The organism is Bradyrhizobium sp. Rc2d (genome assembly GCF_900099855.1).
Lineage (GTDB): Bacteria > Pseudomonadota > Alphaproteobacteria > Rhizobiales > Xanthobacteraceae > Bradyrhizobium.
Genome location: NZ_FNCU01000010.1, coordinates 55,855 through 109,515, shown reverse-complemented (window position 1 = coordinate 109,515; position 53,661 = coordinate 55,855). Strand labels below are relative to the sequence as shown.

60 protein-coding genes and 1 riboswitch (1 of these 61 only partly in view) are annotated in these 53,661 nt (G+C 64.9%); of the genes, 21 read left to right on the top strand and 39 right to left on the bottom strand.

Annotated features, from left to right (window positions below; genetic code table 11):
- Positions 1-1,885: the 3' portion of a pseudouridine synthase gene (locus BLV07_RS15095; RefSeq protein WP_176945546.1), read on the top strand. The gene continues 38 nt to the left of window position 1, outside the view; only the last 1,885 of its 1,923 coding nucleotides appear in the window; the start codon falls outside the window, past its left edge; its stop codon occupies positions 1,883-1,885.
- Between the two features lies 1 nt (position 1,886).
- Positions 1,887-2,441, top strand: a complete 555-nt coding sequence (rsmD, locus tag BLV07_RS15090; protein WP_091886852.1) for a 16S rRNA (guanine(966)-N(2))-methyltransferase RsmD — start codon at positions 1,887-1,889, stop codon at positions 2,439-2,441.
- A gap of 108 nt (positions 2,442-2,549) precedes the next feature.
- Here the strand turns inward: rsmD and mutL are convergent, their stop codons facing one another.
- Complete coding sequence (gene mutL, locus BLV07_RS15085; RefSeq protein WP_091886849.1) at positions 2,550-4,364, bottom strand: DNA mismatch repair endonuclease MutL; 1,815 nt, start codon at positions 4,362-4,364, stop codon at positions 2,550-2,552.
- Positions 4,365-4,616: 252 nt separating this feature from the next.
- On the opposite strand from mutL, the gene BLV07_RS15080 reads away from it, so the two are divergent.
- Complete coding sequence (locus tag BLV07_RS15080) at positions 4,617-4,934, top strand: ribbon-helix-helix domain-containing protein (RefSeq protein WP_091886846.1); 318 nt, start codon at positions 4,617-4,619, stop codon at positions 4,932-4,934.
- 229 nt (positions 4,935-5,163) lie between these two features.
- On the opposite strand, the gene BLV07_RS15075 is transcribed toward BLV07_RS15080, so the two are convergent.
- The 4 genes from BLV07_RS15075 to BLV07_RS15060 are packed head-to-tail and all read right to left on the bottom strand — an operon-like array spanning position 5,164 to position 8,138.
- Positions 5,164-6,732, bottom strand: coding sequence for a GMC family oxidoreductase (locus BLV07_RS15075; protein ID WP_091886843.1), 1,569 nt, complete (start codon positions 6,730-6,732; stop codon positions 5,164-5,166).
- Between the two features lie 28 nt (positions 6,733-6,760).
- Entirely contained in the window at positions 6,761-7,309 is a 549-nt protein-coding gene (locus tag BLV07_RS15070; RefSeq protein ID WP_091886840.1) for a Twin-arginine translocation pathway signal, read from the bottom strand.
- A gap of 46 nt (positions 7,310-7,355) precedes the next feature.
- Positions 7,356-7,751 carry a VOC family protein gene (locus tag BLV07_RS15065; protein WP_091886837.1) on the bottom strand — a complete coding sequence of 132 codons (396 nt, stop codon included), beginning with the start codon at positions 7,749-7,751 and terminating at the stop codon, positions 7,356-7,358.
- Positions 7,752-8,138: a c-type cytochrome gene (locus BLV07_RS15060; RefSeq protein ID WP_091886834.1), complete on the bottom strand. Its 387-nt coding sequence runs from the start codon at positions 8,136-8,138 to the stop codon at positions 7,752-7,754. It abuts the gene before it with no gap.
- 310 nt (positions 8,139-8,448) lie between these two features.
- On the opposite strand from BLV07_RS15060, the gene BLV07_RS15055 reads away from it, so the two are divergent.
- Positions 8,449-8,754: a hypothetical protein gene (locus tag BLV07_RS15055; RefSeq protein WP_091886831.1), complete on the top strand. Its 306-nt coding sequence runs from the start codon at positions 8,449-8,451 to the stop codon at positions 8,752-8,754.
- A 58-nt stretch (positions 8,755-8,812) separates the two neighbouring features.
- On the opposite strand, the gene arfB is transcribed toward BLV07_RS15055, so the two are convergent.
- The 7 genes from arfB to BLV07_RS15020 all read right to left on the bottom strand — a co-directional run bounded on the left by arfB (position 8,813) and on the right by BLV07_RS15020 (position 18,052).
- Positions 8,813-9,229 carry an alternative ribosome rescue aminoacyl-tRNA hydrolase ArfB gene (arfB, locus tag BLV07_RS15050; protein WP_091886828.1) on the bottom strand — a complete coding sequence of 139 codons (417 nt, stop codon included), beginning with the start codon at positions 9,227-9,229 and terminating at the stop codon, positions 8,813-8,815.
- A 179-nt stretch (positions 9,230-9,408) separates the two neighbouring features.
- A complete protein-coding gene (locus tag BLV07_RS15045; RefSeq protein WP_176945545.1) occupies positions 9,409-10,782 on the bottom strand; it encodes a M16 family metallopeptidase in 1,374 nt (457 codons plus the stop codon).
- Complete coding sequence (locus BLV07_RS15040) at positions 10,779-12,173, bottom strand: M16 family metallopeptidase (protein WP_502690007.1); 1,395 nt, start codon at positions 12,171-12,173, stop codon at positions 10,779-10,781. The genes BLV07_RS15045 and BLV07_RS15040 overlap by 4 nt, the downstream gene beginning before the upstream one ends.
- 203 nt (positions 12,174-12,376) lie before the next feature.
- Positions 12,377-13,102, bottom strand: coding sequence for a chromosomal replication initiator protein DnaA (locus BLV07_RS15035; RefSeq protein WP_176945558.1), 726 nt, complete (start codon positions 13,100-13,102; stop codon positions 12,377-12,379).
- Between the two features lie 94 nt (positions 13,103-13,196).
- Positions 13,197-13,691 (bottom strand): signal peptidase II, encoded by a 495-nt coding sequence (gene lspA, locus BLV07_RS15030; protein ID WP_130220660.1) that lies wholly within the window; start codon positions 13,689-13,691, stop codon positions 13,197-13,199.
- Positions 13,692-13,865: 174 nt separating this feature from the next.
- Complete coding sequence (gene ileS / locus BLV07_RS15025) at positions 13,866-16,874, bottom strand: isoleucine--tRNA ligase (protein WP_091886820.1); 3,009 nt, start codon at positions 16,872-16,874, stop codon at positions 13,866-13,868.
- A 206-nt stretch (positions 16,875-17,080) separates the two neighbouring features.
- The gene (locus tag BLV07_RS15020; protein WP_091886817.1) at positions 17,081-18,052 is read right to left on the bottom strand and encodes a bifunctional riboflavin kinase/FAD synthetase; all 972 of its coding nucleotides are present in this window, start codon (positions 18,050-18,052) and stop codon (positions 17,081-17,083) included.
- Between the two features lie 227 nt (positions 18,053-18,279).
- On the opposite strand from BLV07_RS15020, the gene BLV07_RS15015 reads away from it, so the two are divergent.
- Positions 18,280-18,675 carry a response regulator gene (locus tag BLV07_RS15015; RefSeq protein WP_008567674.1) on the top strand — a complete coding sequence of 132 codons (396 nt, stop codon included), beginning with the start codon at positions 18,280-18,282 and terminating at the stop codon, positions 18,673-18,675.
- 160 nt (positions 18,676-18,835) lie between these two features.
- On the opposite strand, the gene BLV07_RS15010 is transcribed toward BLV07_RS15015, so the two are convergent.
- The 9 genes from BLV07_RS15010 to uvrC form a co-directional block, all read right to left on the bottom strand.
- Positions 18,836-19,690, bottom strand: a complete 855-nt coding sequence (locus tag BLV07_RS15010; protein WP_091886814.1) for a TIGR01459 family HAD-type hydrolase — start codon at positions 19,688-19,690, stop codon at positions 18,836-18,838.
- A 15-nt stretch (positions 19,691-19,705) separates the two neighbouring features.
- Entirely contained in the window at positions 19,706-21,181 is a 1,476-nt protein-coding gene (locus tag BLV07_RS15005; protein WP_091886812.1) for an EAL domain-containing protein, read from the bottom strand.
- 161 nt (positions 21,182-21,342) lie between these two features.
- Positions 21,343-22,473, bottom strand: a complete 1,131-nt coding sequence (locus BLV07_RS15000) for a YihY/virulence factor BrkB family protein (protein WP_091886809.1) — start codon at positions 22,471-22,473, stop codon at positions 21,343-21,345.
- A complete protein-coding gene (locus BLV07_RS14995) occupies positions 22,474-23,061 on the bottom strand; it encodes a phage holin family protein (protein ID WP_091886806.1) in 588 nt (195 codons plus the stop codon).
- A gap of 90 nt (positions 23,062-23,151) precedes the next feature.
- The gene (gene prmB / locus BLV07_RS14990) at positions 23,152-24,111 is read right to left on the bottom strand and encodes a 50S ribosomal protein L3 N(5)-glutamine methyltransferase (protein ID WP_091886804.1); all 960 of its coding nucleotides are present in this window, start codon (positions 24,109-24,111) and stop codon (positions 23,152-23,154) included.
- Positions 24,111-24,593, bottom strand: coding sequence for a molybdenum cofactor biosynthesis protein MoaE (locus tag BLV07_RS14985; RefSeq protein ID WP_091886801.1), 483 nt, complete (start codon positions 24,591-24,593; stop codon positions 24,111-24,113). Before BLV07_RS14985 ends, prmB begins: the two co-directional genes overlap by 1 nt.
- Positions 24,594-24,596: 3 nt before the next feature.
- The gene (moaD, locus tag BLV07_RS14980) at positions 24,597-24,848 is read right to left on the bottom strand and encodes a molybdopterin converting factor subunit 1 (protein ID WP_091886798.1); all 252 of its coding nucleotides are present in this window, start codon (positions 24,846-24,848) and stop codon (positions 24,597-24,599) included.
- A complete protein-coding gene (gene pgsA / locus BLV07_RS14975) occupies positions 24,845-25,462 on the bottom strand; it encodes a CDP-diacylglycerol--glycerol-3-phosphate 3-phosphatidyltransferase (RefSeq protein WP_091886795.1) in 618 nt (205 codons plus the stop codon). Before pgsA ends, moaD begins: the two co-directional genes overlap by 4 nt.
- Positions 25,463-25,559: 97 nt before the next feature.
- On the bottom strand, positions 25,560-27,629 hold the full coding sequence (gene uvrC, locus BLV07_RS14970; protein WP_091886793.1) for an excinuclease ABC subunit UvrC: 2,070 nt from the start codon (positions 27,627-27,629) through the stop codon (positions 25,560-25,562).
- A gap of 248 nt (positions 27,630-27,877) precedes the next feature.
- Between uvrC and BLV07_RS14965 the strand changes: the two genes are divergently transcribed.
- Entirely contained in the window at positions 27,878-28,501 is a 624-nt protein-coding gene (locus tag BLV07_RS14965) for an outer membrane protein (protein ID WP_176945544.1), read from the top strand.
- Between the two features lie 71 nt (positions 28,502-28,572).
- On the opposite strand, the gene BLV07_RS14960 is transcribed toward BLV07_RS14965, so the two are convergent.
- The 4 genes from BLV07_RS14960 to BLV07_RS14945 all read right to left on the bottom strand — a co-directional run bounded on the left by BLV07_RS14960 (position 28,573) and on the right by BLV07_RS14945 (position 31,329).
- Positions 28,573-28,788 carry a cold-shock protein gene (locus tag BLV07_RS14960; RefSeq protein WP_008544396.1) on the bottom strand — a complete coding sequence of 72 codons (216 nt, stop codon included), beginning with the start codon at positions 28,786-28,788 and terminating at the stop codon, positions 28,573-28,575.
- A gap of 251 nt (positions 28,789-29,039) precedes the next feature.
- Positions 29,040-29,900, bottom strand: coding sequence for a 23S rRNA (adenine(2030)-N(6))-methyltransferase RlmJ (locus tag BLV07_RS14955; RefSeq protein WP_091886788.1), 861 nt, complete (start codon positions 29,898-29,900; stop codon positions 29,040-29,042).
- Positions 29,901-30,057: 157 nt separating this feature from the next.
- Positions 30,058-30,762: a ribonuclease T2 family protein gene (locus BLV07_RS14950; protein WP_091886785.1), complete on the bottom strand. Its 705-nt coding sequence runs from the start codon at positions 30,760-30,762 to the stop codon at positions 30,058-30,060.
- A gap of 105 nt (positions 30,763-30,867) precedes the next feature.
- Positions 30,868-31,329: a hypothetical protein gene (locus BLV07_RS14945; protein ID WP_091886782.1), complete on the bottom strand. Its 462-nt coding sequence runs from the start codon at positions 31,327-31,329 to the stop codon at positions 30,868-30,870.
- Positions 31,330-31,513: 184 nt separating this feature from the next.
- Here BLV07_RS14945 and BLV07_RS14940 point away from each other — a divergent pair, with 184 nt between their 5' ends.
- Both BLV07_RS14940 and BLV07_RS14935 read left to right on the top strand, forming a co-directional pair.
- Entirely contained in the window at positions 31,514-31,807 is a 294-nt protein-coding gene (locus BLV07_RS14940; RefSeq protein WP_091886779.1) for a hypothetical protein, read from the top strand.
- A gap of 45 nt (positions 31,808-31,852) precedes the next feature.
- Positions 31,853-32,383, top strand: coding sequence for a DUF3617 domain-containing protein (locus tag BLV07_RS14935; protein WP_091886776.1), 531 nt, complete (start codon positions 31,853-31,855; stop codon positions 32,381-32,383).
- Positions 32,384-32,489: 106 nt separating this feature from the next.
- Here the strand turns inward: BLV07_RS14935 and BLV07_RS14930 are convergent, their stop codons facing one another.
- The 4 genes from BLV07_RS14930 to BLV07_RS14915 all read right to left on the bottom strand — a co-directional run bounded on the left by BLV07_RS14930 (position 32,490) and on the right by BLV07_RS14915 (position 35,872).
- On the bottom strand, positions 32,490-33,107 hold the full coding sequence (locus BLV07_RS14930; RefSeq protein ID WP_091886773.1) for a hypothetical protein: 618 nt from the start codon (positions 33,105-33,107) through the stop codon (positions 32,490-32,492).
- Between the two features lie 85 nt (positions 33,108-33,192).
- The gene (locus BLV07_RS14925) at positions 33,193-34,581 is read right to left on the bottom strand and encodes an ATP-binding protein (protein ID WP_091886770.1); all 1,389 of its coding nucleotides are present in this window, start codon (positions 34,579-34,581) and stop codon (positions 33,193-33,195) included.
- A 20-nt stretch (positions 34,582-34,601) separates the two neighbouring features.
- Positions 34,602-35,333, bottom strand: a complete 732-nt coding sequence (locus tag BLV07_RS14920) for a response regulator (RefSeq protein ID WP_091886766.1) — start codon at positions 35,331-35,333, stop codon at positions 34,602-34,604.
- Positions 35,330-35,872, bottom strand: coding sequence for a MarR family winged helix-turn-helix transcriptional regulator (locus BLV07_RS14915; protein ID WP_244551117.1), 543 nt, complete (start codon positions 35,870-35,872; stop codon positions 35,330-35,332). Before BLV07_RS14915 ends, BLV07_RS14920 begins: the two co-directional genes overlap by 4 nt.
- A gap of 30 nt (positions 35,873-35,902) precedes the next feature.
- Between BLV07_RS14915 and BLV07_RS47550 the strand changes: the two genes are divergently transcribed.
- From BLV07_RS47550 to BLV07_RS14895, 5 genes are all read left to right on the top strand, one after another.
- Positions 35,903-36,214 (top strand): hypothetical protein, encoded by a 312-nt coding sequence (locus BLV07_RS47550; RefSeq protein WP_176945543.1) that lies wholly within the window; start codon positions 35,903-35,905, stop codon positions 36,212-36,214.
- Positions 36,211-37,293: a branched-chain amino acid aminotransferase gene (locus BLV07_RS14910; protein WP_091886759.1), complete on the top strand. Its 1,083-nt coding sequence runs from the start codon at positions 36,211-36,213 to the stop codon at positions 37,291-37,293. The genes BLV07_RS47550 and BLV07_RS14910 overlap by 4 nt, the downstream gene beginning before the upstream one ends.
- 200 nt (positions 37,294-37,493) lie before the next feature.
- Positions 37,494-39,008: a histidine--tRNA ligase gene (gene hisS / locus BLV07_RS14905; RefSeq protein WP_091886756.1), complete on the top strand. Its 1,515-nt coding sequence runs from the start codon at positions 37,494-37,496 to the stop codon at positions 39,006-39,008.
- Positions 39,009-39,063: 55 nt separating this feature from the next.
- On the top strand, positions 39,064-39,312 hold the full coding sequence (locus BLV07_RS14900) for a tautomerase family protein (protein ID WP_091886753.1): 249 nt from the start codon (positions 39,064-39,066) through the stop codon (positions 39,310-39,312).
- Positions 39,313-39,419: 107 nt separating this feature from the next.
- Complete coding sequence (locus BLV07_RS14895) at positions 39,420-39,824, top strand: thioesterase family protein (RefSeq protein WP_091886750.1); 405 nt, start codon at positions 39,420-39,422, stop codon at positions 39,822-39,824.
- 97 nt (positions 39,825-39,921) lie between these two features.
- Here BLV07_RS14895 and proC read toward each other — a convergent pair whose 3' ends face one another.
- Both proC and BLV07_RS14885 read right to left on the bottom strand, forming a co-directional pair.
- Complete coding sequence (proC, locus tag BLV07_RS14890; protein WP_091886747.1) at positions 39,922-40,746, bottom strand: pyrroline-5-carboxylate reductase; 825 nt, start codon at positions 40,744-40,746, stop codon at positions 39,922-39,924.
- Positions 40,747-40,962: 216 nt separating this feature from the next.
- Positions 40,963-41,463: a type III secretion system chaperone family protein gene (locus tag BLV07_RS14885; protein ID WP_091886743.1), complete on the bottom strand. Its 501-nt coding sequence runs from the start codon at positions 41,461-41,463 to the stop codon at positions 40,963-40,965.
- 432 nt (positions 41,464-41,895) lie between these two features.
- Positions 41,896-42,069, top strand: a riboswitch (FMN riboswitch).
- 77 nt (positions 42,070-42,146) lie between these two features.
- Between BLV07_RS14885 and BLV07_RS14880 the strand changes: the two genes are divergently transcribed.
- Positions 42,147-42,719, top strand: a complete 573-nt coding sequence (locus BLV07_RS14880; protein WP_091887071.1) for a 6,7-dimethyl-8-ribityllumazine synthase — start codon at positions 42,147-42,149, stop codon at positions 42,717-42,719.
- Between the two features lie 174 nt (positions 42,720-42,893).
- Here the strand turns inward: BLV07_RS14880 and BLV07_RS14870 are convergent, their stop codons facing one another.
- The 5 genes from BLV07_RS14870 to lgt all read right to left on the bottom strand — a co-directional run bounded on the left by BLV07_RS14870 (position 42,894) and on the right by lgt (position 47,598).
- The gene (locus BLV07_RS14870; RefSeq protein ID WP_176945542.1) at positions 42,894-43,847 is read right to left on the bottom strand and encodes a ribose-phosphate pyrophosphokinase; all 954 of its coding nucleotides are present in this window, start codon (positions 43,845-43,847) and stop codon (positions 42,894-42,896) included.
- Between the two features lie 195 nt (positions 43,848-44,042).
- Complete coding sequence (locus tag BLV07_RS14865) at positions 44,043-44,657, bottom strand: hypothetical protein (protein ID WP_091886735.1); 615 nt, start codon at positions 44,655-44,657, stop codon at positions 44,043-44,045.
- 191 nt (positions 44,658-44,848) lie between these two features.
- A complete protein-coding gene (pgeF, locus tag BLV07_RS14860; RefSeq protein ID WP_091886732.1) occupies positions 44,849-45,616 on the bottom strand; it encodes a peptidoglycan editing factor PgeF in 768 nt (255 codons plus the stop codon).
- A complete protein-coding gene (locus BLV07_RS14855) occupies positions 45,613-46,731 on the bottom strand; it encodes a class I SAM-dependent methyltransferase (protein ID WP_091886729.1) in 1,119 nt (372 codons plus the stop codon). The genes pgeF and BLV07_RS14855 overlap by 4 nt, the downstream gene beginning before the upstream one ends.
- 21 nt (positions 46,732-46,752) lie before the next feature.
- A complete protein-coding gene (lgt, locus tag BLV07_RS14850; protein WP_091886726.1) occupies positions 46,753-47,598 on the bottom strand; it encodes a prolipoprotein diacylglyceryl transferase in 846 nt (281 codons plus the stop codon).
- Between the two features lie 198 nt (positions 47,599-47,796).
- Here lgt and BLV07_RS14845 point away from each other — a divergent pair, with 198 nt between their 5' ends.
- From BLV07_RS14845 to ychF, 4 genes are all read left to right on the top strand, one after another.
- The gene (locus BLV07_RS14845; protein ID WP_091886723.1) at positions 47,797-48,057 is read left to right on the top strand and encodes an accessory factor UbiK family protein; all 261 of its coding nucleotides are present in this window, start codon (positions 47,797-47,799) and stop codon (positions 48,055-48,057) included.
- A gap of 205 nt (positions 48,058-48,262) precedes the next feature.
- A complete protein-coding gene (locus tag BLV07_RS14840) occupies positions 48,263-48,982 on the top strand; it encodes a 50S ribosomal protein L25/general stress protein Ctc (RefSeq protein WP_091886720.1) in 720 nt (239 codons plus the stop codon).
- A gap of 58 nt (positions 48,983-49,040) precedes the next feature.
- On the top strand, positions 49,041-49,646 hold the full coding sequence (gene pth / locus BLV07_RS14835; RefSeq protein ID WP_091886716.1) for an aminoacyl-tRNA hydrolase: 606 nt from the start codon (positions 49,041-49,043) through the stop codon (positions 49,644-49,646).
- Positions 49,647-49,651: 5 nt separating this feature from the next.
- On the top strand, positions 49,652-50,749 hold the full coding sequence (gene ychF, locus BLV07_RS14830; protein ID WP_091886713.1) for a redox-regulated ATPase YchF: 1,098 nt from the start codon (positions 49,652-49,654) through the stop codon (positions 50,747-50,749).
- 200 nt (positions 50,750-50,949) lie between these two features.
- Here the strand turns inward: ychF and BLV07_RS14825 are convergent, their stop codons facing one another.
- Complete coding sequence (locus BLV07_RS14825) at positions 50,950-51,246, bottom strand: DUF4282 domain-containing protein (RefSeq protein ID WP_091886710.1); 297 nt, start codon at positions 51,244-51,246, stop codon at positions 50,950-50,952.
- Between the two features lie 182 nt (positions 51,247-51,428).
- Between BLV07_RS14825 and BLV07_RS14820 the strand changes: the two genes are divergently transcribed.
- The 3 genes from BLV07_RS14820 to BLV07_RS47545 all read left to right on the top strand — a co-directional run bounded on the left by BLV07_RS14820 (position 51,429) and on the right by BLV07_RS47545 (position 52,705).
- Positions 51,429-51,881, top strand: a complete 453-nt coding sequence (locus BLV07_RS14820) for a MaoC family dehydratase (RefSeq protein ID WP_091886707.1) — start codon at positions 51,429-51,431, stop codon at positions 51,879-51,881.
- Entirely contained in the window at positions 51,881-52,360 is a 480-nt protein-coding gene (locus tag BLV07_RS14815) for a MaoC family dehydratase (protein ID WP_091886704.1), read from the top strand. The genes BLV07_RS14820 and BLV07_RS14815 overlap by 1 nt, the downstream gene beginning before the upstream one ends.
- A 198-nt stretch (positions 52,361-52,558) precedes the next feature.
- The gene (locus tag BLV07_RS47545; RefSeq protein ID WP_164934669.1) at positions 52,559-52,705 is read left to right on the top strand and encodes a hypothetical protein; all 147 of its coding nucleotides are present in this window, start codon (positions 52,559-52,561) and stop codon (positions 52,703-52,705) included.
- A 38-nt stretch (positions 52,706-52,743) separates the two neighbouring features.
- Here BLV07_RS47545 and BLV07_RS47540 read toward each other — a convergent pair whose 3' ends face one another.
- Together BLV07_RS47540 and BLV07_RS14810 are read right to left on the bottom strand one after the other, a co-directional pair.
- Positions 52,744-52,881 (bottom strand): hypothetical protein, encoded by a 138-nt coding sequence (locus tag BLV07_RS47540; protein ID WP_176945541.1) that lies wholly within the window; start codon positions 52,879-52,881, stop codon positions 52,744-52,746.
- A 360-nt stretch (positions 52,882-53,241) separates the two neighbouring features.
- Positions 53,242-53,661: a hypothetical protein gene (locus BLV07_RS14810; protein ID WP_091886700.1), complete on the bottom strand. Its 420-nt coding sequence runs from the start codon at positions 53,659-53,661 to the stop codon at positions 53,242-53,244.

Genomic DNA, 53,661 nt, shown 5'->3' with positions numbered 1-53,661 from the left:
CCGGCGTGATCGTGGCCCGTCCAAGGGCCGTACCGGCAAGCCCCGGGGACCGGACAAGAAATTCGCCAAGCGCGGCTTCGAGGGCAAGCGCGATCGCGACAGCCGCCCGCCCCGCGAGGGTCGTGAGGGCCGTCCGTTCCGCCGCCGCGAGGAGGGCGATGCGCCGCGCCGTGATTTCAGCGACCGTCCGCGTTTCAAGCGCGACGACCGCGGCGGAGAGCGCCGCGGCGAGCGCAGCTTCAAGCCGCGCGGCGACAGGCCGTTCAAGCCGCGCGGCGACAGGCCGAAGTTCGATCGTGATGAGCGCGCGCCGCGCGGTGAGCGTTCGGAGCGGCGGTTCGAGGACCGCAAGTTTTCGCGCGGCGACTCCGACCGGCCGCGCAAGGATTTTGGCCGCGACCGCGACTTCCGGGATAGCAAGCGCAGCTTTGGCGACCGTCCGAGGGATCGTGGCGAGCGAAGCGATTCGAAGCCGTGGCAGAAGCGGGACGATCGTCCGCGCGGCGACCGGCCGCGCAAGAGCTTCGACAAGGATTTCGGCGGCCGTGATCGCGGCGATGAAAAGCCCTGGCGTCAGCGCGATGACCGTCGTGAAGGTGGCCGTGGCGACGACCGTCCGCGTTTCTCCCGGCGCCGCGACGAGGGCGATGATCGCCCGCGTTTCTCGCGCCCGCGCGAGGAGCGGTCCGGTGACGATCGTCCGCGCTTCAATCGCTCGCGCGAAAGGCGGCCGGAAGGCCGCATGGACTGGCAGGAGCATCCCCGCAGCGAGGGTCGCTTCCGCGACCGGCCGCGCCGCGACAACGAGGACGACAGCAGGATTTTCGAGAAGCGCCCCGCCTTCGGCGGCCGCGGCGCCTATCGCGAGCGCGATCGCGATTTCGAGGGTCGTCCGCGCCGTGAAGACGCGCCAAAGCCGAAAAAGGCCGGCGAGCGCATCGCAAGGGTGCTGGCGCGCGCGGGCCTCGCTTCGCGGCGCGATGCCGAGGAATTGGTTACGCAGGGCCGCGTCACCGTCAACGGCCGGGTGATCAATTCGCCGGCGCTCGACGTCACCCAGAACGACGTCGTCGCCGTCGACGGCAAGCCGTTGCCGCCGCGCGAGCGCACGCGGCTGTTCCTCTATCACAAGCCGCGCGGATTGATGACGACACATGACGACCCCGAGGGTCGTCCGACCGTGTTCGACAATCTTCCCGAAGGTCTGCCGCGCCTGATCAGCGTCGGCCGGCTCGACTTCAACACCGAGGGCCTGTTGCTGCTCACCAATGACGGCGGCCTCGCCCGCACGCTCGAACTGCCGGACACCGGCTGGCTGCGCCGCTACCGCGTCCGCGCCCATGGCGACGTCACCCAGGCGCAGCTAGACGAGCTCAAGGGTGGCATCGAGATTGAGGGCGTCAAATACGGTCCGATCGAAGCGACGCTGGAGCGCGACCAGGGCGCCAATGTCTGGCTGGTGTTCGCGATCCGCGAGGGCAAGAACCGCGAGGTGCGCAATGTCTGCGCCCATCTCGGGCTCGAGGTGAATCGGCTGATCCGCGTCTCCTACGGTCCGTTCCAGCTCGGCGAAATCCCCGAAGGCCATGTCGAGGAGATCAAGTCGCGCGTGCTGCGCGAGCAGCTCGGCGACAAGGTGATCGAGAAGTCGGGCGCCGAGTTCGACGTGCCCGCGAAATCCGCCGCCAGCGAGGGCGATGCACCGAAGAAGCCGATGAAGCGTGCCGTGATCAGCGACCGCAAAGGCCGCCGCGTGCTGGTGCAGCGTACCGGCAGCGAGGAGGCGCGCGAGCGCAACGAGTTGGAAGCGAACGGCTATGGCCCGCCGCGCCGTCCCAAGCGCGGTTATCACGGCAAGCGCGACCTGACGCCGCGGGAGGATTAACTTGCGCGTCGTCGGCGGTCGTTTGAAGGGGCGCAATCTCGCCTCACCGTCCTCGCGCGACATCCGCCCGACGGCGGACCGCCTGCGCGAGTCCGTGTTCAACATCCTCGTGCACGCCTATGGCGATCCGATCGAGGATGCGCGTGTACTCGATCTCTTCGCCGGCACCGGAGCGCTCGGCATCGAGGCGTCGTCGCGCGGGGCGAAGTTCACGTTGTTCGTCGACAATGGAGCGGAAGCGCGTGCGCTACTCCGTAACAATGTCGAGTCGCTCGGCCTCGGCGGTGTGACCAAGGTCTATCGCCGCGATGCGACCGACCTCGGCCCCGCGCATCCCGTCGAGCCGTTCTCGCTGGTGTTCCTCGATCCCCCCTATGGCAAGGGCTTTGCGGAGAAGGCGCTGGCGAGCTTGCGCGACGGCGGTTGGCTCACGCCGGGCGCACTGCTGGTGGTGGAAGAGGCGAAGGCCGCGCAGTTCGTGACGCCGGAGGGTTTTGAGGAATTGGAACGGCGGGCGTATGACGACACGGAGTTCGTGTTTCTGAGGAAGCCGTAGTCTCGCTGCCGTAGGGTGGGCAAAGGCGCAAAGCTCCGTGCCCACCATCTTTTCTTGATCGCCAGAGAAATGGTGGGCACGCTTCGCTTTGCCCACCCTACGGCACCGTCACCTCCGCCCGAACAGCTTCTCCACATCGCTCAGCTTCAGCTCGACATAGGTCGGGCGGCCATGATTGCACTGGCCGGAGTTCGGGGTGTCCTCCATCTCGCGAAGCAGGGCGTTCATCTCCTCCGGCCGCAGCCGGCGGCCGGCGCGGACCGAGCCATGGCAGGCCATGGTGGCGGCGACATGCATCAGGCGGCGCTCCAGCGGCAATGCCTCGTCCCACTCGGCCATGTGCTCAGCGAGATCGCGGAGTAGCCCGCCTGCATTGGTCTTGCCCAGCAGCGACGGCGTCTCGCGCACCGCGACCGCGCCGGGGCCGAAGGACTCGATCGCGAGACCGAACGATGCCAGCTCCTCGCTGCGATCGAGCAGGCGCTCCACTGTCGCCTCGTCCATCTCGACGATCTCGGGGATCAACAGGATCTGCCGCTGCACGCCGTTCGCCGCCAGCGAGGCCTTCAGCCGCTCATAGACGATGCGCTCGTGCGCGGCATGCTGGTCGACGATGATCAGGCCGTCGCGGGTTTGCGAGACGATGTAGGTCTCGTGGATCTGGGTGCGCGCGGCGCCGAGTGGGCGGTCGACGAGATCGCCGGCGGGCTGCGTCTCGATTCGCACATCCGCACTGGGCGCACCGACATCGAAGGCGGCCTGGGCGCGCTCGGCGAAGGCGGCCGCTGCTGAACCTTCGAACGACGGCAGCGTCCCAACCGGGACCGATGGCGATTGGCGCCAGTCCCAACTGGCAGACCGTTGCGGCGTGAAGGCAGGGCGGAACGAGGACAAGGCGGCACCGCCGCTGTTGGCCGCCGTGCGCCGTCCCTCCCGCGCGAGTCCTTCCTTCAATCCATGCACGATCAGCGCGCGTACCAGCCCCGCGTTGCGGAAGCGTACCTCGGTCTTGGCCGGATGCACGTTGGCGTCGACCTCGCGTGGATCGAGCGTGACGAACAGCGCCACCACGGGATGGCGGTCGCGCGGCAGATAGTCGGAATAGGCCGCGCGCACCGCGCCGAGGATCAGCTTGTCACGCACCGGACGGCCGTTGACGAAGAGATATTGCCCGAGCGCGTTGGCTTTGGTCAGCGCGGGCGCGGCGGCATAGCCGGCGACGACGACGCCCTCGCGCTCGGCATGGACCTCGATGGCGTGGCTGCGAAACTCCGCGCCCAGGATATCGCCGAGCCGCGTCAGGCGTCCCGCCGCGCCGGGCAGCGCCGCGGCCCAGGTCACCGGCGCGCGCTCCTCGCCCGCGAGGGTGAAGGCGATATCGGGCCGCGCCATCGCGAGGCGCCGGACCACTTCGCGAATGGCTTCCGCCTCGGTGCGGTCGGTCTTCAGAAACTTCAGCCGCGCCGGTGTCGCGTAGAAGAGATCGTTGACCTCGACCCGCGTGCCATGCGCCAGCGCCGCCGGCATGATCTCGGACTTCTCGCCGCCCTCGACAGTCAAGGCCCAGGCGTGCGGCTCGCTGGCGTGCCGCGTCGTGATGGAGAGGCGCGCGACCGACCCGATCGAGGGCAGCGCCTCACCGCGGAATCCGAGGGTGCGGATCTGGAGCAGGTCCTCGTCGTCGAGCTTGGAGGTGGCGTGGCGCTCGACTGCGAGCGCGAGATCCTTTGCAGTCATGCCGCCGCCGTCATCGGTGATGCCGATCCGCCGGCGCCCGCCACCGTCGGTGAAGACGTCGATGCGGCTCGCACCGGCATCGATCGCGTTCTCGACGAGCTCCTTGACCACGCTCGCCGGACGTTCGACCACCTCGCCGGCGGCGATGCGGTTGACGACTTGCTCTGGAAGCTGGCGGACGGGCATGAACTCGATCTTGAGGCTCGAACGGAGATTCGCAGACGACGCTATTCTAGGCCGTGTTGCGTCAAAAGCATGGGCTGGGCAATACCGGAGTGACGGGTTGGGGAAGAGGGCTCACTATCACATTGAAGACATTGGCCGTTCGAGAAAATTCCGCAACCGGGATGAACGCATCTCCGGCCACCGTCCTGATTGTGAGGTGCCAGGGAGCGGTGTAGCATCGTGAAAAAAATGGCAACAGGACGGGAGGACGCCATGTGCCATCTCTTCGCGCACCAGCCCCAACGCGACTACGAATCACAGACCCGTTCTCTAAGGATCGGCGGGCACTGCACCTCGATCCGGTTGGAAATGGCGTTCTGGGACACGCTGGAGGAGATCGCAGCGAAGGAGGGCATGAGCATCGGCAAGTTCCTGACCACGCTCTACAACGAGGTGCTCGACCATCATGGCGAAGTCAACAATTTCGCCTCGCTGCTGCGGTGCTCGTGTCTGATCTACCGCTCCCGGAGCATGGTGCCGGTGCAGGAGTTCAAGGGCACGGTGGAGCCGATTCTCGACGCGGCGGAATAGACGTTCCAACAAAAGTTCGTAGCCCGGATGGAGCGAAGCGCAATCCGGGATTCGAGCCGCAGGTGAAAGCGGCCCCGGATTGCGCTGCGCTCCATCCGGGCTACGGGACTACGACACTCCCTCCGGCGTCATTGCGAGGAGCTCTTGCGACGAAGCAATCCAGACTGTCGCTGCGGAGAGATTCTGGATTGCTTCGCTGCGCTCGCAATGACGGCGAGGGCGCCCGACCTCAAATCTCCTTCTTCTGCATCGCGCCGGCGATGTAATCCGCCTGCCGGATGGCCAGCGCGACGATGGTCAGCGTCGGGTTGCAGGCCGCGCCGCTGGTGAACTGGCTGCCGTCGGAGACGAACAGGTTCTTGATGTCGTGGCTCTGACCGAACTTGTTGACCACGCCGTCCCGCGGTTTCTCGCTCATCCGGTTGGTGCCAAGATTGTGCGTGCTCGGATAGGGCGGCGTCGGATAGGTCACGGTGGCGCCGACGGCGTCGTAGACTGCAGCGCCTTGCTTGTAGGCGTGGGCCCGCATTGCAACGTCGTTGGGATGATCGTCGAAATGCACGCTCGCGACCGGCTGTCCGAACTTGTCCTTCACGACAGGGTCGAGCGTGATGCGGTTGGTCTCCTGGGGCATGTCTTCGCCGACCAGCCACATGCCGGCCATCCTGGGATAACCGTCGAGTGCTGAGGTGAACGGGCGGCCCCAGGCGCCGGGATTGAGGAATGCCGCCATGAAGGGCAGGCCGATCGACAGCGTCTCCATCTCGTAGCCGCCGACGAATCCGCGCTTCGGATTGTTGGCGGCTTCATCACGGATGATGCCGGCCATGGTGGTGCCGCGATACATGTGCACCGACTTTTCGAACACGGCGTAGACGCTGCCGGTCATGTGACGCATGTAGTTGCGGCCGACCTGGCCGCTCGAATTGGCGAGACCATCGGGGAACATGGTCGAGGCGCTGTTGAGCAGCAATCGCGGGCTTTCGATCGAATTGCCAGCGACGGCGACGATGCGCGCCTTCTGGCGCTGCATTGCGCCATTTTCGTCGGCGTACACGACGCCGGTCACCTTGCCGCTCGCATCGTGCTCGATCTTGACCACCATGCTGCCGGGGCGGACTTCGAGATTGCCGGTCGCCTCGCCCTTCGGGATCTCGGTGTAGAGCGTCGACCATTTCGCGCCGGATTTGCAGCCCTGGAAGCAGAATCCGATCTGCTGGCAGGAGCCGCGCCCGTCGCGCGGCTGGCTGTTGATCGCCATGTTGCCGGTGTGCACGGTCTTGTAGCCGAGCTTTTTCGCGCCGGCCTCCAGCACCTTGAAGTTATTGTTGCCGGGAAGCCCGGGAATGCCGTTGGTGCGGGTCACGCCCATCTTGTTCTCGGCCTTGGCGTACCACGGCTCCATCTCCGCGAGCGTGACCGGCCAGTCCAGCAGATTCGCGCCGGGAATGTTGCCGTAGGTGCTCTTCACCCTGAACTCGTGCTCGTCGAAACGCAGCGAGGCGCCGGCCCAATGCACGGTGGAGCCGCCGACTGCCTTGACGATCCAGGCGGGAAGACCCGAAAAATCCTTGGCGACGCGCCATGTGCCTGACGTCGTGCGCGCATCGGTCCAGGCGAGCTGCGAGAAGCTCTCCCATTCGTCGTTGATGAAGTCGTGGTTCTCGATGCGGGGACCTGCCTCGAGAATGACGACCTTGACGCCTTTCTGCGCGAGCTCGTTGCCCAGCGTGCCGCCGCCGGCGCCGGAGCCGACGATCACCACAACGCTGGAGTCGTTCAGATCGAATTTTGCCATATGCGTTCTCCTGAACCGTTGGGTGACGTTAAGCCTTCGGCAGCCAGTCGATGTCGGCAAAGCCGCGGTTGATGTAGCCGCCATGCTCGGCGGAGGAACCTTCGTAGCCGAACCGCGGCCAGACCTCTTTCTGGTTGTAGAGCGAGACGACGAGGTCGCCGCGCACCTTCTGGAAGAACTCGCTCTGCTCGATCTCCTTCAGCAGCACCACGCGATCGGCTTCCCAGGGCACCTCGGCGTAAGCCACTTTGTGGCGATCGCGCGCGTTCTGATCGAGCCGGGTGATGCCGTCGCTGATCAGCGCCTTGACGGCGGGATCCTTGGCCGCTTTGCCATCCCACGGCTTGATCGCGGTGATGTAGTAACTGTCGCCGAGCACATCGTGCGGATAGATGTCGCGCGCGACCTTCAGCAGTGTCTTCATTGTCGCAGGCGACAGCGTGCTCGCTTCATCTGCCCAGGCAATGTCGATGCTGACACCGACGCTGGTCGCGACGGCCGCGACCGGTACGGCGGTTGCCGCGCCCTTGAGAAAGACGCGGCGGCTGTGCTTGCTTCGACGGTCGACTTCTCTCATGGCATGTCCTCCTTCAATTCTTGTGATTTGGATTATCGTGATTTGGTCAATTGAAACGGCCGCCCCGTTGGATCACCTCGATCTTGTAGCCATCGGGATCGTTGACGAAGAAGAAGCGCGCCAGCGTCCTGCCGTCGTGCTTGAAATCGCGTAAGGGGCCCGGCGCGAGCTGCTCGCGCTCGAAGCGGGCATGTTCGGCGTCGAGGTCTTCGACCACGACGGCGAGATGGCCGTAGCCGTCACCGAGCTGGTACGGCTCCTTGCGATCGAAATTCACCGTCAGCTCGACCTCGAAAGGTGAGGAGGGATGACGCAGATAGATCAGGGCGAAATCCGCGAATTTCAGATGGTCGACGACCTCTAAGCCGAAGGCGCGCCTGTAGAAGTCGAGCGATCGTGCTTCGTCGCGCACGCGGATCATGGAATGGACGGGCTTTGCCATTCAGTTCTGCTCCTTGAGATAAGTGATGATGGCAGCGCGCGTCTCCGGCTTTACCTGCCGGTAGGCCATGACCACGCCGGGGACGACCGCTTGAGGATTGGCCAGCCAGGCGTCGAGCTTTGCCTCGTCCCAGGCGAAGTCGGCCTTCGCGAGACTCTCCGAGTAGCGAAAGCCATCGAGCTTGCCGGCGGGGCGGCCCACGATCTTGACCAGAGGCGGACCCTGCCGCATCGGCTCCGACAGGCTGGTGGTGTGGCACACCGCGCATTGCTGTTTGAAGAGTGTCGCGCCATCCAGCGGTCTTGCCGCCGGCAAGGGCATCTGCGCCTCGGCAACCCGCATCATCAGCACCATCGCGGTGCACAATCCCAGCACGACTGCGCGCATCGCCAAGAGCTCGCCCCATCCACCTCGAAGTCAGTGTGCGCAAACTCTAGGCGGCGTCAGAGATGCGGTGGTAGTAGCGGGCTGTTTCGCTGCAAGCGGGGGCTCGCGCGTGGCGTGTGTTCCGCGCTGCCGCATATGAGGAGCACAATTCCGCGAAACCGCCCAGAAATCCCTAAACGATGACCACACGACGCAGGTTGCATCACAACCGCGCCGTTCAAACTCTCTTTGCGATGAACTGGTCCGGTGCAGGCGAGCGGCGCAGGGATGCCGCCGTGCCGTTCATCGCGAAAAAATCCAGGAGAAATGGATGAAGTTGGTGAAGACCTCTGCAATCGCATGCGCTCTCTCGGCCCTCATTGCGACGCCTGTTCTCGCGCAAGGTACGTCATCTGGCGTCAAGCCCGGAGGCACCGTGCAAAGCAAACCCATGCAGGGCGGCACGGTGGGCAGCGAGGATGATGATGTCGGCGCGCAGCAGGGGGCTGCCGGCGAGAAGGTCGGTATGAAGTCGACCAAGGGTAAGGGTACCGCCGGAACCACTGGCAGCGCGACACGTAAGGGCACGGCCGACGATGCGGCTACGGGCGGTGCTGCGCCCGGCAAGCGCTACTGACGCCAGCTTACGAACCGGCAAACCTTCGGTCGCTCCGCGACCGAAGGTTTTTGCTTGATCAATCGTCGAAACCGCGCCCGCGCTTCGCCTTGATGTCGCTACGCCGCTTCTTGCCTTCGAGCCGGCGCTGCTTGGACGCGAAGGTCGGCCGTGTCGCGCGCCGCGGGATCGGGCGCACCATCGCCTCGCGCAGCATCTCGACCAGCCGGTCGATGGCATCCTGCCGGTTGCGCTCCTGGGTGCGGAAGCGCTGGGCGTGGATCACGATCACGCCGTCCTTGGTCATGCGCTGTCCGGCGATGCGGGCAAGCCGGATGGCGGCATCCTCCGGCAGGGTCAGCTTGCGCGTGTCGAAGCGCAGTTGCGCTGAAGTCGCGACCTTGTTGACGTTCTGTCCGCCGGGCCCGGAGGCGCGGACAAAGCCGATCTCGATGTCGTCCTCGTCGATGACGAGATCGCGGGATATCCGCAGCATGGGGCACCATTTCTGATGTCCGGACATATCGCGGGCGTCCAAGTTCGGCAATGGTGCATCTGGAAGCGCAAATTGGCCGGCACCCGGCTCCGCTATGGCTCCGCCGGGCTTTGAGTGCTGGGCCGGCGAAGCCGCAGGCGGAGGCGGCGAGCGGCCATTCCAGGAGACGTTTTATCCGATCAGTTCGACTTCGTCGCCGGTACCGCCACCGGCTGCGCGGCGGCCTGCGGGGCGCGGCCGACGATGACGGTGAGGAGGCCCTGATCCCACAGGCGCTTCGCGGCGGCCTTGGCGTCGTCCAGCGTCACCGCATCGACAATGGCGTTGCGCTTCTCGATATAGTCGATCGGCAGCTTGTCCTGCTGATACTGCAACAGCGCCTGCGCCAGCTTGGAGGAGGTGTCCAGCGCCAGCATCTGCGAGCCCTTGAGGTAGGACTTGGCCTCATCGAGCTCCTTCTGTGTCGGGCCCTCCTCGGCGATGCGGCGGACTTCCTTCTCGATGGCGTCGATGGTGTCGCCGGCGCGGTCGGCGCGCGTGCCGGTATTGCCGATGAACAGCGCCGAATGCTCCATCCACAGCAACGATTCGTACACGGAATAGGCCAGCCCGCGCTTCTCGCGGACCTCGCGATAGAGCCGGGAGGACAATCCACCACCGCCGAGGATGTGGTTGACGACATAGGCCGCCATGAAGTTGGGATCGCTGCGCTTCACGCCGGGGCCACCGAAGGTGATCACGGTCTGCGGCACGTCGAGCGTCACGAAGGCGCGTTGCGGCGGCTTTGCGGCCTCGACGTCGGGGACCGGCGTGAGGTTGGCCTTGGCGGGGAGGCTACCAAAGGTGTGGTCGAGCAGCTTGCCGAGCGTGGCCGGATCGACGTCGCCGACCACCGCGATCTTCAGCCCATCCTTGGCGAGCACGCGCCCGACATAGTCCTTCAAGTCGGCGACCGTGATGGTGGGCACGTTATCGAGGTTGCCGTTGGTCTGCCGGCCGTACGGGTGATCGCCGAAGGCGACCTCGAGGAACTTGCGGCTCGCCAGCGATGTCGGATTGGTGGTCTCGCGGCGCAGCCCCGAGATGACCTGCGAGCGGATGCGCTCGACATCGGCGGTGTCGAAATGCGGCGAGGTCAAAGCCATCCGTAGCAGGTCGAAGGCCTCGTCCTTGTTGTCGCGCAACATGCGCAGGCTGCCGCGGAGGGTGTCGCGGGTGGCGTTGAAGGAGAGCTCGATGGCGCGGCGGTCGAGCCGTTCATGGAAGGTCTTGGAGTCGAGATCGCCGGAGCCCTCGTCGAGGAGGTCGCCGACGAGGTTGGCGACGCCCGACTTGTCCTTGGGATCCTGCGCCGAGCCGCCGGCGAAGGAATATTCCATGGCGATCAGCGGCACGGTTGCGTCCTGCACGAACCAGGCTTCGATGCCGCCCGGCGAGATCAGGTGCTGGATCTTTGCGGCTGCATGCGACGGCGAGATCGCAGACAGTGCGAGGGCCGCGCCGGTAACGAAGGACAGCGCGAAGTGACGCGCGCGAAGGAAGGGATAGGTCACGAACGCTTCTCCTCGCGCTTGGCGGTGGCGGTGTCCTTGATCAGATAGCCCGTCACCGAGCGCTTCTTCTCGAGCCATTTCTGCGCAACGGCGCGAACCTGCTCGGCGGTGACCGCGCGGATGCGGTCGGGCCAGCTCCTGATGTCCTCGATCGACAGGCCCGTGGTCAGCGCGCCGCCATACCAGCGCGCCAGCACCGCCTGATTGTCCTGGGCGTAGATCGCTTCCGCAATGAGCTGGGTCTTGACCCGCTCCAGATCCTCGGCGCGGATCGGGTTCTGCGCGACATTGGCGATGACGCCATCGACCGCCTGCTCGACATCTGCGAAGCTGACGCCGGGTTTCGGTGCGGCCGAGATCGCGAACTGGGTCGGGTCGAGCGAGATGCTCGAATAGCTGGCGTTGGCCGAGACCGCGAGCGGCTTGTCGACGACGAGGGCGCGGTAGAGATAGGAATTGCTGCCGCTGCCCATCAGCTGCGCAAGCACGTCGAGGGCCGCGCTCTCGCCGGCTGCGGCCGTGGTCGCCGAGGGCACGAGATAATAGCGCCGCATGTTCGGCTGCTCGACCCGCGGATCGGCCAGCGTGACGGTGCGCGGTGCGGCCGGCTCCGGCTCCTGCGGACGAATGCGCCGCGCCGGGATGGCGGGCTGCGCCGGGATGGCGGCGAAATTGCGCTCGACCAGCGGGCGGATTTCAGCGGCGTCCACATCGCCGGCGATCACCAGGATCGCGTTGTTCGGCGCGTAGAAGCGGCGGTAGAAGGCGAGCGCATCCTCGCGATCGAGCTTCTCGATCTCCTGGTGCCAGCCGATCACCGGCCGGCCGTAAGGGTGGTTGAGATAGAGCGCGGCCATGATCTGCTCGTTCAGCCGCGCGTCCGGATTGTTGGCGACGCGCATGTTGTACTCTTCGAGCACGACGTCGCGCTCGGGCAGCACGTTCTCGTCCTTGAGGATGAGGCCGGTCATGCGGTCGGCCTCGAACTCCATCATGGTCGGCAACTGCTCGCGCGGAACGCGCTGGTAGTAATTGGTGTAGTCGACCGAGGTCGAGGCGTTCTCGTTGCCGCCGACGCGGAGCACGGTCTGCGAGAATTCGCCGACGGGATGCTTCGAGGTGCCCTTGAACATCAGGTGCTCGAGGAAGTGGGCGAGGCCGGATTTGCCTGGCGTCTCGTCGGCCGAGCCGACCTTGTACCAGATCATCTCCGTGACCACGGGCGTGCGGTGATCCGGGATCACCACGACCTGCATGCCGTTGCTGAGCGTGAAGCTGGCGGGCGGGGCCGATGTTACCGTAGTCTGGGCGAGGGACGCGCCGGCCGTCAGGACACTCGTCGAAAGCAGCGCGGCAAGGAGGCAGGCAGCCGATCGGTAAGAGGACATCATGATCCCTAGTGAAAGGCCGAGATCCGGATGTCCGGCTCGGAAGCACGGCATGGTACACCGTGCGGCTGAGGCTTCGCGTCACGAAGCAGAGAACTCAACGCGGAGGCAAGTTACTGATAAGCAATTTAGGAACCACGTCCGGCGTGCACGAGCCGCCGGCGCAGGGTGCGGTTCTGTCAGGATGTCGCGGCGCGACAGGAACGTTATTGTTCCTTCTCCTTGCCGGACATGATGTCGAAATAGGTCCGTCGCGACTTGTCAGGCCCGGCGCCATAGGCGTAGTTCGGCGACGGCGTCTGATAGCCCGGCGGGGGCTCGACCAGCGATTGGCGCGGCGGCTCGCTAACGAATTTCTTCTCTTCGGAGCTGTTGCCGCCCTTCATCATGTTCCACAGACCACCGCTGTATCCGAGCTCGGCGGGGCTGAGTGACGGGTTGCCGTTGGTACCCGGCTGGATGGGATCATTGCTGGTGCGGGGGGCCGCGGCGACCTCACCCGCTTTCATCTCAGCGGGGGTCAGGGGCCGGGCGGCCTGCCAGTTCTCCGTCGCCTTGGTGGCTTTCTTGCGCGCGGCAATCGCTTCCTTGCGGCGCTTCTCGTCGGGGTCCTTCGGCCAGTTCGGCGCATTCGTGGCCTGGGTGGCGGCCGGCGGCGGCAGGTCGAGCTTGGGCGGCACGACCAGCGGCGAACGCTCGCGGTACTCGATGCCGGGCTTCTCCATGCTCTTGGCGCCGAGGCCGGACATCAGATTGTCGATGAGCTTCTCTTCGAAGGTCATGTCGTCTTCCTCGTCGTCGTCACCGGCGCGGGCGGCGCCGGTCGACATGACGAGACCGATGCCGAGCGCGACAGCGGACAATTTCAATGCCCGCCAGAACCCCCATTTGGGGTCTCGAACCATTGAACCGCTGGTCTTCGAGCTGCGCATCACCATACCTGTTCCAAATTGTGGCAGTTTGCCGCTCGCACGCGGCCTGACCCTTGCAAAAGCGGGTTCCACCTGCCGGTCGTATCGGCCGGGATCAGGGCGCTTTTGCGGCGGGTACCCCCAGGAAGGAATCATACAATAGCGCCGCCACACCAGCAACGATGGCCACGTCGGCGAGGTTAAACACGTACCAATTATAGGTATGTCCGCCGATTTCGATGTGAAACAGGGCGAAATCCACTACCGCACCATAGGCCAGGCGGTCGATGCCATTGCCGATGGCGCCCCCGATGATCAAGCCTAGCGCGATGGTCGCGAGAAGGGTGTGGGAGCGGGCCATCCAGATCGCCAGCGCGACCACCGCGATAGCTTTGACGGCCATCAGCGCGAGCTGCGCCGCCTGGCCGTCGTTCTGGAGCCAGCCGAAGCTGATGCCGATGTTCCACGCCAGAACCAGGTCGAAGAACGGTGTCACCCGCACCACGTCGCGATGAGCGAGGTCGAGCACATTCAACAGCCAAAGTTTGGAGGCCTGGTCGAGGACGAGTGTGACCAGGGCGGAGATGATGCCGGCGCGGAGCGGGGTCATGCCGGGATGCTCGCCGCAAATACTGCCGTCGTCCCGGCGAAGGCCGGGACCCATACCCCGAGGCAGCGGTTGTTTGAAAGACTCGGAGTCATCAGCCTTCGCGACGATTAGCTGCGGTGGTTATGGGTCCCGGCCCCCGTGCGCAATTGCGCACTAGGCCGGGACGACGGCTTGTTAAATCCCCACGCCCAGCGCCTTCCATTCGCGCAGCGCCTGAGCGTCGCGCGGGGTGACGTCGGGGTATTCGGGGTCTTCGCCCACCGTCGGTGAGATCTTCCAGGAGCGGGCGCATTTGGTGCCGACCGCCTTCTCGACGACGACTGCGACGCCGGGCACGGCATCGAGACGGAACGCGGAAGCCGGCGCCTCGCCCTCACGCACCTCGTAGTTCGAGGTGATGCAGACTTCGGCGAGATCGACGTCGAACAGCGTCGCCAGCATGGCCCGGTCGGCGAGATAGATCACCGGCGAGGCCTCCAGCGACGAGCCGATATTCTTGGCGGCGCGTTCGAGCTCGAGCGCACCGGTGACGACGCGGCGCACGTTGCGGATCGTCTCCCACTTCGCCGCGAGCTTGTCGTCGCGCAAGCTTTCGAGATCGTGCGGAAACAGCGTCAGATGCACGGACGGCTCGGCGTCGGGCCGGTACATGCGCCAGCCTTCCTCCGCGGTGAAGCTGAGGATCGGGGCCAGCCATTTCAGGATCGAGGCGCACAACAGGTCGATGGTGGTCAGCGCCGCCTTGCGCGTCAGCGAAGAGGGCGGATCGCAATAGAGCGTGTCCTTGCGGATGTCGAAGTAGAAGGCTGACAGCTCGCTGTTGAGGAAGGCGGACAGAACAGCCACCACGCTCTTGAAGTCGAATTCCCGATAGGCCTTGTCGATGGCGGCAGCGCGGATCGCGAGCTCGTGCAGCATCAGCCGCTCGAGCTCGGGCATGTCGGTAGGGGCGACCGCGTCGACCGGCTTATAGTGATGCAGCGTACCCAGCATCCAGCGCACGGTGTTGCGCAGTTTGCGATAGGTCTCGACGGTGTTCTTCAGGATCTCGGGACCGATGCGCTGGTCATCGGTGTAGTCGCAGGACGCAACCCAGAGTCTCAGGATGTCGGCGCCGGATTCCTTGATGACGGCCTGCGGCTCGATGGTGTTGCCGAGCGACTTCGACATCTTGCGGCCGTCCTCGGCCTGGGTGAAGCCGTGGGTCAGCACGATGTCGTAGGGCGCGCGACCGCGCGTGCCGCAGCTTTCCAGCAGCGAGGAGTGGAACCAGCCACGATGCTGGTCCGAGCCTTCCAGATACATCACCGTGTCGGTGCCGCCATCGACCTTGCGCTTGATGCCGGCAAGGCCGGGGAAATGCGCGGGGTCTTCGAGCACGAAGGCGTGCGTCGAGCCGGAATCGAACCAGACGTCGAGAATGTCGTCGACCTTTTGCCAGTCTTCATTCGCGCGGGACCCGAGGAAGCGCTCGCGCGCTCCCTTCGCATACCAGGCGTCCGCGCCTTCCTTCTTGAAAGCTTCACCAATGCGCGTATTGACGGCCTCGTCCTGGAGGATCTCGGCGGAGCCGTCGCCCTTCTCGCGCACGAACACGGCAATCGGCACGCCCCAGGCGCGTTGGCGCGAGATCACCCAGTCGGGCCGGGCCTCGATCATGCCGTTGATGCGGTTCTCGCCCGACGGCGGCACCCATTGCGTCACCGAGATCGCGTGCAGCGCGCGCGCGCGGAGCGTGTCGCCGGACTTGGTCTTGCCGTCAGCGGCAACGTCCTTGTCCATCGCGATGAACCATTGCGGCGTGTTGCGGAAGATCACCGGCTTCTTGGAGCGCCAGGAATGCGGATATTGATGCTTCAGCCGGCCGCGCGCGAGCAGCATGCGTCTTTCGACGAGCGCCTTGATCACGGCCTCGTTGGCGTCGCCCTTCTCGCCCTTGTCGTTGATGACCCGCTTGCCGGCAAAGCCCGGCGCATGATCGGTGTAGGCGCCGTTCTCGTCGACGGTATAGGGGATTGCCGTGTTGATGCCGCGCGCATCGAGATCGCGCGCCTGCGCCATCCACGCGTCGAAGTCCTCGCGGCCATGGCCGGGCGCCGTGTGCACGAAGCCGGTGCCGGTGTCATCAGTGACGTGATCACCGGGCAGTAGCGGGACGATGAAGTCGTAGCCGCCGGCTAGGCCTTTCAGCGGATGGGCACATTCGATCGCGTCCATGGTGTCGCCGGGGACCTCGCGGACCTTCTCATAGGCCGTCACGCGCGCCTGCTTGAAGACTTCTTCAGCGAGCGCGTCGGCGAGGATGAGGAGATCGCCGGTCTTGGCCCAATTGTCGGCGGGCGCGTCCGTCACCTTGTACAGGCCGTAGGCGATCTTCGGCGAGAACGAGATGGCGCGGTTACCCGGCAGCGTCCAGGGCGTCGTGGTCCAGATCACGACGCTTGCGGAGGCGAGCGCGCCGTGCGCGGGCGAGGTCACCGGAAACTTCACCCACACCGTATCGGACGTGTAGTCCTCGTATTCGACCTCGGCTTCGGCCAGCGCGGTCTTCTCGACCACACTCCACATCACCGGCTTGGAGCCCCGATAGAGCGTGCCGTTGGCGGCGAACTTCATCAGCTCGCGCGCGATCTGGGCTTCGGCGGGATAGCTCATGGTGGCGTAGGGATGGTCCCAGTCGCCGATCACGCCGAGGCGCTTGAACTCCTCGCGCTGCACGCCGAGCCAGTGCGTGGCATAGGCGCGACATTCCTTGCGGAAATCGATCATCGCGACACTGTCGCGGAAGTCGGGCTTCTGCTTGCCCTTCTTGCGATAGTGCTCTTCCTCGACCTTCCACTCGATCGGCAGGCCGTGGCAGTCCCAGCCCGGCACGTAGTTGGAATCGAAGCCGAGCATCTGCTGGCTCTTGGTGACGAGATCCTTCAGGATCTTGTTCAGCGCCGTGCCGATATGGATGTTGCCGTTGGCGTAGGGCGGGCCGTCATGCAGGACGAATTTGGCGCGACCCTTGGCGCTCTCGCGCAGCTTCTCGTAGAGGCCGATCTCGTACCACCGCTTGAGGATCTCCGGCTCGCGCTGCGGCAGGCCGGCGCGCATCGGAAATTCGGTCTGCGGCAGGAACAGGGTTTTCGAATAGTCTTTGACTTCAGACTTTTGGGACTTCTGCGGCTTTTCGGACATGAGGCTGACTGGCTCGGAAGGGGCGCGGGAAAACGGATAGCGATAAGGAATCGCGGGGGTGAAACGACAACATCCCGGTCTTGCGCCAAGCCGAAGGCTCAGGCGGAAGCCGGGCCGCTAATCGCTATGATGCGCCGCGCAAACATGGGCTCTCCATAGCAGCCGGGCGGGGGAAGCGCAAAGGTTCGGGTGGCCCGGTTTCCGGCTTAATCGATCGCGCCAAGCTTCGGAAACGCGTCCGGGGCGGCGGCCAGCATGGCGCGGGCGCGGGCGGAATCGTCGTCCATCTGGCGGATCAGGGCCTCCAGGCTGTCGAATTTCAGCTCTTCGCGGATGAAGCCGACGAAGGCGCAGTCGAGCGCCTGCCCGTAGAGATCGCCCTTGAAGTCGAACAGGAAGATTTCCAGCAGCGGCGCGCCATTGTCGAAAGTCGGGCGGCGGCCGAAGCTCGCCACGCCGTCGAGGCGCTCGGCGCCGCGACCGACCCGCACGGCGTAGATGCCGTGCTTCAGGCCGCAATTGGCATCCAGACGGATGTTGGCGGTGGGATAGCCGAGGTCGCGGCCGCGCTTCTCACCGTGGATCACCTCGCCGGTGATGAACCAGGGCGCGCCCAGCATGGTGGTGGCTTCGTCGAGCTGGCCCTCGGCGAGGGCGATTCGGATCGCGCTGGAGGAGACCGGCCGCTCGTCGATATCGACATGGGGCTGCACGTCGACCTCGATGCCGAGCCGGGGCGCCTCGTTGACCAGCAGGCTCGGCGAGCCGACGCGACCTTTGCCGAAATGGAAGTCGTAACCGACGGCGATGCCGCTGACGCCGAGGCGTCCGATCAGGTCATGGTGAATGAAGTCTTGCGCGCTGGTTCCGGCGCGCGCCTTGTCGAAAGTCATGACCACGGCGCCGGCAAGGCCGGTGCCGGCCAAAAGTCGCAGTTTGGCCGGCTCATCCGTCAGGCGGAATTGCGGGGTGTTGGGGCTGAAAAACCGCCGCGGATGGGGTTCGAAGGTCAATGCCAGCGCAGGACGGCCATGCGCCCGGCCCATTTCCAGGGCGGCCGCGATCACGGCGCGGTGACCGAGATGGACGCCGTCGAAATTGCCCATGGCGACCACGGCGCCCCTCGGAATCGCAGAGTCCGGCGTGGTGTCGCGGATGACGGTAAAATGCGGAGCCATCAGGGGAATTCTCGAAGCGGCAGGACCGGTCGGGACCGTGGCTCGACCGGCCTGACGAAGTCAAGCGGGGGAGCCGAGACATCGAACACGATTTCAGTCCTTTGGGGGCGCCCGCAGTTAACGCGCTGTTTAACGCCTTGATGCTAGTCCTTGAGCGTGGAACTGCCGGGCTCCGGGCCTGGCAGATCCGATCGTAATATTCCTGGGTTTGCGTTGGGGGAGTCGAGATGGCGGTTGATTTGTCGATGCCGGTTCTGGTGGTGGACGACTACAGCACCATGATCCGTATCATCAGGAATCTGCTGAAGCAGCTTGGCTTCGAGAACATCGATGATGCCAGCGACGGTTCGGCAGCGCTGAACAAGATGCGCGGCAAGAAGTACGGGCTCGTGATCTCCGACTGGAACATGGAGCCGATGACGGGTTACGACCTCCTGCGCGAAGTGCGCGCGGATCCGAACCTCGCCACCACGCCCTTCATCATGATCACGGCCGAGTCCAAGACCGAGAACGTGATCGCGGCCAAGAAGGCCGGCGTGAACAACTACATCGTCAAGCCGTTCAACGCGGCGACGCTGAAGACCAAGATCGAGGCGGTCTTCCCGGACATGGCGAGCGCGTAAGGGCGCCTGGCCTGAAAACAGTCATCCATTGAGATCGTCATGCCCGGGCTTGTCCCGGGCATCCACGTTCTTGGACATGCGAAGGACGGCGTGGATGGCCGGGTCAAGCCCGGCCATGACGAGGTCTGGAGCCCTGCAATTCGTCCAAGCTCGTGTCGTGTCACCACTTCAATTCGCGCATCAGCGCCTTCGGCGGATGGCCGAACAATTCCATCACGGATGCCGGGTCGAGCTGGTCGAGACCCTCGAACTCCTCGGCATGGATGCCGCGGGTGACGAACAGGCAGTCGATGCCGAACTCGCGCGCGCCGGTGAGATCGGTGCGGACGGAATCGCCGATCGCCAAGACCTTTTTGCGATCAATTTGGTGGCCCTGGCGTTCGCCGGCGAGCGCCATCGCGCGCTCATAGATCGGCCGGTGCGGCTTGCCGTAGAAGATCACCTCGCCCCCGAGCTCACGGTAGAGCTCGGCGATGGCGCCGGCGCAATAGATCAGCCGGTCGCCGCGTTCGACCACGATGTCGGGGTTGGCGCAGACCAGCGTCAGCTTGCGCTCGCGCGCCTTCAGCATCATGCCGCGATAGTCTTCCGCCGTCTCGGTCTCGTCGTCATAGAGGCCGGTGCAGACGATGTAATCGGCTTCCTCCAGCGGAGCGGTCGCCGCATCGAGGCCACGGTAGATCGAGTTGTCGCGCTCGGGGCCGAGCCAGAACATCTTGCGGCCGGGATGCTCGGCGACATAGAGCCGCGTCAGGTCGCCCGACGAGACGATCGCGTCATAGGTCTCGTCCGCGACACCGAGCTTGCGCAATTGCCGCTGCACGGAGTCGGCCGGGCGCGGTGCGTTGGTGATCAGGATCACCGTGCCGCCGCGGCTGCGATAGGTATGCAGCGCCTCGCAGGCCTCGGGGAAGGATTCGAGACCGTTATGGACCACGCCCCAGATGTCACTGAGCACGACGTCAACGCCACCCACGAGCTCGCGCAGGCTTTCGGCAAAATGCAACGTGGTCATGATGCGCGCGGCCGATCAGATGCGGCGCGCGAGCGCCGCGTTGCCGGTGATGCGTTGTGGCGGAGGCGCTGAAGACGTTGCGCCTGAGCTGGGTGTGCCGGAGCCATTGGATCCCTGGATGTCCTGCGCCTGGGTCGGCGAGGCCCCGCCGGTAGCAGATGCCCCTTCCGGCCGCAATGGCCGGGGCGGTGCGAACAGAAAGCCCTGGCCGAACCGCACGTCATAATCGAGCAGGTCGACCACCGCGCGCTCGCCCTCGATCCGCTCGGCGATCAGGTCTATGCCGAAGCGGCCGAGCAGGTCGGAGAGGTCGGACGGATGGATGTCCGAGGCCGAGGCCTGCTTCGGATCGAGCAGCAGCGTGGCCGGCACCTTGATGAAGCGCACGCCGCGGTCGGCGAGCTCGCGCGGCTCGATGCGCAAATCCGTGACATGGTCGATCGAGAAGCGGTAGCCGCGCTGGGCGAGTGCGGCGAGATTCTCGGTCTCGGCCGGGCCGAGGTTGCGGAAGGTCGACTGCTTGAACTCCAGCACCAGCGAGGGCGCCAGCGCCCGGTTGGCTTCGAGGAAGTCGAGGCATTGCGCGAAGGTGGTGGAATTGCCGAGCGTGGAGGCCGCGACATTGCAGAACACGCCGACATCCTTGTTGCGCACCATCAGGCGCCGCAGCACCTGCACACAGCGCAGCATCACCATATTGTCGATGCGCCCGATCAGCCCGGAGGCTTCCGCGATGCTGATGAACTCCTCGGCGGCGATCAGCTGGTCGCGCTCGTCGCGCAGGCGCGTCACGGCCTCGTAGAACCGCACCTTGCGCTGCGGCAGCGTCACCATCGGCTGGAGGAAGATGTCGATGCGGTTCTCGTCGATCGCGTTGCGCAGCGTCGCCAGCAATTGGGTCTGGTTGCGGCCGTTGGCGACCTGGGTCGGGACCGCCTGTGGGGGCCGCGGCTGCGCTGCGGGAGGCGGGGGCGCCACGGGCAACGGTGACGGGGCAGCCGGCCGCTCGTCGATCGTCGCGATCAGGTCGAGCGGCGCCACCGGATCCTGCTTCTCGACCGGGCTTGCGGCTGATACCGGAGCGCCGCCAGCCAGCAGGTCCTCATGCGCCGAGACGGTGGTCGCGAGCTGCCTGACCAGTCCGCCGAGCTCGTTGATCTCGCCGACCACCGACTGGATGCGGTCGGAATTGGTCGAATTGGACGAGGCGATGCGTCCCTCGACCGCCGCAAGCCGGCGGCCGAACTCGGCCACCTGACGGGCGAGGTCGGCGGTGCCGCGCGAGAGGTCGGCGATTTGGCCGCCGACGTCGCTGCGGTCGCGCAGCCGCATCGACACCGCGTTGTAGAGGATCAGGAAGGTCAGTGCGGTCAGTGCTACGATCGCGGACTCGGTTCCGCTGATGCCGGCCACCGAATAGAGCATCAGCCCGAGCGAGGCCGCGACCAGAACCATGCAGATGGCGATGAAGATCGTCGAAATGCGAATCATGCCGCGCGTTACGCCTCAAGAGCTGACTGTCTTACCCGGGAAAACACGGGCCGCCGTCCGACCCGTCACGCCTCATGCTCCCCCAAGCAGCATGACCTTAACATCATTGTTGATTCGAGGGGATAGCGCCTCCAGCACGCGCGTTCAGGACCGTCATGGCGTCAGGCCGGTGCGGCGGCGCCGACCGTATCGGCCGAGACGGCCTCGCGGCTGCCGAGCGGCTTCGGCCGCCCGGTGGTCGTGTCGCGCAGGGTCTGCCGTTCGATCTCCGAGTTCAGCTCGGCTCCGAACATGATGACGATCGCCGACACCCACATCCACATCATCAGGCCGATCGCCGCACCGAGCGAGCCGTAGGTCGCGTTGTAATTGGCGAATTCCGAGAGATACCAGGACAGCAGTGCCGAGCCGGCGATCCAGAGGATGGCCGCCGCCACCGCGCCGAGGCTCAGCCATTGCCAGCGCGGCGCTTCGCGGCTGGGCGCAAAGCGGTAGAGGATGGCGAGCGCAACGAGCAGGATCAGGAACAGCAGCGGCCATCGTGCCAGCGCCACGATCAATTTGCTTTCAGGCGCCAGGCCGAGGTGATTGAGCGCGAGCGGGAGGGCGACGACGGCAGCCACCATCAGCAACAGCGCCATGATGCCGCCGACCGTGAAGGCCAGCGACACCATATTGAGCCGGATGAAGCTTCGCTTCTCGCGCTCCTCATAGGCGACGTTGAGGGCGTCGAAGATCGCCTTGACGCCGGCATTGGCGCTCCAGATCGCGAGCACAAGGCCGAACAGGAAGGTGGCACCCAGCGCCGTGCTGCCCTTCGAGACCACACGCCCGACCTGCTCCTCGACGATCTGGAAGGTACCTTCGGGAAGCATCATCGCCAGCTTCTGGAGGTTATCGCTGATCGTGGAGGGATCGGCGAACAGCCCGTAGGACGAGACCAGCGCGGTCACGGCCGGAAAGATCGCGAGCAGCCCGAAGAACACGACGCCGCCCGCTGTCGCGAGCAGGCGATCCTCGTCGATGCGCTGATAGGTGCGCCAGAAGATATCCTTCCAGCCAGCCCAGGGGATCGTGAGGGGGCTCTTCGCGCGGCGGCCATTGCCGGGCTGCACGGCTGCGCGCCCTGGGTCGGTTTCCGGTGAATTCGCCTCTCCTTTGCGGTGGTCCTGCGGGGGCCCCGAGCGGACCATGCCGGAGTCCTGGAAGTAGCGCTCGGCGGTGAGCACGAAGACGGCCGTGGCCGCCACCAGCAACCAGCTGTCCATCTGCTCGGAGCGCCGTACCACCACTCACGCCTCCAGACTGTGCCTATGGCGCCGCCGGCGTGCGGCCGTAAGCCCGACCAGGCCGACGGCTGCGAGCATCAGGCCCAGTTGCACGGGACGGTTGGCGCGGTTCGGCCAGGCTTTGCTGCCATGACCGCGTTCGCCGGGCGCAAGCGGCACGAGGGGGATCGTCGTTGCGACCTCCTTCACGGCCTCCTTGATCGTTCCACGAGGAATCCGCGGGGTGGTGATCGCAACGCGCACGCGGCTCGCGAGCGGCACGACCGGCTTGGCCGGCCGCTTCATCATCGTCATGGCGATGCCGGCACAGACCGCCGCCAGCACCAGCAGCACTGCACCGACAGCACCGAAACCCCAGAATTGCCCGTAGGTGATCTCAACCCAGCGATACAGGGCGATCAGACCGACAAAGAGGGCCGCGATGACGAACAGCCCGGCCACCGCAAACAGGCCGGCTGCAACCGCGTAGGACGTCGCGCGTCTGGTGGCCTGGCTGGTGCGGTCGCGCAAGTACGATTGCGTGGCTCGCTTGAGATGGTTGAGCTTGAGCGCCACGCCAGCGCGCAGCAATTCGCCCGATGGCGCGAGCATGCGGACATCCTCCGAGAGCCACGAAATTCGTCGGGGGATGAACGTGGCGGAATTTGACTTGTTCCGAGGGAGCGGGCGCGCTGGAGAGGATCAGCCGAGATCGGCGGCTGCGATCCAGAACACTTCGGCCTCGGAGTCTTCGGTGTCCAGCCAGAGCAACGGCAGTTCCGGAAAGGCCTCGTCGACCAGCTCGCGGCCGCGCCCGATCTCGCAGATCAACCCGCCATCCGGCGTCAGGTGATCGGGCGCCTCGCGCAGGATGCGGCGCACCACGTCGAGGCCGTCAGCGCCGCCGTCGAAGGCGAGTTTTGGTTCGGCCCGGCACTCCGGTGGCAGCGCGGCCATGCCTTCGGCATCGACATAGGGCGGATTGGTGATGATCAGGTCGTAGCGTGCATCGCCGAGCGGGGCGAACAGGTCGCCGCGATACAGGCTGATCCGGTCCTCGAGCCCGTATTCGCCGACATTCCGCGTGGCGACTTCGATCGCGCCCTTGGAGACGTCGACGGCATCGACCGCAGCGTTCGGAAAATGATGCGCGGCGAGGATGGCGAGGCATCCCGATCCCGTGCAGAGATCGAGTACGCGCTCGACGGCCGTGGGATCGTCGATCAGCGATCCGGCAGCGCCGTCGCCGCCGAAATGCGAATCCAGCAGTTCGCCAATGAAGGAGCGCGGAACGATGACGCGCTCGTCGACATAGAAGGGTAGGCCGCGCATGTAGATCTTGTTGACGAGGTAGGCGGCCGGTTTGCGCGTGGTGACGCGCCGATGGATGAGATCGAGGATGGTCTTGCCCTCGGCGACCGTGACGCGCGCGTTGGCAAAAATCTCGAACTGTTCGGGATTGAGATGCAGCGCCTCGCTGACCAGGAAGGCCGCCTCAGCAACCGGATCGGTCGTGCCGTGGGCAAAGGCGAGCTCGGCTTCGACAAAGCGGCTCACCGCATAGCGGACGAAATCGAGCAGCGTGAGAAGCTCACCCGGACCGACCTTCGCAAGTCTTGGCGCGGCGCGGCCGCGCGCGGTCTTTTTGGTTGCTCTTGCCATCAGGATCGGGTCCAGCGTGCGGCGGCTTCGTCGTCGCGGGCCTGGGCCTCGACCCAGCCGGTGCCGGCTTCGCTCTCTTCCTTCTTCCAGAACGGCGCGCTCGTCTTGAGATAATCCATCAGGAACTCGGCCGCCTGGAACGCGGCCTGGCGGTGTTGCGAGGCAGTCAGCACCAGCACGATGTTCTGGCCGGGCATGAAGCGGCCGACACGGTGAATCACCGTGACGCCGTTCAGCGGCCAGCGCGAAATCGCCTCGTCGACGTGACGCTTGATCTCTTCTTCCGCCATGCCCGGATAATGTTCGAGCGTGAGCGCGGCGATCTTCGCGCTGTCCTCGTCGGCTCGGCAGATGCCGGAGAAGCTCACGACCGCGCCGATGTCGGTACGGCTCTTGGTCAGGATCGCGATCTCGCGCGCAATGTCGAAATCATCCTCCTGGATGCGGATGGTGACGGGGCAGGTGGTGACAGCGGAGGTCATGGCCTAGCCGCCGGTCATCGGCGGGAAGAACGCGATCTCGCGGGCGCCCGCGATCGCGGTGTCCTGCTTGACATGGGCATGATCGATCGCGGCGCGGATCACCTTCGGCTTCTCGAAGGCGTAGGCATAGGCCTCGCTCCGGCCGGACAGCCAGGCGATCAGCTCCTCGATGGTGCGCACCGTCGCGGGCGGCTCGATCATCTCCTCGGCCTTGCCGACGCGCTCGCGCACCCAGGCGAAATACTTCACCTTCATCCCTCGTCCTCCTTGATGAGGTGATGGATGCCGGCACGGAAATAGTCGTAGCCGGTGTACATGGTGAGGATCGCCGAAGCCCACAGCAGCGCCAGTCCGATCATCGACACCACCGGCACCACCTCATCGCCGGCCGGACCAGCGAGCAGGAAGCCGATGGCGACGAGCTGAACCGTGGTCTTCCATTTGGCGAGCTTGGTCACGGGCACGCTGACGCGCAGCGCGGCGAGGTACTCGCGCAGGCCTGAGACCAGGATCTCGCGGCACAGGATCACGATGGCAGCCCACAGCGACCAGCCATGGATGATGCCGTCGGCGGCCAGCATCAGCAGGCACGAGGCGACCAGCAGCTTGTCGGCAATCGGATCGAGCATCCGGCCGAACGCCGATTGCTGATTCCAGATTCGCGCATAATAGCCGTCGAGGTAATCTGTCACCGCGGCGCCGATGAAGATGGCCACCGCTACCCAGCGCAGCCACAACGGCCCATCCACGATCGACTGCGCGTAAATGCATCCGACCACGACCGGGATCGCGGCGATCCGGCCGTAGGTCAGGATGTTGGGAAGGGACATCGAGCGCCTGGTTGCCCCTCGTGTCGTTGCGATGTTCATCCGTCCTACCAATACCGCTGGTGCCTGAACGTCAACCGTTCCGCTCCTCAAATGAGGCGCGGACGCAACGATCATATGACCGCGGTCCCCCTTTAGTTCATCCCGGCTGGGGATGGAAATACTCGAAAATCCTGCGGGCGCTCTCGGCGCTGACCCCCGGAACCTTGCCGAGATCGGCGATCGAGGCACGTTCGATCTCCTTCAGGGTTCCGAAATGATGCAGCAAGGCACGTTTGCGTGACGGGCCGATGCCCGGGATCTCCTGCAAACCGGCCTCGCGGATGTCCTTCTTGCGCAGCTTGCGGTGCGAGCCGATGACGAAGCGGTGGGCCTCGTCGCGCAGGCGCTGGATGAAATAGAGCACGGGATCGCGCGGCTCCAGCTTGATCGCCTCGCGCTCCGGCATGAACAGGGTCTCGCGGCCCGCATCCCGGTCCGGCCCTTTCGCGACCGACATCAGCGACACCTGGGTCAGGCCGAGATTGGCAAAGATCTCGCGGACGGCGTTGAGCTGGCCGCGGCCGCCGTCGATGATGACGAGGTCGGGCCATTGCGGGAAATCGTCGTCCTTGGCCTTGGTCACGCCCTCCTCGGGCGGATTGATCAGGCGCTTGAAGCGTCGCTCCAGCACCTCGCGCATCATGGCGTAGTCGTCGCCGGGCGTCAGTCCTTCCGACTTGATGTTGAACTTGCGGTACTGGTTCTTCACGAAGCCGTCCTGGCCGGCGACGATCATGGCGCCGACCGCGTTGGTGCCCTGGATGTGGCTGTTGTCGTAGACCTCGATGCGCTTGGGCACGTGTGGCAGGTTCAGCGTCGCGGCCATGGCCTCGAGCAGGCGGCTCTGCGTTGCGGTGTCCGCGAGCTTGCGGCCGAGTGCCTCGCGCGCATTGGTGAGCGCGTGGGTGACGAGCTCCTTCTTCTCGCCGCGCTTGGGAGCGGTGACCTCGACCTTGTGGCCGGCCTTGATCGACAGCGCATTGGCGAGCAGCTCGCTCTCCTCGATCTCGTGCGAGAGCAGGATGTTCTTTGGCGGCGGCTTGTCGTCGTAGAACTGGGCGAGGAAGGAGCCGAGCACTTCCTCCGGGGTAAATGTCTTTTCCGCACGCGGAAAATAAGCGCGGTTGCCCCAGTTCTGTCCGGTGCGGAAGAAGAACACCTCGACGCAGGAGAAGCCACCCTCCTGGTGGATGGCGAACACGTCGGCTTCCTCGACCGTGCGCGGATTGATGCCCTGCTGCGACTGGATCGCCGACAGCGCAGCGAGGCGGTCGCGGTAGAGCGCGGCGCGCTCGAATTCGAGCTCGCCGGAGGCCTTCTCCATCTCGCCGGCGAGCTCCTGCTTCACCGCATGGCTCTTGCCGGAGAGGAAGTCGGTCGCCTCGCGCACCAGCGTCGTATAGCCGGGAAAGTCGATCTCGCGGGTGCAGGGGCCGGCACAGCGGCGGATCTGGTAGAGCAGGCAGGGCCGGGTACGGCTCTCGAAGAACGAATCGGTGCAGGAGCGGATCAGGAACGCGCGCTGCAGTGCGGTGATGGTGCGGTTCACGGCGCCCGCCGAGGCGAACGGGCCGAAATAGCGGCCGGGCCGCGTCTGCGCGCCGCGGTGCTTCAGGATCTGGGGCGCCCAATGGTCGCCGGTGATCAGGATGTAGGGAAACGACTTGTCGTCGCGCAGCTGCACGTTGAAGCGCGGCCGCAGCTGCTTGATGAGGTTGGCTTCCAGCAGCAGTGCTTCCGTCTCGGTGTTGGTCGAGACGATCTCCACGGTCACCGTGGCGGCGATCATGCGCAGGATGCGCGCCGGCTGCGGCGCACTCTGGCGCGCGTAATTGGACAGGCGCTTTTTGACGTTCTTGGCCTTGCCGACATAGAGCACGTCCGCGTTCGCATTGAGCATGCGATAGACGCCGGCCGAGGTGGGGGCGAGCCGGACCGCGCGCTCGATCGCCTCATGACCGGTCGCCAGCGGTCCCTCGCCGACCGCGCCGCTCTCTTCCAGGATATCCGGCAACCGCGCATCGTCCTCGTCATCGCCGCTCGCTGTCGCGGGATCGAGGTCGGGTGGTGCCATTTCCGCTTCCCGGGGCGGGGCGTCCGGCGCGGTGGAGCGCACCGGTTTGCGCGCGCGTGCGTCGTCCGGGTTGTCGGGGGAATCGTGAACCATGGTACGAATTTAGGCGCTGGGGTTGCCGATTTGAAGTTCCGGCCGTGGCGCACGCACAGGATGGCGGGCGCAGTTCCCGGTAACGCTTGCTTAAGCCTGTTAACAGCGCGGTAACCCGGCTTAACAGCCCTTTAACTTAGAACTCTCGATAAATCTTACGCGAAAAAGTGGTGGTTCCGTAACCATGCGGTCTGGCCTTGCGCGGCAGCGCAGGCATCGCGGGGACGGCAGTTGCGTTGGAGTGTGTGATGAAGGGGCTCGTTGTGGGCGCAGCCGCGTTGGCTGCAGCCGGCTGGACAGCTTCGGCCGGGGCCGCCGATCTCAATTACGGGCAGCGCGCGCCCTATACAGTCAATCAGCCGCTCAATGCGTATAGCTGGGCTGGTCCTTATCTGGGCGGCAACATCGGATACGAATGGGGCTCGGTCGACAACAATCCCTCAAAGCCCTCGGGCTTCGTCGGCGGCGTGCAGGCCGGCTATAATTTCCAGAACGGCCCTTGGGTGTTTGGCGTGGAGGGCGACATCCAGGCCGCCGGTGCCGACGATACCTTCGCGCCTTGGAAGTTCTCCAATCCGTGGTTCGGCACCCTGCGCGGCCGCGCCGGCTATGCCTTCAGCAACGTGCTGTTCTACGGCACCGCCGGCCTCGCCTTCGGCGAGCTGCGCGCGCAGACCTTCGGCTGGACGGAGTCGCACACCACCGCCGGCTGGACCATCGGTGCCGGCGCGGAAGTCGGCCTTGCGCCGAACTGGAGTGCCAAGCTCGAATATCTCTACATCGACCTGTCGACGAGTCAGTTCGCAATTACGGGCGTGTCAAACGGCTATAGCGCCAGCGTTGTCCGCGCAGGCGTGAACTATCACTTCTGATAGCTGAAGAAGAAAATACCGGACCAACCTCCCGGCCGCTCGCGGCCGGGATTTTTTTTAAGCCAGGCTCGCTAGGAGAGGATGACCAAATTGACCGCCTTCGGTCCCTTCCCCTTCTTGTCCGGTTCGACTTCGAACGTAATACGCTGTCCTTCGGCAAGGTCCTTCAGTCCCGCCCGCTCCACCGCGGTGATGTGAACGAAGACGTCGCGGCCGCCGTCGTCGGGCTTGATGAAGCCGTAGCCGCGCTCACCGTTGAAGAACTTGACCGTTCCCGTCATGGCCATCGGGAAACTCCCCCTCATTGCTCCTCCGCCGCGACGCAGACTCACGTCACGACATGACCGGACCTTACGAAGCCCGGGAGCTGGCCATCCTTGGGCGGACCTCATCGGTCCGGCCGGATCTTTCTTAGGCCTTCACTCCGCCGCAACCATTCGCGGAAGCGGAACGTAAAGCCAGTCACGGCAACAGCATAATACGGTTCTTCGCAGATTGACTACCGCTCCTGCATATTTTTCCCAAGAATGCCGGAGTGTTACGGCCTCGGCACCTCCAATCGGAATCTGGCAGCGCCGCCCTGGCCGAGCGGCATTTCGAGCTCTGGCAGGATCGTCTTGAGCTCGCCGTGCAGCGTGTAGGGCGGGTTGACGATCAGAAGACCGGCGGAGGTGAGGGCCGCGCCATCGAGCTGCGGCGCCACGCTGAATTCGAGGCGCAGGCATTTTCCGGGCGGCTTTGCTGCGGCTGCGAGCCGCGCCACCGTTTGCGCCAGCGTGTCGGTGGCGCGCCGGTTCTTGGCCGGATACCAGATTACGTAGATACCGGTCGGCCATTTCGCGAAAGCTGTCGCGAAGGCCTCGCCGAGCCGCTCGAATTCGTCCTTGGCCTCGAACGGCGGGTCGATCAGCACGAGGCCGCGCCGCTCCTTCGGTGGCACGAAGGCCGGCAGTGCCATCCAGCCGTCGAGATCGACCACGCGCGCCTGTTCGTCGCGGCGCAGCACGTCGATCAGCGCCTTGCGTGCCTTCGGCTCGAGCTCACAGGCGACGAGGCGGTCCTGCGGCCTGAGCAGGCCGCGCGCGATCAGCGGCGAGCCCGGATAGGCCTTGAGCTCTCCCTTCGGATTGAAGGCGCGGACGATGTCGAGATAGGGTTTGGTCAGCGCCGCGGTCTCGTTCGACAAGCGCGCCTGCATCAGCCGTGCAATGCCGGTCAGCCACTCGCCGCCGCGGCGTGCCTCGTCGCTGCCGAGGTCGTAGAGACCGGCGCCGGCATGGGTGTCGATGACGCGGAGCGCCGCCGGCTTGTCCTGCAAATAAGTGAGGATGCGCGCCAGCACGATGTGCTTGATGACATCGGCGAAGTTGCCGGCGTGGAAGGCGTGGCGGTAGTTCATGGGACCAGACTATGTTGTCTCGCGCGATCCCAACCCCTTGTCATTGCGAGCGCAGCGAAGCAATCCAGAATCTTACCCCGGAGGCAGTCTGGATTGCTTCGTCGCCAGCGCAAAATTGCTTCGCAATTTTGTCGCGGGCTCCTCGCAATGACGGGAACTATCCACCCCTGATCGGCGGCATCGTCACCTGGTCGCGGCGGCAGGCGCGGCGTTCGATCTCGTCGCAGGCGCGGAATTGCAGGTCCTTGCTGAGGCAGATGCGGACCTCGGAGAGCCGGGTCCGGTTGCAGGTGACCGAGATGGCGGCATCGCTGAGGCCGGGGTTGGCCTTGATGAAGGCGTCCTCGATCTCCGCCGGCGCCACGGTCTTGGCCTGCGACAGATCAAGATATTCGGCCGGGATCTTGATCGCGGCGCGCGCCTTGCGGATCGTCTCGAAATAGCTGCGGCCCTCGAGCCCGGAGCAGGTGCCGTGCTTGTCCCATTCGTTGAAGATCAGGCCCGGCGCCGGCATCAAGTCGAGCATCGAAGAGACGATGCTGCGGTTCAGCCGCGGTGCCGGCCGCTGGCAATATTCGGGGAAGCCGCTTTCATATTGCGGCCACAGCCCATGCACCACGAAGGCATAGGGTCGTCCGCTGCACTGCATCTGTGAGCGGCCGCCGCGCTCGGCCGCTTCCTCGCAGAAGGAGGGCGACCATGACAGCGACAGCACGTAGAAATCGAACTCGCCCGGCGCGTTCTGCCGCTTGTCCTGGGCCTTTGCGTCACCGGCGAACGAGGCCAGCCCCGCGGCAAGGATCAGGGAAAGGGTCAGCGAGATCACCAGGCGGGAGAACAAATGCAATCTGGAATGAAACATGGCGACGCCCCTCAACTAGACTGTGCAAGGAAGCCTAGCAGGCGATAAGAACATTTCAAGAACAAAATTCAGGCGACCGCCATTCAGCCGCCAGTTCGACCCGAATCAGGGCTTTGCGGCGCGGCAGGCCGGATTATAGGCCCAGTTGCGGTCGACACCGACGACGCACCATTCGACGCCATTGCCGTAGCCGGCGAAGCCGCCATCCTCGATGATCGAGAAATGCACCTTGCGCACCTTGCCGTCATTGAGCAGGGCATCACCGGTGCAATAGCGGCGCGGGATGTTGTCGGACTGCCAGGGGCGGAACGCGATTTCGCGAACGGCGGAGAAGCCGGTGATTTTCAGCGAGGAATTCCAGAACGAGCTTTCTTTTTCCCAGAACTGGTTGGCGATCGTCGGCAGCGCCTTGTCGCAATCGGCGACGGCGCCATCGTAGCGCGGTCCGCTGAGCCAGAAATTCAGCTCCAGCGGATTGGCGGCCCTGGCCTCACCGAGCGACAGCGCCCCGAACATGAGGCCGAGCACGGCGGCAAAGCGGAGCGATTTCAGGGAGGGGGCGCGCATGGTCAATCCGGACAGCTAAAGTCTTGCGAAGGTCGGACGGTGCCGCGAAGGCCGGGAGAGGTCAAGTGCAGCGCGGCAACACTTCGCCAGGAGTTGACCATATCGTCGCAGCCGGCAGGTCTTCCGTTCTTTTCACTTCCAGTCCGGCACCGTAAACTGGGGCCAGCCAATTGGAGTGACGGGAATGCGAATCATTGCGGCCGCGGGCCTTCTTGCCTTGGGTATGATGGCGAGCCAGTCGGCGCGCGCCGATATCCTTCCAGTGCCGCCGTTCAAGGGCAACGACACCGGCGGCATCATCGCCTATTCGATGGCGACCCAGGCCGATGCGCGACAGGTCGCGGTCGATCATTGCGCGCGCTACGGCAAGGTCGTCAAATTCCTCGCGGTGCAGGCCTATGAGGGCGGCTACATCTCGTTCTCCTGCCGCTGGGTGCCCTATGGCGCCGCCGAGCGGCCGATCCGCACGCTCTACTGAGGCGTTGTCGTAACGCCCAAAGCTCTCAAGCCGGGAGTCTTCCACATGACGCGCAAACTCGCTTTGCTCGGCTCGGTCGCTTGTCTCGTGCTGTCGGCAGGCGCAGCCGGCGCCGACGATCTGCCGATGCGCAAGGCCGGGCTATGGGAAATGAAGCTGGTCACGACCGGTTCGCCCGTGCCCGAGATGACCATGCAGCACTGCACCGACGAGACCGTCGATAAGGAGATGAGCAACAACGTCTCCCCGATGGCGAAGCAGATCTGCGCCAAGCAGGAGATCAAGAAGACCGCGACCGGCTATGTCAGCGATTCCGAGTGCAGCGTCGCCGGCGTCAGCACGACCTCGCATGCCGAGATATCAGGCGATTTCAATTCGGCCTACACCGTGAAGACCTCCTCGCATGCGCAAGGCGGCGTCGCCGGCGCGGCCGGCCGCGATAGCACCATGACGCTGCAAGCCAAATGGTTAGGGGCCTGCAAGGCGGACCAGAAGCCCGGCGATATCGTGATGCCCGGTGGCTTCAAGATGAACGTGCGCGATGTCGATAAGCTGAAGGCGCTGCTGCCGAAGTAGGCGAGATCGTAGCCCGGATTACGCTTGCAGCGAAATCCGGGACCAACTCGTCGCTGTGGGTATAGGGTTGCGCTCTATCCTGCTGGCTTCTAGCCCTTCGGCAAAGTCATACTTCGGCGTCGAGGCTCGCAACGAATCGTTTGAAGTCTTGCAAGCCAGCATCCTTCGTGCCTTCGAGCAGCTCAACGCTTTCCCTCGCTCTCGCTGACAGCTCATCCGTTCGGCCAAGAAGCTTGGCCAGCCCCACGATGTGCTTTGCGCGAGAAAGGTGGATTGGGCTGTGCAGGGCCGCGCTACTCAGTAGTTCATAGGCGCCTTCCAGGGTCGACGCCCTGTCGAGATACGGAATGCCAATTTCCTTGAGTGCTGCAACAAGACGATCTGCCACTGGCTCAACGTCCGCGGACGATGTCACATTCCAGCGCATCTGATCCTGTCCCGAGATGTTTCCGAGTTCTGCGCCCAAAGAGTATGTTTGAAGCTTTTCCGACTTGCTGAGCATTGCGTTGTTCGCATTGATCATAATTTCAAGTTTATCAAACCTGACCGCAACATCGGCAACGATATCAAAGTCATCGCGGTGATCAATGAACGCCAAGTGTAGGCTCGATCTTCCTTGGGAGAATGGGCACCAATATGCCTGTTGCTTCGGCTTATATTTGTATCCAAGCTCGCCAACGCGGACACCGACCGCTTCCAGCAGTGCGCGTCTCAACTCTTTCATCAACACACCTGCTCGGGAGAAGACATGCTTACCGGAAGACGTAGGATAGGCAGAACGAAGCAAAACTCATCCTGCGAATCCCCCACTACACCGGAATCCGCACGCTCGCCCGCAATCCACCCATCGGGCTGTCGCCGAGCGTGATGTCGCCGCCATGGGAGCGGGCGATGTCGCGGGCGATCGCAAGACCAAGACCGGTACCGCCTTCGTCCTGATTGCGGGCGTTGTCCAGCCGCAGGAACGGCTTGAACACCTCTTCGCGCAAATGCGTGGGAATGCCGGGGCCGTCGTCGTCGACCGTGACGGTGAGATAACGGTGATCGCGCTGGCCGGTGATGGCAATGGCCTTGCCGTAGCGCGCGGCGTTGGTGACGAGGTTGGCGAGGCAGCGCTTGAACGAGGCCGGCTTCACCGTCACCACGGGCAGGCCGTGGAACGCCACGGTCGCGGTATGGCCGTGCCGTTCGGCGTCGCTGCGCAATTCTTCCAGGGCCTGGGCCATGTCGGTCGGTTGCGACTGCTCGCCGGAATCGCCGCGGGCAAAGGCCAGGTAATCCTCCAGCATCATCGACATCTCGTCGACGTCCTTGCGCATGCCCTCGAGCTCGGGACTGTCGCCGATCAGCGCCAACTCGAGCTTGAAGCGGGTCAGGATGGTGCGCAGGTCGTGGCTGACGCCGGCGAGCATCGCGGTGCGCTGCTCCATCGTGCGCTCGATGCGCGATTTCATCTCGAGGAAGGCGACGGAGGCGCGCCGCACCTCGCGCGCGCCGCGCGGTCTGAAGTTCGGCGCCTCGCGGCCCTTGCCAAAACTTTCGGCGGCATCGGCGAGCCGCAGGATCGGCTTGATCTGGTTGCGCAGGAACAGCACGGCGACGATCAGCAGGATCGAGGACGTACCGACCATCCAGAACAGGAAGATCTCCGAGTTCGAAGCATAGGCGGCGCTGCGCTGCGCGAACACGCGCATCACGGCATCGTCGAGCTGGATGCGGATCTCGACGAGGTTGGAGCGGCCGACGGTGTCGATCCAGAACGAACGCCCGATCTGGCGGCCGAGCTGCACCGACAGCGTCTGGTCGAGCAGCGAGAAGAACGGCTTCGGTCCCGGCGGCGGCATGTCGCCGGCGGGCAGGAAATCGACGACGAGGCCGAGCCGCTGCTGGGCGATGCGGCGGATCTGGTCGCGATCTTTGTCCTGCGGATAGCCCTTGTAGACGTCGATCAGCGCGGCGATGTCCTGCACCACCGCGGCCGACAGGCGGCGCGTCACCGTGTTCCAGTGCCGCTCCATGAACACGAAGGCGACGACCGATTGCAGGATCACCATCGGCACGATCATGATCAGCAGCGCGCGAGCATAGAGGCCGGTCGGCATCCAGCCCTTGAACGCGTTGCCCATCCAGCCATTGGCGGCGGAGACGCGGCCGGCGGCGCTCTTCAGAAGCGTCAGGCCGGTATCGATCGTGCTCATCGGTCGCGCTTCACTGCGGTTTAAGGCGAGGCCACCAGTCGGTAGCCGATGCCGCGTACCGCCTGGAGGAACAGTGGATTGGCGGGATCGGTCTCGATCTTGCGCCTGAGGCGGTTGATCTGCACGTCGACGGCGCGCTCGTTGACGCTGCCATTGCCGGTGAGCGCGCTGCGCGGCACGGTCTCGCCCGGCGTCTCCGAGAGGATTCGCAGCATCTCGCGCTCGCGGTCGGTGAGGTGAATGACCTCATCGCCCTGGCGCAGCTCGCCGCGATCGAGATGGTAGACATAGGGGCCGAAGGCGATCTTCTCCACCGCCGCGGCCTGCTGCGGCGGCGCGGTGCGCTTGAGGATGTTGTTGATGCGCAGCGCGAGCTCGCGCGGCTCGAACGGTTTTGCGACATAGTCATCGGCGCCGATTTGCAGGCCCTCGATGCGCGCTTCTGCCTCGTGCCGCGCCGTCAGCATCACGATCGGCACCGAGGACGAGGTGCGGATGAAACGGGCGAGCTCGAACCCGGTCTCGCCGGGCATCATGACGTCGAGGATCAACAGATCGAAATGCAGACCGGTGAGCTTGGCGCGCGCATCGCTGGCGCTGGCGGCGGTCGAAACGCGGTAGCCTTCGCTGGCGAGGAAGCGCGAGAGCAGATCGCGGATGCGGCGGTCGTCATCGACCAGCAGCAGATGCGGGGCATCGTCGGCGGGTTGCACCGGCGGGCGGGCGAGCGTGGCAGCGAGCGGCACGGTCACTCCTTGGCGTCTTGGTTGACGGAAGCGAAGATCGTTTCGAGCACCTTGTCCGGATCATCGCGATCGATCATCGCGCGCAGGAAGCGCTTGACGGTCTCGGCATCCTGCGGACCCATCTCGGCGAGCGCCTTGGTGATCCGCGTGGTCTGGAGCCCGGCAAGCTTCTGCACCAGCGCTTCGCCCTTCGGCGTTGCGTAGAGCAGGCGCTGGCGACGGTCATTGTCGCCGGTCTTCTGCACGATGTAGCCCTCGTCGAGGAGCTGCTTGAGCACACGGCCGAGCGACTGTTTTGTGATGCGCAGGACGTCGAGGAGGTCGGCGACCTTGAGGCCGGGATAGCGATAGACGAAGTGCATGACCCGGTGATGGGCTCGGCCGAAGCCGAAGGCTTCCAGCTCCTGGTCGGGATCGCCGACGAAATCGCGATAGGCGAAGAACAGCAGCTCGATGATATCCCAGCGCAAATTGCCTCCATCCCCTGCGGCCGGCCGAGGCTCGGCGGCATCTTGAGAGGGATTTACGAAATTTATGTCAGGCATATTGACGTATCTTGGGTTCAATGTTACAAAATGATCGACCCGCACGAAATTTTAGATCGTTTCGCGACGGGCAGCGTCGAAGCAGGAACGGCGGAAAGAGCCGGACAGGCGACGACGGGCGATCAGATCTACCGTGCGATTGTCGAGCGGCATTTCGGCAAAACATACTGGACTTCCGCCTTCGGCAAAAGCATGTCCTCGGCGACATGCTGGCCACGGGAAACCGGCCGTAACAAGGCTGGCGGTGGTCCAGACAGACACCTAATGAAGCCAGCCGGCCCCGAACAGGGGCAGGCGGTGCCAGAACAGCGCCGATACCGGCAGCGGGAGCCAAGGACATGAGTATGACATTCGACATCCAGCCCGCATCCAATCCGACTCCCGAGAAGGACCGCATCGCCAAGCTGGTGGACCCCGGGTTCGGGCGGGTCTTCACCGATCACATGGCGATCGTTCGCTACAACCAGGCCAAGGGCGGCTGGTACGAGGCGAGAATCGAGGCGCGCGCCAACTTCCAGCTCGATCCTGCCGGCGCAGTCCTGCATTACGCCCAGGAAATTTTCGAGGGCCTCAAGGCCTACAAGCGCGACGACGGCGGCGTGAACCTGTTCCGCCCCGATGCCAATGCGCGGCGCTTCAAGGATTCGGCCGACCGCATGGCGATGGCGCAACTGCCCGAGGACGTCTTCATCGAAGCGGTCGAGCAGGTCGTGCGCATCGACCGCGCCTGGATGCCGGGCGGCGAGGGCAGTCTTTACTTGCGCCCCTTCATGATCGCGAGCGAGACCTTCCTCGGTGTCAAGCCGTCCTCCGAATACATCTTCGCGGTCATCGCCTCGCCGGTCGGCTCCTATTTCAAGGGCGGACCTGCGCCGGTGTCGATCTGGGTTTCGGAGAACTACACGCGCGCAGCCGTCGGTGGCACCGGCGCGGTGAAATGCGGCGGCAATTATGCCGCGAGCCTGCGCGCCCAGGCCGAAGCGATCCAGCATGGTTGCGATCAGGTGGTGTTCCTCGACGCGGTCGAGCGCCGCTACATCGAGGAGCTCGGTGGCATGAACGTGTTCTTCGTGTTCGACGACGGCTCGCTGTCGACGCCGCCGCTCGGCACCATCCTGCCCGGCATCACCCGCGACTCCATCATCACGCTCGCCCGCGATGCCGGAAAGACGGTGCGCGAGGAGCCCTATTCGCTCGACCAGTGGCGCAAGGACGCCGCAAGCGGCAGGTTGAAAGAAGCCTTTGCCTGCGGCACCGCGGCCGTGATCTCGCCGATCGGCAAGGTGCGCTCGGTCAGCGGCGATTTCGACATCAGCGGCGGCGCGGCCGGCCCCGTCGCCATGGGCCTGCGCAAGCAGCTCGTCGACATCCAGTACGGCCGCACCAACGATCCGCACAATTGGATCCGGAAGGTGTTTTGAGGCGGAGTACTCGGCTGCGCTCTTCCTTCTCCCCTTGCGGGAGAAGGTGGCGCGCGAAGCGCGCCAGATGAGGTGTCTGCTTCCGCGGATAGAACCCCTCACCCGTCTCGCCGCTAGCGCGGCGAGCCACCCTCTCCCGCAAGGGGAGAGGGGAAAAGCCAGCGGTTGCCGCACCGCGCGTCGGCTGGTAAACGCCGCGGATGGCCGAGAAACCCAAAAAACCCCAGAAACTGAAGGCGCGCCTGCCGCGTGGGCTCGAGGATCGCGATCCCGCCGCGATCCGGGCGACGCGCGAGATGGTCGAGAAGATCCGCGCCGTCTACGAGCTCTATGGCTTCGAACCGGTGGAGACGCCGGCGATGGAATTCACCGACGCGCTCGGCAAATTCCTGCCCGACCAGGACCGCCCGAACGAGGGCGTGTTCTCGTTCCAGGACGACGACGAGCAGTGGATCAGCCTGCGTTACGATTTGACCGCGCCGCTCGCCCGCTATGTCGCCGAGAATTTCGACACGCTGCCAAAACCCTATCGCAGCTACCGCGCCGGCTACGTGTTCCGCAACGAGAAGCCCGGCCCCGGACGCTTCCGCCAGTTCATGCAGTTCGATGCCGACACGGTCGGCTCCGCGACGCCGGCGGCGGATGCCGAGATCTGCATGATGGCGGCGGACACGATGGAGGCGCTGGGCATCGCGCGCGGCTCCTATGTCGTGAAGGTGAACAACCGAAAAGTGCTCGACGGGGTTCTGGAAGCCATCGGGCTCGGCGGTGATGAGAACGCGGCACGCAGGCTGACCGTGCTGCGCGCGATCGACAAGCTCGACAAGTTTTCCGCCGACGAAGTGCGCAAGTTGCTTGGTCCCGGACGGTGGGACGGCGGCGAAGAAGGCAAGGGCGACTTCACGAAAGGCGCCAACCTGAGCGCGGCGGAGGCTGACGTTGTTCTTGCCATCACCAAGCCGCGCGACGATTGGAAAGGGGCAATTGCCGCGGCAGAAACCTACCTCGCCAAGAGCGAAGTCGGTCAGGCCGGCGTGAGCGAGCTTGAAGAGATTGCCAAGCTGGTCACGGCCTCGGGTTATGGCGCGGATCGTATCAAGATCGATCCCTCCGTCGTGCGCGGCCTCGAATATTACACCGGCCCGGTCTACGAGGTCGAACTCCTGCTCGACACCAAGGACGAAAAGGGCCGCCCGGTGCGGTTCGGCTCGGTCGGTGGTGGCGGACGTTATGACGGCCTCGTCTCGCGCTTTCGCGGTGAGCCGGTGCCGGCGACCGGTTTCTCGATCGGCGTCTCTCGCTTGCAGGCCGCGCTGACGCTGCTTGGCAAGCTCGACACGCGGCCGGAGTTCGGCCCCGTCGTCGTCACCGTGTTCGACCGCGATCGCGTCGCCGAATATCAGAAGATGGTCGCATCCTTGCGCACTGCCGGCATCCGCGCCGAGCTCTATCTCGGCAATCCCAAGAACATGGGCAATCAGCTCAAATATGCCGATCGCCGCAACGCGCCCTGCGTCATCATCCAGGGCTCGGATGAAAAGGCGCGCGGCGAGGTGCAGATCAAGGATCTGATCGAGGGTGCCAAGGCCGCCGCCGCGATCGCCTCCAACCAGGAATGGCGCGAGAGCCGCCCGGCGCAGTTCTCGTGCAGCGAGACCGATCTCGTCGCCAAGGTGCGCGAGGTCCTGGCGCGCCATGACGTGAGCTGGGGCTAGCCATTCGCTGACGCCGTCATGCCTGGGCTTGTCCCGGGCAGCCACGTCTTGTTTGATGGCGGCCGTCAATGGCCGGTGTTCGGCCGCAAGGGAGAGAAAAATGCCTGAGATCACCATCAGCATGGCCGAAGGCCGCACCGACGAGCAGAAGGCCGGCATGATGCGCGACATCACCCAGGCGCTGGTGAAAAATCTCGGCGTCGACGCCGATGCCGTCGTCATCCAGATCAACGAAGCCCCGCTGCGCCATAAGATGAAGGGCGGCAAGACCTTCGTGGAGCGCGCGGCGGTTGCGAAGAAGTAGCCGACGCCGGGGCTCGTAGTGCAGCCGCAGCTACAATCACAACCGTCGTCCCGGCCCCCGTGCGCAATTGCGCACTAGGCCGGGAAGACAGCGGAGTTTGAGGCAGGATGGACGCACGCGACTTCATCACAATCGGCATGAGTGCGGAGCGTACGCTGGTGGTCCCAGTGGAGCGCACGGTCGGGCATTTCGTGCCCGGCATGCCCATGGTCTACGCAACGCCGATGATGATCCTCGAGATGGAGATGACATCGGGCGATGCGATCCGCTCCGCGCTCCAGCCCGGCTGGGTCACCGTCGGCACCGAGGTCGACATCCGCCATCTCGCGGCCGCTCTCGTCGGTGCCACGGTGCGGACCAATGCAAAAGTGGTCGCGGTCGAGCGCCGCGTCATCCGCTTCGAGGTCGAGGCGTTCGAGGGCGCCCGCAAGCTCGGCGAGGGCCGCCACGCGCGCGGTCTCGTCAATGTCGAGATGTTCAACAAGCGGCTAGCCGCGGGCACGACGTCGTAGGGTGGGCAAAGGCGCGTAGCGCCGTGCCCACCATCTTTGCGGGACCGCGATGAAGTTGGTGGGCACGCTGTCGCTTTGCCCACCCTACGGCACCTGCTTACTTCGCCAATTCCTTCGACCGCTGCGTCGCCGCCGCGATCGCGCGGATCATCAACTCGCGCAGGCCGGGCTCGCCCATCAGCACGCCAAGGGCCGCAGCGGTCGTGCCGCCGGGCGAGGTGACGTTCTGGCGCAGCGTGCTGAACGCAAGCTCGGATTGGTGCAGCAGCTCGCCGGAGCCGGCGACGGTCTCGCGCGCAAGCCTCGTCGCCAGCGCCTCGGGCAGCCCGGCCTCGACTCCGGCGCGGGCGAGCTCCTCGGCGAGCACGAACACATAGGCTGGGCCCGAGCCAGAGACGGCGGTCACCGCGTCCATCAGGCCTTCATCCTCGACCCATTCCACCGAGCCGGTGGCGCGCAGCAGCGCATCGGCCACCGCGCGCTGGGACGAGCTGACGTTTGGTGCGGCGACGGCGACGGTGATGCCGCGGCCGATCGCGGCCGGCGTGTTCGGCATCGCGCGCACCACGGCGCCGCCGCAGACGTCCTGGAGCGAGGCGATCGTGGTGCCCGCCATGATCGAGACCACCGACGTCTTGTCCGAAACGAATGGTTTCAGCTTGACGCCGGCCTCGCGGAACATCTGCGGCTTTACCGCGACGACCAGCGTCTCGATCGTGCCGACGGTCGTCACGTCGGGATTGACCGCAACGCCCTTGGCCGCAAGCGCGGCGATCTCGGGCGAGACATGCGGATCGATCACGGCGACGCGGCGCGGATCGAGCCCGCCCGCCAGCCATCCGGTCAGCATCGCGCCGCCCATCTTGCCGGCGCCGGCGAGGAGGATGGTGCCGGTGATATTTTGGAGGGTGTTGTTCGCCATCGCTGTTGCCAAATCCGTCCTCCTGGCGAAAGCCAGGACCCATTACCCCAAGCGGTTCTAGTGGATGGAGGGCAGGGCAACAAGCATCGCGAGATGCGGAAAGACCTCGCGGTATGGGTCCTGGATCTGCGCGACGACAGCGCTTCGCGCCGTCGGCGCTTGTCCAGGACGACGATGGGGAGGGAGCGGCGGCTCCCTCACTTCTCGAGAGGCGCCCTACGCCTCGCCCACCGTGTCGAACATCGCCGCGTCCATGGCTTGCGCGGTGGTCTTGCCGGCCCACACCACGAACTGGAATGCCGGGAAGTAGCGCTCGCACGCGTGGATGGCGCCGGCGAGCATGGCTTCGCACTGCGCGGTCGAGGCGGTGAGGCCACCCGGCAGCACCAGCGCCTGGCGGTGCATGATCATGCCGGTGTTGGTCCAGAGGTCGAAATGGCCGACCCACAGTTGCTCGTTGACCGCGGCGACGAGCCGCTGCACCTCGCCGCGCCGTGCGGGCGGAATCTTCATGTCGAAGGCGCAGGCCAGATGCAGCGCCTCGATCTCGCCCATCCAGGTGAAGGAGAGCTGGTAGTCGGTCCATTGTCCCTTCGAGACAATCGTGAGTTCGTCTTCGCCGGAGCGTTCGAATGGCCAGTTGTTGCTGGCAGCGATATCCTCGACCACCGCAAGCGGATGGTTCTTGGAATCGATAGTGCCTTCGAGCAGGGACATGCCGTCTCGACCTCTTGCCTTCTTGTTGTCTTTGATACGCACGCGGTTGGCCCGGCGCGCGCTCCCTTCACGTCGCTACGGCGATCCCTGGGGTCGCTCTCGCGATCCCCTCGGATCAACGCGGGCCTGTCGCGGATCAAGTGATGTGATTTGCGGAATCTGCGCAACGGGGTCCCGAGTCCGTCCACAAGCCAGGACTCCTTCGTCCACAGCTCATCTCCGCCACAATTCTTAACGGGGCGAGGCAAAACCGGACGAAGCAGAACAAACCGGAATCGGATTGGGGGAGCCGGGATCAATCGCTAATTCCGTCCGGCGAGGGCCGCTCCCACCGCGACGGCATGGGACCATGCGATTTGCCCATGCGGAACGCGCTTGCCGCGACGGCTCCCCGGCGGCATATTTCACCTCAGGCCGTTCATCCCGAACGGCCGATGTTCTCAGGGCGGGGTGAAAGTCCCCACCGGCGGTAAGGGCCGAAAGGCCCAAGCCCGCGAGCGCCTTCCCCAGGTTCTGTCCTGAAAAGGATTGCACTGAAGGGAAGGGTCAGCAGATTCGGTGCAACTCCGAAGCCGACGGTCAAAGTCCGGATGAAAGAGAACGGTCGGTGGCAGACGCATCGCAAGATGCGGCTGTTTGTCGTTCCGTGTGCCCTGATTCTGGTCCTTAAACCGAGGAAAGCCATGAATCAGATGTTGCAAGATCCCCAAGTCCAAAGCGCCAAAATCGAAACTGAAGTCGCCCGACTGCCGGTTCCGCAGGATCCGGCGCCCGAACACCCACGCTTCGCAAAGCCGCAGCGCGTGGCCTTCGTGCAGGCCTGCTGGCACCGCGATGTGGTCGCGGAGGCCCGCATCGCCTTCCTCAAGGAGGCAGAAGCGCGGCACCTTACCCATGTCGACGTGTTCGAGGTGCCGGGCTCATTCGAGATCCCGCTGCACGCACAGGTCCTCGCCAAGACGCGGCGCTACACCGCGATCGTCGCGGCCGGCCTCGTCGTCGATGGCGGCATCTACCGCCATGAGTTCGTCGCCGACACAGTGATCAAGGCGCTGATGGACGTGCAGCTCCGCACCGAGGTGCCGGTATTCTCGGCGGTGCTGACGCCGCAGCAATTCCACGAGACCGAGGTGCACTACGACTTCTTCCGCAAGCATTTTGCGATCAAGGGCGTGGAGGTCGCGGCCGCCTGTGCGGAGACATTGCTCGGCCTCGAGCGCCTGCGCGGCCAGGTCGCGGCGGGGATCGTGGGGTAGTAAGGGGCGGAAGGACCGCGCACTCCCTCGCCCCGCTTGCGGGGAGAGGGTGGGGTGAGGGGAGTCTCAGCGGGGACGGTGAGAGTTGGACTCGCGGAGAGTCCCCCTCACCCGGATTGCATCTGCGATGCAATCCGGCCTCTCCCCGCACGCGGGGAGAGGCGAAGAAGAAAATCAGTCGAACAGGCTCGACACCGACTCTTCGGCCGCCGTGCGCGCGATCGCGTCGGAGATCAGGCTGGCGATCGGCAGCATGCGGATGTTCGGCGCCTTGGTCACCGCATCGGTCGGCAGGATCGAGTCGGTGATCACCAGCTCCTTCAGCTTCGAGCCGGAGATGCGGGCGGCGGCGCCGCCGGAGAGCACGCCGTGGGTGATGTAGGCGTAGACGTCCTTGGCACCCTTGGCGATCAGCGCGTCGGCTGCGTTCACCAGCGTGCCGCCGGAATCGACGATGTCGTCGACCAGGATACAGCTGTAGCCGGAGACGTCGCCGATCACGTTCATGACCTCGGATTCACCCGGGCGCTCGCGGCGCTTGTCGACGATCGCGAGCGGGGTGTTGATGCGCTTGGCGAGGCCGCGGGCGCGGGCCACGCCGCCGACGTCGGGCGATACCACCATCACCTTGCTGAGGTCGAAACGTTCGCGGATGTCGCGCACCATCAGGGGGGCAGCGAACAAATTGTCGGTCGGAATATCAAAGAAGCCCTGGATCTGGCCGGCATGCAGGTCGAGCGTCATGACGCGGTCGACGCCGGCATGGGTGATCAGATTGGCGACGAGCTTGGCCGAGATCGGCGTGCGCGAGCCGGAGCGGCGGTCCTGCCTGGCATATCCGAAATAGGGGATCACTGCCGTGATGCGGCGCGCCGAGGAGCGGCGAAGCGCGTCGGTGATGATCAGCAGCTCCATCAGATTGTCGTTCGCCGGAAACGAGGTCGACTGGATGATGAAGGCATCCGAGCCGCGGATGTTCTCCTGGACCTCGACGAAGATCTCCATGTCGGCGAAGCGCCGGACCACCGCCTTGGTCAGCGGCACGTCGAGCCCCTGCGCGATGGCCTGGGCGAGAGCCGGATTGGAGTTGCCGGCGACGAGCTTGATGGAGCCGTTTTTGGCCGACATGGACGCTTCCTCCCGCGCTTTGCTGGATACGACGTTCAACATCCTACGAATACCCACTGGAAGCACGGTTTACGACGGGCGAGGAAATATCAGGCCGGGGGCTCAAATGGCAACCCGGGATGCTACGTTTTCCCTTCGAAAATCCCGAGTCGGGCCAACGGTTTGGCCGTAACTTGGGCCCGTGGTTTAGCGGGGTTATTGCTCGGCATAGCCGAGCGCCGTGGCCGGCATCTCCGCCGCCGGCGCCTCCCGGATCACGCCTGCCACCGCCGGTCCCCGCAGGCCCGGAGCATCCGGCGTTCCGTTGATCATGTTGGAAAGTCCGCTGAATCCGGCCTGGGCGATCTTGCGCAGCACGAGATCGTCGGCAGCCGCCCAAGGATCACGGGCAGCATCGCGGCCACCCTTCGCCGAGGTCGGTTCCTCGCCGGAGAGGCGCAGCGCCCGCTGCTGGTTGGCGTCGTAGACATCCCAAACCCAGGCGATCACGGTCTTGCCGCGCACGACCTGGGCGGAGAGGTAGCTGCGCACGCGATAGGCGGCCGTGCCCTCGCGGGAGACCACGGACAGGCTGCGCAGCTTGGATTCGCTGTCGAGCACGCCGACCATGCGGTCGAACACCTGCGGTGGTGGCCCATCGATCGATTCGAAGGCGACCGTTGCCCCGCTGCCACCGCTCGGCGCCATCGCATAGGAATTGCTCGGCGCATTGCCGCCGGCGCAGCCGGCGAGCATGGTCGCAGCCGCCAGCAGCATGACCGCCAGCACGCGCGAGCCCGCGCGGCGCGGAAAAGATGACGCTTCCCTCATTATGGAGGGCAGCGATATCGTTAAAATCGATTAAGGTCTAGGGCGGGAGCGCCACAAACACACTGTCATTCCGGGGCGCGCCACCTGGCGCGAGCCCGGAATCCATTTCGCCGCATGATCTGCCGCACGATGGATTCCGGCTTCTCGCTTCGCGAGCCCCGGAATGACGGTCGTTAATGTTGCCGGTGTGTTCACGCTTCCAGCGCGATGGCGTGAATGTGGCGGCCGTAATCCGGCTCCTTGCGATGCACCGAGCGGCGGTAGCTGAAGAAGCGCTCGTCGGCGTAGGTGTCGAGGCCGAGATCGTCGATCATCAGGATGCCGGCGGCCTCGAGCCGCTTGCGGATGAAGCCGGCGAGATCGAACATCGCATGGCCCTCGCGCACCGACGGGATGAAGAACATGGCGTTCTCCGCGTCGGCTTCGATGAAGCGCGCCACGAACTCGTTGCCGACTTCGTAACTTTCCTGCCGGATCAAGGGGCCGATCGCGGCGATGATGCCGCCGCGGGTCGCGCCGAGTTTCTCCATTGCCGAGATCGTTGCTTCCAGCACGCCTGATAGCGCGCCCTTCCAGCCGGCATGGGCGCCGCCGATCACGCGCGCGTTGGGGTCGACGAACAGCACCGGCCCGCAATCGGCCGTGGAGACGCCGAGCGCGATGCCGGGCGTCTTGGTGACGAGTGCGTCACCCTTCGGGCGCGGTCTGCTCGGCCACGGCATTTCGGCAATGAGCACGTCGGGCGAATGGATCTGGTGCAGGCTGAGGAAGCGTTCCGGCGCGACGCCGACATGTTCGGCCATGCGGCGGCGGTTCTCCGCGACGAGGGCCTGATCGTCGTTGGAGCCGAGCCCGCCGTTCAGCGCGGCATAGATGCCGCTGGAGACGCCGCCCTCGCGGGTGAAGAAGGCGTGGCGCAGGCCGGGCACGGCCGACAGCAGCGACGAAGCAAGCGTCATGAGGCCTCTCCAGCCTGTTCGAGATCGCTGAGGCCGGCGAGGCCGGATAGCCGCGGCTCGGAGATGCCGAGCACCTTGAACATCGAGCCCATGCCGCTGCGCCCGGTATCGGTGAGGCGCTTGAGCGCCACCGAAATGTCGGTGGCGACTTCGGGTGGCGCCTTCTGCATCAGCGCCGCCGCGCGGGTGTCGATGCCGACGCGCTTGAGGAAGTCACCTTGCGTCACCGGCCCGTGCACGCGCGCGCCGACATCCTCGGCCGCACGCGCCAGCGCCTGGAAGTCGACATGGGCGGTGACGTCGGCCTGGCCCGGCGCCTTCAAGGGATCGGTGAAGCTGTGACGCGCAATGGCCTGAAACGTATCGCCGGCATCGCTGCGCAAATGGCCGTAGTCGATGATCAGCGCCGCGCCGTCCTGGTCGCGCACGCGCGTCGCAAGCTTCATGATCTCGCCATCGGGCCGCCATTCGAACACGGCGCCGATGGGCGCGGCACGCACCAAGGGCGGCAGCAGCACGTCGAAGCGCGGCGTCGGCTCGGGCGCCGCGCCGAATTGAAGCTTGCCGTTGGGATCGATCTCGATGACGCGCTCGTGCCAGCCGTTCTCGTGCCGGACCATCTGATGGATCGGCAGCACGTCGAAATATTCATTGGCGAGGATGATGCTCGGGCCTTCCGGCACCTCGTCGATGCTGTCGTGCCAGGCGATGTTGCGCACGGCGGACAGCGTTGCGCTCTGCCGGTCGCGCAGCACCGGATTGACCTCGACCATGTGGATATAGAGCGCCTGGTAGAGCGGCGGCAGCACGCGCAATGCGCGCAGCGCGTCCGCCATCATGGTGCCGCGGCCGGGGCCGAGCTCGATCAACCGCAAGAATTGCGGCGAGCCCATCTGCTTCCACACCGAGGCGGCCCACAACCCCAAGAGCTCGCCGAACATCTGGCTGACCTCGGGCGCGGTGGTGAAATCGCCCTCACGCCCGAGCGGATCGCGCGAGACGTAATAGCCGTAGCGCGGGTGCATCAAGCACAGTTCCATGTAGCGCCAGACCGGCATCGGGCCTGAGGATTTTATCAGCGCCTTGATCTCGTTGAGTAGCGGCGAGTCGGTCACGATCCATGTTCTCGAAATGATTTAACGAATGGCCTCGATAGGCTTCGGCGCGCCGCGCCGGATAGCCCATACAATAAGTATGGCGCCGACGATAAGCATCGGGATCGACAACAGCATGCCCATGGTTAATCCGCCCCAGAGGAAGCCGAGCTGTGCGTCGGGTTCGCGGAAGTGTTCGCCGGCGATCCGGGTCAGACCATAGATCAGGATGAAGGCGCCGAGGATCATGCCGGGCCGCTTCAGGGCACCGAAGCGGATCATGATCGCGAGCACCGTGAACAGCAGGATGCCCTCCATGCCGGCCTCATAGAGCTGGCTCGGATGGCGCGGCAGCTGTGTGGGATCGTTCGGGAAGATCATCGCCCAAGGCAGGCTCGCATCGGTGGCGCGACCCCACAATTCGCCATTGATGAAATTGGCGATACGTCCGAGCAGCAGCCCGACCGGGGCGACCGCGGTGGTGATGTCGCCGAGCGACAGGATCGAGATGCCGTTGCGATAAGCAAACAACATCACCGCGACGACGCAGCCGAGGAAGCCGCCATGAAAGGACATCCCGCCCTCCCACAATTTGAAGATCGCAGCGGGATGCTCGATGAAGAAAGGCAGATTGTAGAACAGGACGTAGCCGGTGCGGCCGCCCAGGATGATGCCGAGCGTGACCCAGAGGATGAAGTCGTCGATCTGGAGCAGCGAGATCGGTGCGGGTCCGCCCCACAGACGCTGGTTCTTCAGGAGCGAGCGCGCATAGAGCCAGCCGAACACGATGCCGCAGATATAGGCCAGCGCATACCAGCGGATCGCGAACGGACCGATCTCGATCGCGATCGGCTTGAAGGCGGGGAAGTCGATGAGCAGGAAGGGCATCGCGCCTTCTATGTCTGGACGAGATTGCGGCGATCGAGCGCCAGCAGACGCCCTGTGATTCTTCTTATGCAGGGACGTTGAGTACGATTGCAAGGAAACCGGGGCATGACAAGGATACCCCCGCTCGGCCCTTGAACCGTTCCCTTCGGATTGCCATTGTGTTTCGGAGAGTTCGCGCAAAGTTTATCGGAGGCCGCCATGACCCAGACCAGCAACCGGTTTTTCGACGAGATCGGCCGCCTGATGAATGACGCCGCCGGTGCCGCCCAGGGCGTCAAGCGCGAGTTCGACACGGTGATGCGGACGCAGGCGGAAAAATTCCTGCGCGACATGGATCTGGTCAAGCGCGAGGAGTTCGAGGCGGTCAAGGACATGGCCCGCCTCGCCCGCGAGGAGAACGAGGCGCTGAAGGCAAGGATCGCCGCGCTGGAGGCCAAGCTCGGCGGCACGCCGACGTAAGGCGCTCTTTTTTACCTCCCCCCTCCAGGCCCTCCAGGGGAGGATGGGAACTCGGGCCGGCAGCCCATTCTCCTTGTCATTTCTGCATCTTCCGGGTAAAAGCCCGCCACGTCTGCGGCCCCCGCACCCCTGGAGGCTTGCTGCGGACTATGCCATGGGCCGCGCTGCGGCCCATTAACTTTTGCAAAAACAAGGACTTAACGACATGGCGACGACCGTCAAGGAATTGAAGGCGACCGCACGTCCGAAGAGCGGCAAGGGGGCCGCCCGGGCTGAGCGTCGCGCCGGCAGAGTGCCCGGAGTGATTTACGGCAACAACCAGCCCCCGGTGACGATCTCGATTGAAGATCGCGACTTGCGCCAGCGCATCCTCGCCGGCCGGTTCCTGACCACGCTGGTCGACATCGACCTCGAGGGCAAGAAGCACCGCGTGATTCCGCGCGACTATCACCTCGATCCGGTCAGGGACTTCCCGATCCATGTCGACTTCATGCGGCTCGGCGAAGGCGCCACCATCCGCATCAGCGTGCCCTTGCACGTGGTGAAGGCGGAAGGCTCGCCCGGCGTGAAGCGCGGCGGCACCGTCAACATCGTCGCCCACGCGATCGACCTCGAATGCGGTGTCGAGAGCATTCCGCAATACATCGAGGCCGATGTCGGCTCGCTCGAAATCGGTCACTCCCTGCATCTGTCGGACATCAAGCTGCCGGCCGGTGTGAAGGCGATGACCCGCGAGGACGCGACCCTCGTCACCATCGTCCCGCCGTCGGGCTACGCCGAAGAGCAGAAGGCGGCGGCTGCGGCTGCGGCGGGTGGTGCGGCTCCGGCCGCGGGTGCTGCTGCTCCGGCGGCTGCTCCGGCTGCGGGCGCTGCTGCTCCGGCTGCGGCTGCCAAGGCTCCGGCCGGCGGCGACAAGAAGAAGTAATCTCTCAAAGCTGGCGCGCGATCCTTGATCGCGCGCCGAGCGAGGGGCGCGCCGCGTCATGCGACTCTTTGTTGGGCTCGGCAATCCCGGCGCGAAATACGCACGTAACCGGCACAATATCGGCTTCATGGCCGTCGACGAGATCGCGCGACGTCACGGCTTTGCGCCGTGGCGCCGCCGCTTTCAGGGCGAGACCTCGGAAGGCACGCTCGGCACCGAGCGCGTCATCCTGCTCAAGCCCATGACCTACATGAACGAGTCCGGCCGCGCCGTGCAGGAGGCGGCAAGCTTCTTCAAGATCGCTCTGGGCGACGTCACCGTGTTCCATGACGAGCTCGAGCTGCCGCCGGGCAAGGTGCGGGTGAAGATCGGCGGCGGCATCGCCGGGCACAACGGCCTGCGTTCGATCTCAGCCCATATCGGCAACGACTATGGCCGGGTGCGGCTCGGCATCGGTCATCCCGGCATCAAGGACCTGGTGCATGGCCACGTGCTGTCGGACTTCGCCAAGGCCGACAACGAATGGGTGGCGACGCTGTGCGACGCGGTTGCCGAACACGCGGCGCTGATCGCCAAGGGCACGGACGCGACCTTCGCCAACAGGGTGCATCTCGCCATGCAGGCGAAGGGATTTTTGACCAAGGACGAGAACGGCAAGGAATAACGCTCGTGGGATTCAAATGCGGGATTGTCGGGTTGCCCAATGTCGGCAAATCGACCTTGTTCAATGCGCTGACCGAGACGGCCGCGGCGCAGGCCGCGAACTATCCGTTCTGCACGATCGAGCCGAATGTCGGCGAAGTCGCCGTGCCCGATCCGCGGCAGGAGAAGCTCGCGGCCATCGCCAAGTCGGGGCAGATCATCCCGACGCGATTGACCTTCGTCGACATCGCCGGCCTCGTGCGCGGCGCCTCCAAGGGCGAAGGCCTCGGCAACCAGTTCCTGGCCAACATCCGCGAGGTCGACGCGATCGCGCATGTCGTGCGCTGCTTTGAGGATTCCGACGTTACGCATGTCGAGGGCAAGATCGCGCCGCTCGCCGACATCGAGACCATCGAGACCGAGCTGATGCTCGCCGACCTCGACAGCCTCGAGAAGCGTGTCGACAACCTGTCCAAGAAAGCCAAAGGCAACGACAAGGACGCCAAGGAGCAGCTCGACCTCGTCAACCGCACGCTGGTGCTGCTGCGCGAAGGGAAGCCCGCCCGCCTCGTCGAGCGCAAGGCCGAGGAGGAGCGCGCTTTCTCCATGCTGGGGCTGCTCTCATCAAAGCCCGTGCTCTACGTCTGCAATGTCGAGGAAGGCTCGGCCGCAACAGGCAATTCGTTCTCCAAGGCCGTGCAGGAGCAGGCCGCCAAGGAAGGCGCCGTCGCCGTCGTCATCTCCGCCAAGATCGAGTCGGAGATCGCGACCATCTCGCGTGAAGAACGCGCTGACTTCCTGGAGACGCTGGGTCTCGAAGAAGCCGGTCTCGACCGCCTGATCCGCGCCGGCTACACGCTGCTCGACCTCATCACCTATTTCACGGTGGGGCCGAAGGAAGCGCGCGCCTGGACCATCCATCGCGGCACCAAGGCGCCGGCGGCGGCCGGTGTGATCCACACCGACTTCGAGAAAGGTTTCATTCGCGCCGAGACCATCGCGTATGAGGACTACGTCGCCCTCGGCGGCGAAGCCGGCGCCCGCGACGCCGGCAAGCTGCGGCTCGAAGGCAAGGAATACGTCGTCGCCGACGGCGACGTGATGCATTTCAGGTTTAATACGTAGGCTGCGAAGCGCGCGGTTTTTCCGACGTCGTCCTGGACAAGCGAGCGTAGTGAGCGCCGATCCAGGACCCATTACCCCAAGACGTGGTTTGGCGAAGACACGGGGTTACCAATCTGTGCCACAACTTCTCCCTGGGGTAATGGGTCCTGGCTTTCGCCAGGACGACATGGAGACTTGCGGCTACGGCACCTGCGCCGTCCTCACCGCGTCCCGCTGCCCTGGTCCCTGATCGCGCCGAGATGCTCGTTGATGCGGAAGACGATCAGGATCAGCTCGGCGAGGATGCGCGAGAACACCACGCCGACGACGACGCTCGCAATCGACGACAGCAGCACCAGGAAGCCGCCGAACGGACTGATCGCCATCGCAGCCAAGCCGGAGAAGATGCCGGAGAGGCCGAACAGGCAGATCAGCGCGATCACCAGCCAGTAGAAGGTCTTGATGATCGTCGGTGTGATGAAGCGGTCCCATTGAAACAGGTCGCTGAATGAAAACATCGCTCTCCCCAGGGCAAAGCGGCCTTGCCAAATTGGGCCTTGCTCAATGATCCCGACCCCCGGTTGATCCGACTCAAGACCAACCCCGCTGCGCCGAATGTAGCACGAGCCATGCGGGCCCGCGGGTTGAGATTGCCGCAAAGTGCGGCCACAATCTGTCATTTCCACGAACCAATCCCAAGATGACCCTGACCTTCGAAGATTTCCCGCCCGGACGGCTCGGAACGTTCGGCCCGCGCCATGTCACACGCGACGAGATTTTGGCCTTTGCCGCCGAGTTCGATCCGCAGCCGATGCACCTCGATGAGGAGGCTGCGGCTAGAAGCATGCTGCGCGGCCTGTCCGGCTCGGGCTGGCATCTCTGTTCGCTGATGATGCGGATGATGGCCGACGGTTTTATCACGCGCGCCGCTTCGCTCGGCTCGCCCGGCGTCGACGAGGTGCGCTGGTTGTCTCCGCTCCGGCCCGGCGACGACCTCATGCTCGACGTCGACGTCGTGGAGGCGCGCACCTCGAAGAGCCGCCCGGAGCTCGGCATCGTCAAGTTCAAATGCACCGCGCGCAACACGGCGGGGCAGGCCCTCGCCGAGATGACCTCGCCGATCCTGATCAAGCGGCGCGAGGGAGCGCTCTGATGCGGTTCTTCGAGGACATCGAGATCAGCCAGCGCCGCGAGATCGGCACCTATACGTTCACGGCAGAGTCGATCAAGACCTTCGCTGCGAAGTTCGACCCGCAGCGCTTCCACCTCGACGAGGAGGAAGGCAAGAATTCGCTGTTCGGCGGGCTCGCCGCCTCCGGTTGGCATGTCGGCTCGGCTTGCATGAGCCTGCTTGTCGCCGACGGCCAGCGCCTGGCGCGTGAGGCCGCCTCGCGCGGCGAGGAAGTCGCGGTCTGGGGCCCGTCGCCGGGCTTTCGCGATCTGCGCTGGATCAGGCCGGTGCTCGCCGGCGACACCGTCAGTTACGTCAGCGTCGTCATCGACAAGCGCAGCTCCGCCTCGCGTCCCGGCTGGGGCATTTTGACGGCCCGCACCACCGGCACCAACCAGCGCGGCGAGGAGGTCTACTCGATCACCGCCACCGCCTTCGTGCCGATGCGGAAGGTTGGTTAGACCTGTTCCAAGATGAACGGTCCAATTGAGTGCGCGAGTGTTGCCCCCGCGCTATGGACGCGATTCCGGGTGGCTGCCATAAGCCTGCGCAACATGGTTACCGCGAAGCAGTTTGGCGGAACCACCGAGTTGCTAACTAATTATGAACCTGTCGCTGTCTATTTGAAACGAATTGGGCAGAGACAGGGGACGAGGACCATGGCAGATCGCGGCGCACTCAAATTTGTCGGATTCATCTTCGCGACCGCGACGCTGGCCGTGATGCTGGTCGCCGGCATGGTGGTGAAGGGCTATGCCGATGGCGGCTACACCCTGGAAGCCTCGACCGTGGAAGCCGCCCGGTAAGGGTTCGTAGAATTGTCGGGGCCGCGTCCGGCCCCGTGTCAGCGGCTGTAGACGAACGCCAGTACCGCGACCGCAACCGCCAGCAATCCGACAAAGCGCAGCATGATCGTGCCGAGCTGATTGGGCGCGGGTCGCAGCGGTATAGGGTCCGTGTTGTCGGGCCGAATGCTTTCCATGACATGTCCCCCGGCCCGGCCGAAAAAGGCTGCGGGCGCTTGGCATTCGTCGCCGGGGAGGGGCGGAGGGTTCAAAGCGGGGATGCGTGGAGCGCGTAGACTGCGTGGCCGCATGCCGCCGCTGCCCTGCCATCCGTTCGCGCCACATCCACCGCTGTCATGCCCCGGCTGGACCGGGGCATCCAGTACGCCGCGGCCTCCCGGTTCAATCACTGCTGTCTCTGGAATACTGGATCGCCCGATCAAGTCGGACGATGACACCTTCATTGGGGAACGTGTGAGCACTCGTCACGCATCCCAGAATCAAAACCGCCGCGCTCCCTTCCGGGAACGCGGCGGCGCGTGAAGCTGTGCTTGCGATCAGCTGTTGCGCAGGCCGTCGGCGGCGCGCTTCCACTGCGCGACGTTGTCGGCGATCATGCGGGTCGACTTCATCGCGGCCTGGCTGAGCTGGGCGTAGCCGGAGATCTCGCGCTGGACACGCTGGCCTTCGGCATGGAGCAGGTCGCGCAGGCTCTCGAGCTCGGAGATCAAATTCTCGATCTCGGCCAGCGAGGTTCCGGCCACGCGCTGGATCAGCGAGTTGACGTTGTTGACGGTGGCTTCCGCGCTGGCGTCGAGCGGCGGCGCGTCGGTCGTGGCCGCCGGCCGGCGCAGATAGGCGATGTCGTTGCGGACGAAATCGCGGATGCCGGCCTCGACCTCGGTCACGGCGGCGAGGTTGTTGTCGACGGTCTCGGTCTCGGTGGTTTCGGTCTTTTCCGGACGGATGGCGTTCAT

What these genes read in the sequence shown, in the direction of transcription:
- mutL (WP_091886849.1), bottom strand. Translation starts at nt 4,364, where the DNA reads ATGCCCGTCCGCCAGCTTCCAGAGCAAGTCGTCAACCGCATCGCCGCC.
- BLV07_RS15080 (WP_091886846.1), top strand. Translation starts at nt 4,617, where the DNA reads ATGTGCCATCTCTTCGCGCACCAGCCCCAACGCGACTACGAATCACAG.
- BLV07_RS15075 (WP_091886843.1), bottom strand. Translation starts at nt 6,732, where the DNA reads ATGGCAAAATTCGATCTGAACGACTCCAGCGTTGTGGTGATCGTCGGC.
- BLV07_RS15070 (WP_091886840.1), bottom strand. Translation starts at nt 7,309, where the DNA reads ATGAGAGAAGTCGACCGTCGAAGCAAGCACAGCCGCCGCGTCTTTCTC.
- BLV07_RS15065 (WP_091886837.1), bottom strand. Translation starts at nt 7,751, where the DNA reads ATGGCAAAGCCCGTCCATTCCATGATCCGCGTGCGCGACGAAGCACGA.
- BLV07_RS15060 (WP_091886834.1), bottom strand. Translation starts at nt 8,138, where the DNA reads ATGCGCGCAGTCGTGCTGGGATTGTGCACCGCGATGGTGCTGATGATG.
- BLV07_RS15055 (WP_091886831.1), top strand. Translation starts at nt 8,449, where the DNA reads ATGAAGTTGGTGAAGACCTCTGCAATCGCATGCGCTCTCTCGGCCCTC.
- arfB (WP_091886828.1), bottom strand. Translation starts at nt 9,229, where the DNA reads ATGCTGCGGATATCCCGCGATCTCGTCATCGACGAGGACGACATCGAG.
- BLV07_RS15040 (WP_502690007.1), bottom strand. Translation starts at nt 12,173, where the DNA reads ATGATGTCCTCTTACCGATCGGCTGCCTGCCTCCTTGCCGCGCTGCTT.
- BLV07_RS15035 (WP_176945558.1), bottom strand. Translation starts at nt 13,102, where the DNA reads ATGCGCAGCTCGAAGACCAGCGGTTCAATGGTTCGAGACCCCAAATGG.
- lspA (WP_130220660.1), bottom strand. Translation starts at nt 13,691, where the DNA reads ATGACCCCGCTCCGCGCCGGCATCATCTCCGCCCTGGTCACACTCGTC.
- ileS (WP_091886820.1), bottom strand. Translation starts at nt 16,874, where the DNA reads ATGTCCGAAAAGCCGCAGAAGTCCCAAAAGTCTGAAGTCAAAGACTAT.
- BLV07_RS15020 (WP_091886817.1), bottom strand. Translation starts at nt 18,052, where the DNA reads ATGGCTCCGCATTTTACCGTCATCCGCGACACCACGCCGGACTCTGCG.
- BLV07_RS15015 (WP_008567674.1), top strand. Translation starts at nt 18,280, where the DNA reads ATGGCGGTTGATTTGTCGATGCCGGTTCTGGTGGTGGACGACTACAGC.
- BLV07_RS15010 (WP_091886814.1), bottom strand. Translation starts at nt 19,690, where the DNA reads ATGACCACGTTGCATTTTGCCGAAAGCCTGCGCGAGCTCGTGGGTGGC.
- BLV07_RS15005 (WP_091886812.1), bottom strand. Translation starts at nt 21,181, where the DNA reads ATGATTCGCATTTCGACGATCTTCATCGCCATCTGCATGGTTCTGGTC.
- BLV07_RS14995 (WP_091886806.1), bottom strand. Translation starts at nt 23,061, where the DNA reads ATGCTCGCGCCATCGGGCGAATTGCTGCGCGCTGGCGTGGCGCTCAAG.
- prmB (WP_091886804.1), bottom strand. Translation starts at nt 24,111, where the DNA reads ATGGCAAGAGCAACCAAAAAGACCGCGCGCGGCCGCGCCGCGCCAAGA.
- BLV07_RS14985 (WP_091886801.1), bottom strand. Translation starts at nt 24,593, where the DNA reads ATGACCTCCGCTGTCACCACCTGCCCCGTCACCATCCGCATCCAGGAG.
- moaD (WP_091886798.1), bottom strand. Translation starts at nt 24,848, where the DNA reads ATGAAGGTGAAGTATTTCGCCTGGGTGCGCGAGCGCGTCGGCAAGGCC.
- pgsA (WP_091886795.1), bottom strand. Translation starts at nt 25,462, where the DNA reads ATGAACATCGCAACGACACGAGGGGCAACCAGGCGCTCGATGTCCCTT.
- uvrC (WP_091886793.1), bottom strand. Translation starts at nt 27,629, where the DNA reads ATGGTTCACGATTCCCCCGACAACCCGGACGACGCACGCGCGCGCAAA.
- BLV07_RS14965 (WP_176945544.1), top strand. Translation starts at nt 27,878, where the DNA reads ATGAAGGGGCTCGTTGTGGGCGCAGCCGCGTTGGCTGCAGCCGGCTGG.
- BLV07_RS14960 (WP_008544396.1), bottom strand. Translation starts at nt 28,788, where the DNA reads ATGGCCATGACGGGAACGGTCAAGTTCTTCAACGGTGAGCGCGGCTAC.
- BLV07_RS14955 (WP_091886788.1), bottom strand. Translation starts at nt 29,900, where the DNA reads ATGAACTACCGCCACGCCTTCCACGCCGGCAACTTCGCCGATGTCATC.
- BLV07_RS14950 (WP_091886785.1), bottom strand. Translation starts at nt 30,762, where the DNA reads ATGTTTCATTCCAGATTGCATTTGTTCTCCCGCCTGGTGATCTCGCTG.
- BLV07_RS14945 (WP_091886782.1), bottom strand. Translation starts at nt 31,329, where the DNA reads ATGCGCGCCCCCTCCCTGAAATCGCTCCGCTTTGCCGCCGTGCTCGGC.
- BLV07_RS14940 (WP_091886779.1), top strand. Translation starts at nt 31,514, where the DNA reads ATGCGAATCATTGCGGCCGCGGGCCTTCTTGCCTTGGGTATGATGGCG.
- BLV07_RS14935 (WP_091886776.1), top strand. Translation starts at nt 31,853, where the DNA reads ATGACGCGCAAACTCGCTTTGCTCGGCTCGGTCGCTTGTCTCGTGCTG.
- BLV07_RS14930 (WP_091886773.1), bottom strand. Translation starts at nt 33,107, where the DNA reads ATGAAAGAGTTGAGACGCGCACTGCTGGAAGCGGTCGGTGTCCGCGTT.
- BLV07_RS14925 (WP_091886770.1), bottom strand. Translation starts at nt 34,581, where the DNA reads ATGAGCACGATCGATACCGGCCTGACGCTTCTGAAGAGCGCCGCCGGC.
- BLV07_RS14915 (WP_244551117.1), bottom strand. Translation starts at nt 35,872, where the DNA reads ATGCCTGACATAAATTTCGTAAATCCCTCTCAAGATGCCGCCGAGCCT.
- BLV07_RS47550 (WP_176945543.1), top strand. Translation starts at nt 35,903, where the DNA reads ATGATCGACCCGCACGAAATTTTAGATCGTTTCGCGACGGGCAGCGTC.
- BLV07_RS14910 (WP_091886759.1), top strand. Translation starts at nt 36,211, where the DNA reads ATGAGTATGACATTCGACATCCAGCCCGCATCCAATCCGACTCCCGAG.
- hisS (WP_091886756.1), top strand. Translation starts at nt 37,494, where the DNA reads ATGGCCGAGAAACCCAAAAAACCCCAGAAACTGAAGGCGCGCCTGCCG.
- BLV07_RS14900 (WP_091886753.1), top strand. Translation starts at nt 39,064, where the DNA reads ATGGCGGCCGTCAATGGCCGGTGTTCGGCCGCAAGGGAGAGAAAAATG.
- BLV07_RS14895 (WP_091886750.1), top strand. Translation starts at nt 39,420, where the DNA reads ATGGACGCACGCGACTTCATCACAATCGGCATGAGTGCGGAGCGTACG.
- proC (WP_091886747.1), bottom strand. Translation starts at nt 40,746, where the DNA reads ATGGCGAACAACACCCTCCAAAATATCACCGGCACCATCCTCCTCGCC.
- BLV07_RS14885 (WP_091886743.1), bottom strand. Translation starts at nt 41,463, where the DNA reads ATGTCCCTGCTCGAAGGCACTATCGATTCCAAGAACCATCCGCTTGCG.
- BLV07_RS14880 (WP_091887071.1), top strand. Translation starts at nt 42,147, where the DNA reads ATGAATCAGATGTTGCAAGATCCCCAAGTCCAAAGCGCCAAAATCGAA.
- BLV07_RS14870 (WP_176945542.1), bottom strand. Translation starts at nt 43,847, where the DNA reads ATGTCGGCCAAAAACGGCTCCATCAAGCTCGTCGCCGGCAACTCCAAT.
- BLV07_RS14865 (WP_091886735.1), bottom strand. Translation starts at nt 44,657, where the DNA reads ATGAGGGAAGCGTCATCTTTTCCGCGCCGCGCGGGCTCGCGCGTGCTG.
- pgeF (WP_091886732.1), bottom strand. Translation starts at nt 45,616, where the DNA reads ATGACGCTTGCTTCGTCGCTGCTGTCGGCCGTGCCCGGCCTGCGCCAC.
- lgt (WP_091886726.1), bottom strand. Translation starts at nt 47,598, where the DNA reads ATGCCCTTCCTGCTCATCGACTTCCCCGCCTTCAAGCCGATCGCGATC.
- BLV07_RS14845 (WP_091886723.1), top strand. Translation starts at nt 47,797, where the DNA reads ATGACCCAGACCAGCAACCGGTTTTTCGACGAGATCGGCCGCCTGATG.
- BLV07_RS14840 (WP_091886720.1), top strand. Translation starts at nt 48,263, where the DNA reads ATGGCGACGACCGTCAAGGAATTGAAGGCGACCGCACGTCCGAAGAGC.
- pth (WP_091886716.1), top strand. Translation starts at nt 49,041, where the DNA reads ATGCGACTCTTTGTTGGGCTCGGCAATCCCGGCGCGAAATACGCACGT.
- BLV07_RS14825 (WP_091886710.1), bottom strand. Translation starts at nt 51,246, where the DNA reads ATGTTTTCATTCAGCGACCTGTTTCAATGGGACCGCTTCATCACACCG.
- BLV07_RS14820 (WP_091886707.1), top strand. Translation starts at nt 51,429, where the DNA reads ATGACCCTGACCTTCGAAGATTTCCCGCCCGGACGGCTCGGAACGTTC.
- BLV07_RS14815 (WP_091886704.1), top strand. Translation starts at nt 51,881, where the DNA reads ATGCGGTTCTTCGAGGACATCGAGATCAGCCAGCGCCGCGAGATCGGC.
- BLV07_RS47545 (WP_164934669.1), top strand. Translation starts at nt 52,559, where the DNA reads ATGGCAGATCGCGGCGCACTCAAATTTGTCGGATTCATCTTCGCGACC.
- BLV07_RS47540 (WP_176945541.1), bottom strand. Translation starts at nt 52,881, where the DNA reads ATGGAAAGCATTCGGCCCGACAACACGGACCCTATACCGCTGCGACCC.
- BLV07_RS14810 (WP_091886700.1), bottom strand. Translation starts at nt 53,661, where the DNA reads ATGAACGCCATCCGTCCGGAAAAGACCGAAACCACCGAGACCGAGACC.